This window comes from Thiohalocapsa sp. ML1 (assembly GCF_001469165.1).
Taxonomy (GTDB): Bacteria; Pseudomonadota; Gammaproteobacteria; order Chromatiales; family Chromatiaceae; genus Thiohalocapsa.
The window spans coordinates 1-57,671 of the sequence record NZ_JABX01000034.1; the positions used below are offsets into that span (position 1 = coordinate 1).

Below are 57,671 nucleotides of genomic sequence, written 5' to 3' on the forward strand. Positions count from 1 at the left end.
AGGCGGCAGGCCAGCGCGTGGACAATTTCCTGCTCGCGGAGCTGAAAGGCGTGCCGCGGAGCCTGGTCTACAGGCTGCTGCGCCGCGGCGAGGTGCGTGTCAACAAGGGGCGGGTGAAGCCGCACCATCGGCTTGCGACCGGCGATGACGTGCGCATCCCGCCGGTGCGCCAGGCAATGGCGGAAGACAAGGGCGCGCCGTCCGCGGGGCTCACCGCGGCGCTGGCCGACTGCATCCTATACGAGGACGACCGCGTGCTGGTGCTCGACAAGCCCGCCGGCGTCGCCGCGCACGGCGGCAGCGGCATCGCGCACGGCGTCATCGAGACGCTGCGGGCGCTGCGCCCGGGCGAGGAGCTGGAGCTGGTACATCGGCTGGACCGCGACACCTCCGGCTGCCTGATGATCGCCAAGCGCCGCAGCGCGCTGCGGTTCCTGCATGCCCAATTGCGCGAAGACGCGGTGCAGAAGCGCTACCAGGCACTGCTGCTCGGGCCGCTGGCCACGCGCGTGCAGCGGGTCGAGTTGCCGCTTGCGAAGAACCAGCTCCAAGGCGGCGAGCGCGTGGTGCGCGTGGACCATGCCGAGGGCAAGTCCGCGCTGACGGTGTTCCGGCGCGTCGCGGCCTATGGCGGCGCCACGCTCGTGGACGTGGAGCTGCACACCGGTCGCACGCATCAGATCCGCGTGCATGCCGCGAGTATCGGCGCGCCGGTGGCGGGCGACACCAAGTACGGCCGCCCGGAGGACCGCGAGCCGTGCCGGGCGCTTGGTCTGAAGCGGCTCTTTCTGCACGCGGCGGCACTGACCTTTCGCCCGCGCGAGGATGCGCCACCCATCACCGTCAGCGCGCCGCTGCCGCCGGCGCTGGCCGCTGTCATCCAACGGGCCGAGAGGCTGTGAATAGACCTGCGAGGAGCACGCCGGTGCGCTATGAGCTGTTGATCTTCGATTGGGACGGGACGCTGATGGACTCGGCGGCGCGCATCGTCGCGAGCATGCAGGCGGCCTTTCGGGAGCTTGGCCTGCCCACGCCGCCGCCGGCGGCGGCGCGCGATGTCATTGGCCTCGGCCTGTCGCACGCGGTGGCACAGCTCGCGCCGGACCTCGACGAGCCGACCCGAGCCGAGATCATCGTCCATTACCGCGCCCATTACCTGGAGATCGACGACACGCCGACGCCGCTCTTTCCTGGCGCGGCGGATGTGATCGGCGGGCTGCGCGAGGCGGGCTATCTGCTCGCCGTGGCCACGGGCAAGAGCCGTCGCGGGCTCGATCAGGCGCTGGCGCAGACGGGCTTGGGCCCGCACTTCCATGCCACGCGCTCGGCGGACGAGACCTTCTCGAAGCCGCATCCGCAGATGCTCCTGGAACTGCTGGAGGAGCTCGGCGTGCACGCCCGCGGCGCGCTCATGATCGGCGACACCGAATACGACCTGCTGACAGCAAAGAACGCGGGCGTCGATGCGCTCGCGGTCTGCTACGGCGTGCACGCGGCGGAACGGCTGCTCGCGCTGGAGCCGCTCGGTTGCCTCTCCGCCATCGACGCCTTGCCCGGCTGGCTCGCGGACCGCGCCCGCGGTATTGCCACATCGGACCAAACGCCCACTAGCACTTAAGACACCATGAATCTCGACTCCCTCAAGTTCTGGAAGCCCCGCGACCCCGCCCGCGACGAGCATATGCCCGCGCCCGGGGACCCCGACTGGGAGCGGGCGCTGATCAACCGCATGGCGGCGGAGTTTCTGCGCGAGCAGCGCCGCTCGCGCCGCTGGGGCACGATCTTTCGCTTCGGCATCCTTGCTTACCTGCTGCTCATCGTCGCCGCCTACTACGCCAACGGCCTAGGCGAATCCCTAACCGCCGCCGCCAAGCACACGGCGCTGGTGGACGTGAAGGGCGCCATCGCCGCGGACGGCGAGGCCAGCGCGGACCGCATCATCACGGCGCTGCGCAAGGCCTTCGAGGCCGATCGCGCCAAGGCCGTCATCCTGCGCATCAACAGCCCCGGCGGCAGCCCGGTGCAGTCCGGCTACGTGTTCAAGGAGATCCGCCGGCTGCGCGAGAAGCACCCGGACAAGAAGGTCTACGCCGTCGGCGTGGACACCATGGCCTCCGGCGCCTACTACATCGCCGCCGCCGCCGACGAGATCTACGTCGACGAGGCGACGCTGGTGGGTTCCATCGGCGTGCGGCTCGACAGCTTCGGCTTCCAGCGCGCCATGGAGGAGCTCGGCATCCAGCGGCGCCTGCTCACCGCCGGCGAGCGCAAGGGCATGCTGGACCCCTTCTCGCCGCTGGCAGAGCAGGACCGCGAGTTCCTGCAAGGCCTGCTCGACAACATGCACGCGCAGTTCATCGACGCGGTGAAGACCGGCCGCGGCGATCGGCTGAACGGCGGCGACGAGCTCTTCTCCGGCCTGTTCTGGACCGGGCAGGAGAGCCTGGGCTTGGGCTTGAGCGACGGCATCGGCAGCGCAAGCTACGTCGCCCGCGAGATCGTCGGTGCCGAGGACATCGTCGCGTACAGCACCAAGCGCGACCTGCTGGAGCGCTTGACCGAGCGCTTCGGCGCCGGGCTCGCCCGCGGCTTTGTCGCGAGCGGATGGGATATCGGCGCCTGGCAGGGGCTGCCGCAGTTGCGCTGAGCGTGGCGCTCGGCAGTTTTTTGGGAAGGACCGAGGGCCAAGGGCCGAGGAGGGCTCCCTCGGCCCTATTGCCCGCAAGCCCCTTGTCGCCATGAAACTTGACTCATCTGCAAGCGTTTGGCGCCGTCAAGCAATCTAAGCAGGTGTCCTCGTTGTCCCGTTATTCGTTCTCTTTGCTCTACCCGTTCGCGGCCTGGCTGCCGCGGGTCACCCGCACTGACCTCCGGGCCGATCTGCTCGCGGCGCTGACCGGGGCCATCGTCGTGCTGCCGCAGGGCGTGGCCTTCGCGACCATCGCCGGCATGCCGCCGCAGTACGGGCTCTATGCGGGCATGATTCCGGCCATCATCGCCGCGCTGTTCGGGTCTTCGCGGCACTTGGTGTCCGGGCCGACGACGGCGGCCTCGGTGGTGCTGTTCTCATCGCTGTCGCTGCTCGCGGTGCCGGGCACACCGGACTACGTGACGCTGGCGCTGACGCTCACCTTCATGGTGGGCGTGCTGGAGCTCGCGCTCGGGCTGGCGCGCCTGGGGACGCTGGTGAATTTCATCTCGCACTCGGTGGTGGTGGGCTTCACGGCCGGCGCCGCGGTGCTGATTGCGGTGAAACAGCTCCAGCACTTCTTCGGCGTGCCCTTGGACAGCGGCGGCCATGTGCACGACATCCTGATCGGCTTTGCCGGCCAGGCCGCGGAGATCAATCCCTACGCGACGGCGGTGGCGGTGGCGACGCTCGTGGTCGGCATCCTGGTACGGCGCTTCCTGCCGGTGATCCCGTACATGCTGGCGGCGATGCTGGCCGGCGGGCTCACGGCGCTGGGGCTGGACCAACTGCTCGGCCCCGAGGTCACGCAGATCGCGACCGTTGGCGCGCTGCCGGCGAGCCTGCCGCCGCTGTCGGCACCATCGCTGACGCTGGAGCACATCCGGGCGCTGGCGCCGGCGGCGCTGGCGGTGACGCTGTTCGCGCTGACGGAGGCGGTGTCCATCGGCCGCGCGCTGGGTGCGCGCGGCGGCTACCGCATCAACGGCAACCAGGAGTTCATCGGCCAGGGGCTTTCGAACATCGCCGGCGCCTTCTTCTCCGGCTATGTCGCCACGGGCTCCTTTAACCGCAGTGCGGTCAACTACGACGCCGGCGCACGCACGCCGCTCGCAGCCATTTTCGCGGGCCTGATGCTGATGCTCCTGGTGCTGTTCGTGGCGCCCTACGCGAGCTACCTCCCCAAGGCGACGATGGCGGCCGTGCTGTTCCTGGTGGCCTGGGGGCTCATCGATCGCAAGGAGATCCGCCACATTATCCATGCCTCGCGGCGCGAGACCGGGGTGCTCGCGGTGACCTTCTTCTCCGCGCTGTTCCTGGATCTGGAATTTGCGATCTTCGCGGGCGTACTGCTGTCTTTGGTGCTGTACCTGGAACGGACGTCCAAGCCGCGGTTGGTGACGCTGTCACCCGATCCGCGTGCCCCGAAACGCGCCTTCTCCAGCGACCCGAACGTGCCGCAGTGCCCGCAGCTTCGGTTTCTGCGCATCGACGGCTCGCTCTTCTTCGGCGCCGTGGCGCATCTGGAGGTCTGGCTCGGGCGTCTGCGGGACACGAACCCCGGCCAGAAGCACCTCGCCATCATCGCCGAGGGCATCAACTTCGTGGATCTTCAGGGCGGCGAGACCCTTGCCGCGGAGGCCCGGCGACGGCGCGCGGCGGGCGGCGGGCTGTACCTCATCAACGTCAAGCAAGGCCTGTGGGAGGCGCTGGAGCGTTGCGGCTGCCTGGATGCGCAGGGCGCCCGCGATCTGTTCCAATCCAAGGAGGCCGCGATCCACGGCATCTTCCAGAAGCTCGACAAGTCCATCTGCGCGACCTGCGACAAGCGCATCTTCCGCGAGTGCAAGGATGTGCCCGGGCCGGACTAGGCGCGGGCGCCGCCGTGGCCTCGGTGCGGGTCACTTGAGTCCAGTAGAGGCTCGGCTTCCCTATGAGCATCCATGCCCGGAACCCCGACGGGTCCGGCGAGCTGCGCATCGGCTTCGCCAACCTTCACCTGCAGCAGCCGGGCCTTCTGCGGAAGGCCTTGACCTGAGTGAGCGGCCCGACGGGAACGGGACGCCGGGCCGGTCCTTCGTCCGGATCGCCATGTCCACCATCGCATCCCATCGCCGTCACCCCGCCGCCTCGCGCTCCCGGGTCAAGGAGGTCCCGACGCCATGAAGGAGGGTATCCCGGCATGTGCCGGCTGCTCGGCCAAGACCTCGAAGCTGGACCGGGTGCTTTCCGGAAATCGCTCTGCCGTGTCCGTACCCGGGGTTTCGGCTAGATAGACGAAGTGCTCGACCAGGACCCGCTGTGCCGTCGCCCGCCGACAACGAGCGTCACGACGTGGTCCGCTGGCTGGTCCGACCCTGCGTGCTATCCTCAGACAACGCCGACCCGGCAGCGCGACGCGCCCGGAGATCACGATGTCCGACCACACCCTCGTCCCCGCCTCGACCGCCCGGCCGCCGCGGCGCGCACCCGTGTCGGAGCCGCCCTGCGAGGCCGGCCGCCGCGTCTCGGAGGAGGTCTACTGGCGCGACTACTACGGCCAGTCGGACATCTGCTACGAATGGAACAACGGCGTGCTGGAGGTAAAGCCGGTGTCGAATCAGGAGACCTTTCTGATCTACGCCTGGCTGTTGTCGCTGCTGCGGACCTTTCTGGCCAGTCGTCCCATCGCCGATCTCACCGGGCTGGACATGGGCTTTCGTCTGCCATTGCCCGCGGGCACCGTCATCCGCCGGCCCGACATGGCCGTGGTGCACCATGACAACGTGCAGCCGCTGCGACTCGAAGACAATTCCTACCGCGGCGTCTACGACCTTTGCATCGAGGCCTTGTCGGATCGCAAGCAGGCCGATATCGACCGCGACGCCAAGCAGAAGAAGGGCGAATACGCCACCGGCGGCGTGCCCGAGTACTACATCCTGCATGCGGATCCGGGGCTGCGCGCCTTCTACCGCCGCGATGCCGCGTCCGGGCTCTACCGGCCGCTGCCGGAGGTGGACGGCGTGATCGCCTCCGCGGTGCTGCCGGGCTTTCGCTTCCGCGTGGCGGATCTGCTGCGCCGGCCGGGGGATGCCGCGCTCATCGGTGACCCCGTCTATGCCGACTTCGCGTTCCCCGGGTGGCAGCGGGAGCGCGCGCGCGCCGAGGCCGAGGCGAAGCGTGCGGACGCCGAGGCAAAGCGCGCCGGGGCCGAGGCGCGGCAGGCCGAAGTCGAGCGTCAACGCGCCGAGGCCTTGGCAGCAAGGCTGCGGGCGCTCGGCGTGGACCCTGACCAGGACTGATTCGCCTGAGCCATGGCAGCCCGCGGATCGGGGCGCACGCACGCCGAGCAGCTTGGGCGGACGCCCGGCGCACGCTGGCACTCTCCCCCCGAGAGTGCTTGAATTCGGGGGCTCGCTACCGCAATTCGGCAATAACCCTAAGAATCACCGGATTTGACCCCCCGGAGGTCTAAGTCCATGCGCATGGACAAACTTACCAGCAAGTTCCAGATGGCCCTGGCGGACGCGCAGTCGCTCGCGCTCGGCCGCGACAACCAGTTCATCGAGCCGGTGCACCTGATGGTGGCGCTGCTCGACCAGGACGGCGGCACCGTGCGCCACCTGCTGGCCCAAGCCGATGTCAATGTCAACCGCCTGCGTTCCGGCCTCGGCGAGGCGCTGGAGCGCCTGCCCAAGGTGTCCGGCACCGGCGGCGACGTGAGCGTGTCCAACGCTTTGGCTAAGCTCTTGAACCTCACCGACAAGCTGGCGCAGGCGCGCAGCGATGCCTACATCTCCTCGGAGCTGTTCGTGCTCGCGGCGCTGGAGGACAAGGGCGAGCTCGGCAACCTGCTGCGCCAAGCCGGCGCCAGCAAGGGCGCCATCGAGAAGGCCATCGAGAACGTGCGCGGCGGCGAGTCCGTCAACGACCCGAACGCCGAGGAGCAGCGCCAGGCGCTGGAGAAGTACAGCATCGACCTGACCGAGCGCGCCGAGCAGGGCAAGCTCGACCCGGTGATCGGCCGCGATGACGAGATCCGCCGCACCATTCAGGTGCTCGCGCGGCGCACCAAGAACAACCCGGTGCTGATCGGCGAGCCCGGCGTCGGCAAGACCGCCATCGTCGAAGGCCTGGCCCAGCGCATCGTCAACGGCGAGGTGCCCGAAGGGCTCAAGTCCAAGCGCCTGCTGAGCCTCGACATGGCCGCGCTCATTGCCGGCGCCAAGTTCCGCGGTGAGTTCGAGGAGCGCCTCAAGGCCGTGCTGAACGACGTCGCCAAGCAGGAGGGCAATGTCATCCTGTTCATCGACGAGCTGCACACCATGGTCGGTGCTGGCAAGGCCGAGGGCGCCATGGACGCCGGCAATATGCTGAAACCCGCGCTCGCCCGCGGCGAGCTGCACTGCATCGGCGCCACCACGCTGGACGAGTACCGCAAGTACGTCGAAAAGGACGCGGCGCTGGAGCGGCGCTTCCAGAAGGTGCTGGTGGAAGAGCCCAATGTCGAGGACACCATCGCCATCCTGCGCGGGTTGAAGGAGCGCTACGAGGTCCACCACGCGGTGGAGATCACGGACCCGGCCATCGTCGCCGCGGCGACCTTGAGCCACCGCTACATCACCGACCGCCAATTGCCGGACAAGGCGATTGATCTCATCGACGAGGCCGGCTCCCAGATCCGCATGGAGATCGACTCCATGCCGGAGGAGATGGACAAGCTCGACCGCCGGCTCATTCAGCTCAAGATCGAGCGCGAGGCGCTGAAGAAGGAGTCCGACGAGGCCTCCAAAAAGCGCCTCGCCGATCTCGAAACGCAGATCAACGCGCTGGAGCGTGAATTCTCGGACCTAGACGAGATCTGGAAGTCCGAGAAGGCCGCCGTGCAGGGCACCGCCCACATCAAGGAGGAGCTGGAGACCGCCCGCGTCGAGATGGAAACCGCGCGCCGCGCCGGCGACCTTGCGCGCATGTCCGAGCTGCAATACGGCCGCATCCCGGAGCTGGAAAAGCGGCTCGGCGCGGCCACCGAGGCCGAGCACAACGAGACCCGGCTGCTGCGCAACAAGGTCACGGAAGAAGAGGTCGCGCAGATCGTCTCCAAGTGGACCGGCATTCCGGTGTCCAAGATGCTCGAAGGCGAGCGCGAGAAGCTGTTGCAAATGGAACAGGGCATCGAGCAGCGCGTGGTGGGCCAGCACGAGGCGGTGCGTGCCGTGTCCGATGCCATTCGCCGCTCCCGCGCCGGGCTGTCGGACCCGAATCGGCCCATCGGCTCGTTCCTGTTCTTGGGCCCTACCGGCGTCGGCAAGACGGAGCTGTGCAAGGCCTTGGCCGAGTTCATGTTCGACACCGAAGAGGCGATGGTCCGCATCGACATGTCGGAGTTCATGGAGAAGCACTCGGTGGCGCGGCTCATCGGCGCACCGCCCGGCTACGTGGGCTACGAGGAGGGCGGTTACATTACCGAGGCCATTCGGCGCCGGCCCTATTCGGTGATCCTGATGGACGAGGTCGAGAAGGCCCACCCGGATGTATTCAACGTGCTGCTGCAGGTGCTCGACGACGGCCGGCTCACGGACGGGCAGGGCCGCACGGTGGACTTCCGCAACACCGTCATCGTCATGACCAGCAACCTGGGCAGCGACATCATCCAGCAGAAAGCCGGCGAGGCGAACTATGCCGACATGAAGGACGCGGTCATGGAGATCGTACGCATGGCCTTCCGGCCCGAGTTCATCAATCGGCTGGATGAGATCGTGGTGTTCCACCCGCTCGACGAGGTGCAGATCCGCGCCATCGCGCGCATTCAGATCGGCTACCTCAAGCAGCGGCTGGTGGACCGCGACATGGGGCTCGACCTCAGCGACGCCGCGCTCGACCTGCTCGGCGAGGCGGGCTTCGACCCGGTCTACGGTGCCCGGCCGCTCAAGCGCGCGATTCGCGCGCAATTGGAGAACCCGCTCGCGCAGGAGATCCTGTCCGGGCACTTCAAGCCCGGCGACACCGTGCAGGTGGATGCCGTGGACGGCAAGCTCGTGTTCGGCAGCGTGGTGGAGGCGGAGCTAGTGGACTAGATTGCTTGACGGCGCCGAATGTTGGCAGATGAGTCAAGTTTCGCGACGACACGGCGGCTGCGGGCGAAAGGGCCGAGGGCCGAGGGCCAAGGGAGCCCGCCTTGGCCCTTGGCCCTTGGTCAGAGGCGCCGTGCCCTGGTCGGTCTGAGGCTCTGCCTCGCTAGATTGCTTGACGGCGCCGAATGTTGGCAGATGAGTCATGTTTCACGACGACACGGCGGCTGCGGGCAAAAGGGCCGAGGGCTAAGGGAGCCCGCCTCGGCCCTTGGCCCTCGGCCCTTGGCCCTTGGTTCACCTGCGGCGCTCCGTGCCCTGGTCGGTCTGAGGCTCGTCCTCGCTAGAGTCCTTGACAGCACCAAACCGCTTGGCCCTAACGCATCGGCGACGGACGCAAAGAGAGCCTGTCGCCGAGCCGCCCACCGCGACCGGAAGCGATGAAACAATGACCGAAGCCACCACCTACGACGCCGATTTTCACGCCTGGGCGCTGCGCAACGCGGAGCTGCTGCGTGAGGGGCGGCTCGATGAGCTGGATGTCGAGCACCTCGCCGAGGAGCTGGAGCTGATGGGGGCGAGCGAGCGGCGCGAGTTGCTGAATCGTCTGCAAGTCTTGCTGCTGCATCTGCTGAAACATCAGCATCAGCCGGAGCGACGCGGCAAGAGCTGGCGTTTGACCATCAACCATCAGCGCACAAGCATTGAGCGGCTGCTCGAACAGTCGCCGAGCCTGCGTCGGCTGCTGGATTCGGCCAACCTCGACAAGGTCTATCGCAAGGCGGTGCGGGACGCGGTCATCGAGACCGACCTCGATGCAGAGCTCTTCCCCGGGGCCTGCCCTTACGACCTGACGCAGATCCTCGATGACGACTGGCTGCCGGGGGACTGAGGCGGCGGGAGGGCCTAGATTGCTGTTACTCCCACGCCGGTCGAGCGTGGGAGCCAGGCCGTTCCCGCTGGTCGGCCTCAGGATCGACACCATCTTATTCCCCAGCCCGGAGCAACCACCGTGCCAGTCACCCACATCAACGGCATCGACCTCTACTACGAGCTGCATGGCCCCGCGCGGGGTGCCGAGGAGCGCGCTCCGCTCGTGGCCGTCGCGGGGCTCGCGAGCGATTCGCAGTCCTGGGCGACGGTGATGAAGCCGCTGAGTGAGCATCGGCGCCTGGTGCTGTTCGACAACCGTGGCTGCGGGCGCACGACGCCACAGGATGCACCGAGCAGCATCGATGTCATGGCCGGCGACTGCGTCGCGCTCGCGGATCATCTGGGGCTGGAGCAATTCGATCTGCTCGGGCATTCAATGGGCGGCTTCATCGCCCTGGCGCTTGCGCTTGAGCATCCGCAGCGCATCCGCCGGCTGGTGCTGGCGAATACGGCGGCGAGCAGCAGCGCCCGCAACGATGCGCTGTTCGCCGACTGGGCCACCACGCTGGATGCCGGCATGGAGCCCGCGCTGTGGTTCCGGAATTTTTTCTACTGGATCTTCACGCCGGGGTTCTTCGCGCAGCCGGAGGTGGTTGCAGAGGCGCTGCGCCTCGCCATCGACTACCCGTATCCGCAGTCGCCGGCGGGTTTCCGTGGCCAGGTGGCGGCGATGCGTGGCTTCGACCGCCGCGCCGGGCTCGCCGATCTGCGAGCGCCGACGCTGGTGCTCGGCGGCGAGCGGGATCTGATCTTTCCGCCCGCGGACGTGCTGGCGGATCTGCTCGCCCTGCCGAATGCCGAGGCGGTGATCCAGCCGGGCCAGGCGCACGCGCTGCATGTGCAGGACCCCGCTGCGTTTCTTGCGCCGGTGTTGCGCTTTCTGGACTGACCGCTGGAGCCGGGCGGCCGGGCTGCCTGCGGCTCCGCTCAGGCCGCGCCGGGGCCCCGGATCAGCGGCGGACCGGAAAGATCTCCGCCAGCGTGCGCCCGTCGCTCAGGTCCTTGAGGTGTCGGCGCAGGCCGTCCAATGCCTGCTCGGCGCTGGCGTTGGGGTCGTAGAAGTGCTCGCCCCAGTGCAGCGGGTTACGCAGTTGGGCGCCCAGTCGCTCGGGTGAGAGCACGTCGTAGATGCGCCGCCACTCGCCCTCGACGCGCAGCGCCAGGCGCGGGTTGATGGTGTACTCGCCGCGGCGCCAGCGCAGGAAGAGCTTGCGGTTGTAAGGGTCGTCGCGGTCGATCTCGTTCTTGGCCAGGATGGAGGAGATGTATTGCCGCTTCTTGCGCCGGGCGGGCACGATGGACTCCGGGAAGTGCGTCAGGATGTGCTCGATGTCGGCGGCGGACATGAGCTGGCGGCCGGTGGCGTAGTTTTCGCCAAGGGCCAGGTAGAACAGCACCATGCTGAGGCACAGCATCAGGTATTCCATCAGCCGCTGGTCGAGCTTCACCAGGCGGCCATCCACCTGGATGTCCAGGCTCGGCGGCGCCAGGCGCTCGTACACCGCCGGCAGGCGCTTGCGCGCAAAGCGCTCGTCGGCGCAGGCGCGCTCGAGCGCGATCTGAAAGGCGTTCAGCCCGTTCGCATCCACCAGCCCGGTGTCGGCGTCGCGGTCGAGCAGGGCCTCGATCAGCTCGGCGTTGCCCATGCGGCTCGCGACCATCAGCGGGGTCTGGGCGAAGACGTTGCGGAAGTCCACGCCGTACTGGTCCACCTCGCGCAGCACGGCGCCGGAGTGCTTCAGCATGTACGGCAGGTAGTGCTTCTTCTCCAGCGTCGGCAGGGCCTTGTCCGGCTGCTTCGCGGCCTTGACGCCGGCCTGGATCAGGGCGTTCAGCAGGCGCTGGTCTCGATGCACCAGGGCGTACTCCATCAGCGCGATGCCGGCCTTCTTCTCGCCTTTGACCAGGGCCTTGTCCTTGAGGGCCTCCAGGGCCTCGCCGCGCAGCACGGTCCAGGGCGGGGTGCGTTGCTTCAAGATCTGCTCGCGGATCTCGGCGGCCTGCTCCTCCTTGCCCTGCAGCTCCAGGCGGTGCGCCTCGTGGCGCCACTCCTCCAGGCTGGAGGTCTGCGTCTCGACGTCATCGACGCCCTCGTGCACCTCGGTGAGGCCGAGCAGGGACAACAGGTGCTGCTCGGGGCGCGGCTCGATGAGGTAGAGGTTGCGCACCGCCCGGGTCACGGCCACGTACAGCGCATTGATGTAGAACTTGTAGATCTCCAGCGACTTGTCGCCCTTGTCGCGGGCGCGGGCGTAGCGCAGATCGCCGGCCAGGTCCGCCTCGGACAGGTCGCCGGCGATGTCGCGAAAGCGCTTCTCCTCGCTCGACAGGAAGCCGTACAACAGCACGTTCTCGTACTCCAGGCCCTTGGCCTCGTGGATCGAGAACACCAGCGGCGTGCGGAAGAACCGGCGCACCTCCGCCTTCTGCTCCGGGTGCAGCACCAGGATGGCGAAGCGGGCGGAGGCGGCGGTGCGCTGGTCCAGGTCGCGCTTGACCCGCTCGCTGTCTTGCAGCAGCCCGACGCGGCCGCGAGCGGGGCCGCAGCTACGCACCAGGTAATTGCTCTCGCGGTCCACGGAGCCGAAGCGGGCGTGCTTGATGCGCAAGAGCCGATTGGCGATCTCGGTCACCTGCGGCGAGTTGCGGAAGTTGGCGTTGAGGATGCGGATCAGGTCCGCGCCGGTGCCGGTGCCGGTGCCGGCGGCATCCGTCTGCTGCTGCCAGAACAGGCTCTTGACCTTGGACCAAGAGAAGAAATTGGGGTGGACGATCTGGTTGGCGTCGCCGCAGAGCAGGAAGTTGTTGCCGTCGCGCAACGCCCTCAAGATCAGCAGGAGCTGGACGTTGGTCAGGTCCTGCACCTCGTCCACCACCACGCAGTCGTAGCGCGGTGCAACGCGCGCGAGCCAGGCGTGGCTCACCAGGTTCGCGTCGAACCAGCCCTGCTCGTCGAGAAAGCGCAGGTACTTCTCGAACAGGTCGTAGACCTCGGCGCGGGTCTCCGGCGGGTAGATGGACTGCTTGACGCCCAAGCCCAGATAGGCCTCGCGGCTCAGGTACGCCTGCGCCGGGTCGGCGCCGGTGATGGCGCCCTGAAACTCCTCGAACAACTGATGGCTGTCCTTCAGCGCCTTGGGCAAGCGCTGGCGCGCGGCCCAGGCGGCGAAGGCGCGCGGCGTGATCTCCTTGCCCGGCGGCACCTGGACGCTCTCCAGGTACTCGCGAAAGGACAGGAAGCTCACGTCCTGATCCTCCCGCTGCCAGCCGTTGGCGTAGTAGAGCCCGCGCGCGTTCTGCACCAGGAAGGGCGAGCGGGTGACGTAGAGCACGTCGCCGGGGGCGTCCTTCATCTTTTCCAGCGTCAGCGCCGTCTTGCCGCTGCCGGCGGAGCCGATGATGACCAGCGGCGGCTGCTGACGATAGATCAGCTCCTGGTCGTCGTCGAAGGACAGCACCTTGTCCAGCAGGTGAAAGCGGGGCAGGGCGGGGTTGAGGTAGGGCAGCTCCGGCGCGGTGTCGGCGGCGTCCGCTGCCGCGTCCGGGATGCGCTCCTCGTCCACCTGCACGCCGCGGGCGAGGAAGCGGGACTTCTCGTAGGCGTGGCTCGGGATGTACTCCAGCAGCAGGGCGCAGCGCTCGCCCTGGTGGCGGTAGAGCGAGAACAGGAGCCGGTTGCTGCGGTCCAGGCGGGCGCGATACAGGTTGTCGCCGACCTTCTTCACGTCGGCGGAGCGGAAGTCCTCCGCCGCGAGGCGGTCGGTGAGCTTGGCGATGCCGGGGATGGCCGCGGGGTCGAGTCCGCGATAGGTCAGAATCCGCATGGTGCTGGCGTTGGCGTTGATGATGCTGTGGTTGGTGCGGGAGCGACGTCGAAGGCCCCCTTTTGAACGTCGGACCTTGGCCCTTGGCCCTTCGGGCACGGCGCGCGCGTGCAACCCGAAGCTGTTGCACAGATGCCCGCTGCCCCAAGGGGCCCAAGGGGCCCAAGGGGCCCAAGGGGCCCAAGGCCGACGAGTATATCGGCCGTGTGCCGCGGTTGCCGAGCCCGGGCGCGTGTGTCGGGCCTCGGCAACGCGCCAGGGCCGTGCTGCGCACGCGGCGGGCAGGCGGATCGGCTGGCGGTCGGGACAGGCCTCCCCGCCGTCCGGTACGATGTGGCGCCGGGTGAGGCGCGGTCAGTGCATGTTCGTCGGCCGCGGTGCTGCCCTTTTCATGCATCCTTCATCAAGATCCTTCATCAAGATCCTTCATCAAGAGAGCCAAGCGCTTTGGAACTGACAGGCAAGATCATCCAAATCCTGCCGGAGAAGTCCGGCACCTCCGCCCGCGGCCAGTGGCGCAAGCAGGAGTACGTCATCGAGATCCCGGGGGATTACCCGAAGCAGGTCTGCTTCATGGTCTGGGGCGACAAGATCGACCAATTCGGCATCCAGCAGGGGCAGGACGTCACCGTTCACTTCGACCTCGAAAGCCGCGAGTTCAACGGTCGCTGGTACACCGACGTCAAGGCCTGGCGTGTCGATCCAGCCGGGCAGGGCGCGGGCGACGGCGAGGGCTATCGCCAGGACGGCGTGCCGCCGATGTTCGGCGAAGAGCCGCCTTTTTGAGGGCCGAGGGCCTAGTGCAGCGGCGCGGAAGTCTTGAGACGTCTTGGGTCGTCGCGGGCGGGTCGGTAGCCGATCCAGAACGGCCCGGGCCGGGTCGGAGAGCCGACCTCCCGGTCGGCTCGGCAGTCGCGACAACCTGCATCCCGCTCTGTCGCCGTGTTGACCTGGAGGTCAACACTCCAGTCAACGCCCGTCAACACCGCGCACGTTCGATTACTACAACGACAACTACAACGACAACGACAACGACAACGATGAAACCACGGTCTCGGGGTTTTGGCAGCGAAGCACTAGGGCCAAGGGCCGAGGCCAGAGCGTGTCTTGATGCGCTGATGTACCCATCTCGCGTCGGCTTCCTTAGCCCTCGGCCCTCGGCCCTTTCCCCAGATGCCAAATCTACCCCGCCTGATAATCCTGTTCGACAATGTGCCCGGCGTTGAAGGTCTGGAGCGCCTGTGGGGCTTCGCGGCCCTGATCGAAGCCGACGGGCGCAGGCTCCTGTTCGATACCGGCAGCAACGGCCGCGCGCTGCTGCGCAACATGGCAGCGCTGGGCTGCCCGGTCGCGTCGGTGGACACGCTCTTTCTGTCGCATCCGCACTGGGACCACATCGGCGGGCTCGACTCCGTGCTGGAGCAGAACCCGGACCTGAGCGTGGTGCTGCACCAGGGCTTCTCGAAGCACCTGATCGCGGACTTGCGCGGGCAGTGCCGGGAGCTCGTGGTGGTGGGGGCGGAGCCGCAGCAGCTCGCGCCCGGGCTGTTCAGCACCGGCACCCTCGACAGCGAGCCGCCCGAGCACGGCTTGGTGCTGGACTTGGGCGGTGTCAGCGCGGCCATCAGCGGCTGCGCCCACCCCGGTATGGCGCGCATCGTGGAGCGTGGCGCGGCGCTGCTTGGCCGGCCCATCGACTGGGCTATCGGCGGCTTTCATCTCATGTACGCCGATGCTGCGGAGATCGAGCGCAGCATCCAAGCCCTGCAAGCCCTCGACGTGGCCTACGTCGTGCCCACCCACTGCACCGGCGACCCGGCGCGGGCCGCGTTCGAACAGGCCTATGGCGCGCATTGTGTCGCGGGCGGCGTCGGCCGAGAGATCCTGCTGTGGCCGCGCCCGCGTGGCGAGCGTCGGGTCTTTTCGAGCGACACCAGCCGCTGACGTTCAGCGGACCCGACCTGGAGTTCGGCTCTCCGGCCGCACTCCGGTCGCTTTCGCAGCGCCCGCAGGAACGGGGTCTAGGTGTCGGCGCGCCGCGCCGAGGCCCTCTTCTGACGGGCGAGCCGAAGTACACGCCGCCGAGCACCTTTTTCGTTCCGTCACGCGCCGCGACTGGCTAAGATGCGCTTTTCGCAACTGCCGTGCCGGCATCGCCGGACCGAGCCACCATGGACAGCACCATCGAGACCATCAAGCGCGAGCTGCCCCGCCTGCTGCGCGAGGATCCGGCGCTGCGCGACTACGTGTTGGAACTCACGCGCGGTTTCTACGCGGGCCGCGCCGAGACCGACGACTGCTTTGACCGTGTGCTGAACGAGCTTGCGCGCGACCGCGAGGCGCAGGCGCACAAGTGGGACGAGCAGAATCGCGAGTGGGACGAGCAGCACCTTGCGCTGAAGGAGTGCGAGCCGCCCGAGCACGGCTTGGTGCTCCGCGACCTGGCCTATCTGGTGCCGACGCACTGCACCGGCGATGCCGCCCGGGCCGCGTTCCGGCAAGCCTACGGGGAGCGCTGTTGCGCCGGCGGGGCAGGGCGCAAGATCCTGCTGCGCCAGCGCGCGGACGCCGATTGATTCAGTCGAACGCCACCATGTCCAACGCGCGCTCCACCTTGCCGGCGCCCCAGGTCTTGGCCGGCGACAGTGCGCCGTTGGGCTGGATCGTGGTGCCTTCGCCTGCGCGCAGCGTTACCCGACCCGTGGGGTTGCTGACGAGCACCTCGCCCTCCACCACCAAGACGCCGATGGCCCCATCGATGGGGCCGTACCAGACATGCGTGCCGCGAACACCCAGGATGGCGACGGGGGTGCGGATCAGCACGCGCCGACGCTCACTGGCGCGCAGCTTGTCGCCGATGAACAGCAGCGCGCCCTTGATGAGGTTCAGCGTGGCCTCGGTCTCGCGCCCCGGGGCATAAACGAGCTCGTCCACCCTCAGCTCGGCCTTTTCGCCCATGGTGATGGTGGACGCGTCCGCCAACGCCACGCGGAGCCGCGCGGCCTCGCCCGTGCGCAACAGGTCCAGGTAGTAGACTGGCGCGGTGGGCTCCAGGCTGCGCGCGTCACCCTCGAAGACCGCGTTTGCCGGCGCCTGCACACGCTCGACCGCGCCGACCTCCGCACGTGCCGTCTCCTGTGCCTGTGCGATGCCGCACAACCAGATGCAAAACCACATGCACAACCACATGCACAACGATCGGACCATCGATACCGCCGCCATGGCGGGGGCGTGCGTTGTCATTGGCGGATACCTCGATGCGAGACACTGGTGTACAGCCCGACCCCGATGGAGCTGATGGCCATGGGCACGAAAGCCGCGCATGACGTGACGCCTCTGCGCCGCGAGCATCCGCTGGGGTCGATCATCGCAGGTCTCGCTCGGCGGATGAAGCCATAACAACCGCGCGCGCATGAGGGCATGATTGGGCCAATGCACGGAAAATTGCTGGCGCCGCTGCTGGCGACCGCGCTCCTCGCGCTGGCCGTCTATGCCCAGATCTGCTGCCCGCAGGTCTTCTCGACCATGCGCACCCTGCTGTTCGACGCCTACATGGCGGTATCCCCGGCAGCGCCGCGCGCCCCGGTCAGCGTGGTTGAGATCGACGAGCAGGCGCTGAGCGCGCATGGGCCCTGGCCCTGGTCGTCGGCGACCTTGGCGGCGCTGTTGGAGCGGCTCGCGGCCGCCGGCGCCGGCCCGGCGGCGCTGACGATGATCCCGGCGCAGGCGCTTGCGCCCGAGCCGGGCGCGCAGGCCCTACACGGGGGCGAGGCCCCGCAGCCGGGGGTGCCGCCCGATCCCCTGGCCCGGGCGATCATGGGGCTGCCCACCGTCGTCGGTTACGCGCTGACGGACCAGGGCGGGAGCCCGACGCCGCCGCCGCGGGCGGTTGGACTCAGCGTGGTCGGCGCGGCGGCGCCACGGCTGCAAAGCCGCCTGCCCGCCAGTCTGCTGCCGCCGGCAGCGCGTGTCCCTGCCGCCGGTCTGGGGGCGCTGAACGTGTTTCCGGACCGTGACGGGCGCCTGCGCCGGGTGCCTTTGTTGGTGCAGATGGGCGACGCGCTGCTGCCGTCGCTGTCCGCCGAGATCCTGCGCGTGGCTACCGGTGCGGGCTCGTACATGGTCCGCGTCGCCGCCGATCCGGGCGCGGACACGCCGCTGTCCATCAGGATCGGCAGCCGATCCATCCCCCTGAACGACAACGGCGAGATCTGGCTCCACTTCGCGCCGCGGACGGCCTTGCCGGTGATCGGCGCCGCCGCGGTGCTGGCGGGCGAGGTGCCGGCGGGTCTACTAGCGCAGCGCATCGTGCTGATCGGCGTCCGGGCACCCGGTATCGGCAGCACCGTGACATCGCCGCTGGGCGAAGGGCTGAGTGCGGCGATGATTCACGCCCAGGCGGTGAGCCAGTTGCTGGCGGGCGCCCATCCGCTGCGCCCGCGCTGGGCCCCCGGTGCCGAGGCGCTGGCGGGCGCGCTGGGCTCGCTGCTGCTGATCCTGCTGTCCCTGCGCATCCGCGGAGCCTGGCTGGTGCTGGCGGGGCTGGTGCTGGTGGCGGCGGTGCTGGCCGGCGGCTTTTGGCTGTTCCGGCAGCATTTGCTGCTGTTCGATGCGCTGACGCCGGCCGTAACCATCGTTGCCGTGTTCACCACGCTGTCCCTGGTCGGCTATGCGATCAGCGAGCGTGAGCGACGATTCGTGCAGCGGGCCTTCTCGAGCTTCGTTTCGCCGAACCTCGTGCGGCACCTGATGCGTCACCCCGAGGAGCTGCGTCTGCGCGGCGAGCGCCGGGAGTGCAGCTTCGTCATGACGGATCTTGCGGGCTTCACGCCCTTGGTGGAGCGCTCCGCGCCCGAGGCGCTGGTGGACCTGCTGAACCGCTATCTGGAGGGGCTCATCAGCATCGCCTTCGAGCATGACGGGACGCTGGAGCGCATCGTCGGCGATGCCGTGTCGGTGCATTTCTCGGCCCCGGTCGTGCAGCCCGACCACGCCCGGCGCGCGCTTGCCTGCGCACTGGCCATCGACCGCTTCGCCGCGGGCTTTGCCGAGCAAATGCGCCGCGACGGTGTCGCCTTCGGCCATACCCGCATCGGGGTGCATACGGGCGAGGTCATTGTTGGCAACTTCGGTGGCAAGAGTCAGCTCGACTACCGTGCCTTCGGCGACCCCATCAACACGACGGCGCGCCTGGAGTCCGCGAACCGGTTCTTCGGCACCCGCATCGCGGTCAGCGCCGACACCGTGGCGCAATGTCCGCGGATGCCGCTGCGACCCATCGGCGCCCTGCTGCTCAAGGGCAAACGCACGCCCATCGAGACCTACACACCGCTGACGGAGGCGGACATCGATTCCGGGCTCGCGGCGGCCTACGACCACGCCTATGGCTTGGTCGGGGAGCAGAGTTCGCGGGCGCTCGCCGCCTTCGAGGATTGTGCGGCACGCTTCCCGCACGATGGACTGGTCCGCTTCCACGTGGAGCGCCTGCGCAGCGGCGGCAGCGGCGCCGAGATCCGGCTGGAGCCATGAGCCGGCGGCGCGGGCGGACGACACCGCCCGGCGCAGGAGCCCGATGTGCCGGGGCTGCATCAATGCAGGCATTCACGCCCTTGCCTACACTTCCGGCAAGCCGCCGCCCGAACTGCCCGTATCCGTCGGTGAACCGCCAGGCAATAGCGTTATGGGACACCTCCTATGGGACACCTCCTCAGCACCAAGTCCTCGCTGGTGCCGCTCATCGACCGGCTGAACCGCCACCCCATCGGGCTGGTGGACAGCGACAAGCTGCGCGAGATCCTGGCCTTGCTGTTCGATGAGCGCGAGGCCTATGTCGCCTCCCGCTTTCCGCTCATGGAGGCGACGCTCCCGGAGCTGGCGGACGCCACCGGCATCGCGCCGGCGGCGCTCGACGGCATCCTGGAGTCCATGGCCAACAAGGGCCTGGTGATGGACCTGCCCTACGCCGGCGCGACCTACTACATGCTGATGCCGGGGCTCATCGGCTTCTTCGAGTTCACCTTCATGCGCAGCCGCACCGACCTGCCGGTGCAGCGCGTCGCCGAGCTGATGGGCGAGTATCTGCACGAGCGCGACGGCCAGGCGCAGGAATTCTTCGGCAGCCGCACCCCCATCGCCCGCGCGCTGGTGGACGCGGAGCAGATTCCGGTCAGCTCCCGCATCACGCCCTACGAGGACGCGCAGGAGATCATCCGCCGCGCCAGCTTCCGCGCGGTGACCATGTGCTATTGCCGGCACAAAAAGGAGCACCTGGGGCAGACCTGCCGCAAGGGCGCGCCGGTGGAGGACATCTGCATGGTGCTCGGGGAGGGCGCGCGCTTTCTGGTGCGCCGCGGCTTGGCCGAGGAGCGCACGGTCGATGAGATGCTCGACACCCTCGCCTACGCCCGCTCGCTCGGCCTCACCCACGTCACCGACAACGTCCGCGAGCAGCCGTCGTTTCTGTGCAATTGCTGCCGCTGCTGCTGCGAGCTGATGGCCGGCGTGCAGAACGGCTTTCCGGACGGGCTCGGCAAGACGCCCTTCATCGCCGAGATCGACCCGGAGCGCTGCGACTACTGCGGCGAGTGCCTGCGCACCTGCAACGCCAAGTGCATCGGCTTGGGCAGCCCGGTGCGCGACAGCCGCTCGCCGGAACAAGCGCGCTGGGCCGCCGTTGACGCCGATGTTTGTCTCGGCTGCGGCGTCTGCCTGCCCGTCTGCGAACGGGACGCCATTGCGCTCAAGCCCCGCGCCGACTACCGCAAGCCGCCCGGCCAGCCTGCAACCCTCTACGCCCGCATGCTCTGGGAGAAGGGTCGGCTCTGGCCTTACCTGGGGGCTGCATTGAAGCGGCACCTGCGCCTGCCGGTGCTGTGGCGGGGTTAGCCGTTCCCGCGTCGGTTGCATGGCGACAAGGCGCTTGGTGGGAAAGGGCCGAGGGGCAAGGTCACGGCAAGGGCTCGGGTCGCAAAAGCCTTGCATGAACCAAGATTCCAGGACTACGGCAACATTGAGCCGGTCCGGGGCCAGGTCCGCCGGAGATTGCGTTGCCGATTGCAAGCGCCGATGGCGGGGCAGTGGCCGGCGCTGCCGGGTTGGCTGCGCGACGAGCACCCTCCTGCTCAACGGCGCGCCGCGGTAGGCTGCGCTCCGCGAGATCCCCGGCGACCGCCGGGTCCGATTGTTCTGATGATGACGAGGTCGAGGCGAGCATGAATCCACAAGAGCGCGACATGATCGAGGGCCTGTTCCAGCGCCTGCAGCAGGCGGAGACCGGGGCCGGCCCGCGCGACGGCGAGGCCGAGGCGCTGATTCGCGAGCGCATGGCCGCCCAGCCCGCCGCCGCCTATCTGCTGGCCCAGGTGGTGCTGGTGCAGGAGCAAGGGCTACGCAACCTCCAGACCCGGCTGGAGGAGCTGGAGCGCGAGGTCGCCGCCCGCCCGCAGGGCGGCGGTGGCTTCCTGGGTGGTCTGTTCGGCGCGGCCGAGCCCCCGCGCCCGCCGGCGGTGGCCGCGGCCTCGGCGCCGAAGTCCTCCGGCTGGTCCAACACCCGCGTGCCGCCGCACGCCACGGGCATGCAGCCCGGCGCGCCCGGCGCCCCCGGCACCGCAGCCACCACCGGCGGTGGCGGCTTCATGGCCGGGGCCATGCAGACCGCTGTAGGCGTGGCTGGCGGCATGCTGCTCGCCAATGCGGTCTCCGGCCTGTTCTCCGGCGAGGCCGAGGCGGCTGCGCCCGAGGCCGCCGCCCCCGCGGAGCCCGCCCCCGAGCCCGAGGCGATCGAGCCCGAGCCGATGGAAGACGACGGCGGCCTGTTCGGCGACTTCTTCGGCGGCGACGAGGGGCTGTTCTGAGCTGCCTTCTGCCCGCGTGCGGAGCGGCTGGCCACATGCCGGTGTGGAAAAGGTCATGCCCATCTGCGCGCACAGCGCCAATGTCAGACCCGTGGCCATTGGTGTACGCTGCCTGGACCGAATATGAAGATTTCTCGGGAGTTGAGTCAGATGAATAACGCTATGGTGATACTGGCCTTGGCACTAGCCGCTGCACCGGCCGCCGAGGCCGGCGAAGCGGCGTTGCTCGGCACCTGGAGCGGCAACGACCGGGCATCGGAAGCCATCTACGGCAAGCTGCAGATCGGCGAGACGTCGATCTCCTGGCGCGGGGGCAATCCATACAACCCCCCTTGCGAGACGACCTACGCTTTGGTTTCGACGTGGTCGGACACGACCTACCCGGACAACACCTTCGGCTTGCAGTCGGGCCGCACCTTCCGGATCTTCAAGCTCAAGCTGGAGCCGAAGCCATGCACGGGCCTGGAGGGCTATTTCCAGTTTGCGCTGCCGACCGATGAGCCCGGCTACGCGGAGGTCGTCACCTACGGCACCGACGACGAGCAGACCGGCTGGCACAACTTCAGCAAGATCGCAGGCGAGACGGAGTGAACGTCCGGGCGGTGTGAGTCGAGTCTCGAACGGGCGGACGTCCCGAGACCGTCTCGGAGCGTCGCGGGCGGGTCCCCCGGGGCCGGAGAGCCGACCTCCAGGTCGGCTCCTCGCGACATCAGTGCATTGCGCTCTGTCGCCGTGTTGACCTGGAGGTCAACACTCCAGCCAACGCCGGTCAACACGGCGCACGTTCGATTGCGACCACGACAACGACCACGACAACGACCACGACAACGACCACGACAACGATGAAACCACGGTCTCGGGATTTCCGCAGCAAAGCACTAGCTTGCTGGACGGCGCGCTGAATGTTTGCAGATGAGTCAAGTTTCGAACGGGGCGCGTCGGATTGGCCAAGTGCGTCGAAATCGACATCGGGATCGGGCGCCACTCGGTTCGATTTCGATAACGATTTCGATAGCGATTTCGATGGCGATTTCGATGGCGATGAGCACGACTCGTCGGTCTGACGCGAAGCCTCGTCAGTCAGTGATCAATCGGAGGGACGCATGCCCAAGAAATTGAGTGCCATAGCGAAGAAGATGGCCGCGAGCGTGCTGCAAGGCAAAGATCCTTCGCCCGAAGCGGTCGCGGTTGCCTTGCGGATGGTCCATCTCGCTTGGAATTTCGCAGACGCAGACTACGACGACGAGCCGGGTTATCGTTTCGGACTGCGCGAAACGGAGCAGGCGATTGCAGCCGTGAAGCATGCATTCATTGATGGAGACGCGCAAAGCCTGGTCGAGATGCTGATGAAGCACAAGCGCAAGCACTACCCCAAAGATAAGCGCGCGATCTTCTCCTGCGAGTACCAAAACGGCAATGTCAGAGTGACCTGGGCCTAAGGCGATTTCTGTCCTGCGGAACGTTCGAGCTCAGCGCGCCAGGCGGGCGAGGCGCGCCTGGTACCGCCGCATGACCAGGATGTGCCCGACGGCCTGGGTGATGACGTAGAGATACCAGGGCAGGGCGGGGGCGTAGTCGTGGATCGCGGTCATGGTGTAGCGACCGTCCAGGAGGGTATGGAACTCGAAGCGCGGGCGGCCCGGCGACCTGAGCCGGGCAAGGAAGCCGCCGCTGATGGCGTAGACCTGGCGTTGCGGCGTGCTGGCGGCGGGCTGGTGGGTGAGGGCAAGCAGCCGCATGGGCAGGATGCGGGTCCAGACCTCGACGTTGCCGCCGGCGTCCACCTGTGAGCGGACCAGGGGCCAGCAGCATTCGCCGAGCCAGCGGAAGTAGTTGCCGGCGACCCAGGCGGCGTCCTGCCCCGGCGGCAGAATCACGCGCTGAATCGATCGCACTAGTGACTGCTCGCGCATCAGATGGTTGTCCTGCTCGCGGACCTGCTCGCGCGGATTCGGCTTGAGGCGCTTGGTGGCGGGGTCGATGCTCGCGGCCAGTGCATCGGCAAAGCCGAGCGCGTCGGGCGCGATGGCCTGCTGCAACGGGTTGTGCTGCATCTCGGTGTCCTGCGGCAGACTCTCGACGATGGCCCCGACCATCGCCGCCGGCGCGCGGCTCACAAGCCGGGCCGTGAGCGACGTCAAGACCGTCGGCAGCCAGGGCACGCGCAGGAAGGCGCGCTTGAGCCCCAGCACGCGCGCCGTGTCGCGCAGCATCTGCTCGTAGCTCAGCTCATCGGCGCCGCCGATGTCGAAGGCGCCCGCGTAGGTCACCGGCTGGCCCAAGCAGTGCAGGATGGCGCGCACGAGATCCTTGACCGCAATGGGCCGGGTACGTGAGCGCGCCGCCGCCGGCAGCACCAGCACCGGCAGCCGGCGCACCAGATCCAGCAACAGCCGCGGCCCGGTGCCGCCGGGGCCGACGACGAGGCTCGCGCGCAGCGCGGTGACCGGCGTGCCGCGGGAGCCGAGCACCATCTCGACCTCGCGCCGGCTCCACAGGAGCGGCGAGAAGCGGAAGCTCCGCGGCATGACGCCGCTGACGAAGACGATGTGCTGCAGGCCGTTGGCCGCCGCGGCGCGGGCGAAGTTGTCCGCCAGCACCAGGTCCATGTCGCGCGGGCTCGCCTGCGTGAGCCGCGACGACGGCGCCAGCGAATGCACCAGGTAAACGGCGGCGTCGATGCCGGCGAGGGCGGCCGTCAGGTCCGGGGCGGAGAACAGGTCGCAGTGTCGCCAGGCGAGCCCCGGCAGGGCGGACGGCGTCGCGGCCCGCGCCGGTGAGCGGGTGAGTGCCAGCACCTCGTGCCGGGCGGCGAGCTCGGGCAGCAGCGCGGAGCCGATGAACCCGCTTGCGCCGGCGACGGCGACGCGCAGTCGCGTCTGGGCGGGGGTTGTCTTGGGGGTGTCGCGCACTGCCGTGCCGGGCGGTTCCTGCATCGAGCATCCCATGTTGTTGCCGGTTCGTAGGGGTAGAGCCGCTCGTGCAGCAGTAGTCTGCCTGAGGCGCGGCGCGCGTGAGTATAGCCGGGGGCGTCGGCGCGATGCGGCGGGCTGCCGCGGCAGGCAGCGGCGGCACGCGCCCGGCCCTGTGGGGCCGCGGCGGAAGCCCGGACAAAACCACGCTCCCTCAGTCGCTTGAAAACTGCCATCATGCGGTCACCTTGCCTGTAGTCAGGGGCCGGCGTGCCGCCGGTGGTCACCAACCGCATTCACCCGAGAGCAGTATTCCCATGATTTCCGACGCCATGCGCACGCGGCTGAACGAGCAGATCAACCACGAGCTGTACTCCGCCTACCTGTACCTGTCCCTCTCCGCGCATTCCGAGCGCGCCAACCTGAAGGGCACCGCAGCCTGGTTCATGGCCAAGCATTCGGAGGAGATGACCCACGCGCTCAAGATGTATCGCTACCTCCTCGATCAGGACGCGGACGTGACGCTCGCCACGGTCCACGCGCCGCCGGTAAGCCCGGACGGCGTGCTCGCGATGTTCGAGGACACGCTCGCGCACGAGCGCAGCGTGACCGCCGGGATCAACGATCTCGTGGATCATGCCTTGTCGGAGAAAGACCACGCGACCAACATTTTCCTGCAATGGTTCGTCACCGAGCAGATTGAGGAAGAGGCCACCGTGAACGACATCATCGGCCGGCTCAAGCTGTTCGGGGATCAGGGGCAGGGGCTGCTCATGATCGACAACGAGCTCGGCGCTGCCGCGAAGACCATGGCGCCGGCCGCCGCCGCCCCGGCGGCCTGACGCAAGCGTGACGGCAACCGGGAGCGGGTGACACCATCAGCATGGCTAAGAAGAAGGAGAAGTGCTGCGAGAAGTACAAGAAGGACAAGCGCTGCAAGGATTGCCCCAAGCGCAAGGATCGCTAAGCCGACGCGCATATCGCGCCCGCGTCTGCGCAGCCCGGCATTGCAATCGCACGCGGACGGCGCGGATTCCGCGCGCCGCTGCTGTGGCATCCTGGAGTGAGTGCGCTGCGGCGGCGCGACGCACCCAAGCACGCGATCCGAAACGGGGGAAAGCATGTCCGAGTCCGAGCGAGTCCGATCCGCCGTCCGTCTGCTCTTCGCAGCGATTTTGTCCGCGTGCTGCGGGGCCCTGTCGGCCGCCGGCACGGATGCGGACGACGACTGGCCCGATTGGGCACGCGAGGAGCAGGACCTGATGGAGCAGATCGCCGCCGTCAACGAGGGCGATCTGCACTTTCTACCGGCTGAGCGTGCCGTCGGCGAGCACAACCACCTGAACCGCATCCGCATCACCCGCGACAGCCTGGACGGCGGCTGGGTGACGCTGGAGCAGTGCCACGAGAACATCGACGCCGTGCCCGCGGCGCAGATTCTGTTTCGCGCTGGCGGCATCCGCGACCTGACCATCGCCTCCAGCCGCAACATCGGCCGCGCCTGGGTGGAAGGGCACAGCGTGCAGCTTGAGAACGTCGGCGCCGAAGCGGTCCTCTGCATCCAAGCCGAGAGCCAGGCCCTGTCCGACCTGGGCGACGGCCACTATCGATTGCGCAATGGCCCCTACATGCGCCGCTTCCTGGACGGCTACTACCCGATGCGCGTCACGCTGGACATCGAGTATCCGGCGGAGCTGATTGAGGTCGTGGGCCAATCGCCGGCGAGCCAGCCCGGGTTCAGCGTGCGCAATGGCGGCTCCGACCTCAGCGTCGATGCCACCTTCGAGGGCCGGCTCATCACCTGCTTCGACTTCTGCCGGCGCGGAGACAACGCCTGCGCGTCACCGGCGCCTGCCTGCGAAGAAGGCTGAGCGCCCGGCTGAGCGCCCGGCTGAGCATTCCGCCTGAGCACCCCGTCGGCCGGGAGCGCGGAGCCATGACCGAGCCCGAGGTCATCGTCGCCGACATCACGACGCTTGCCGTCGATGCCATCGTGAACGCCGCCAACAGCTCGCTGCTCGGCGGCGGCGGGGTCGATGGCGCCATCCACCGTGCCGCCGGGCCGGAGCTGCTCGCGGCCTGCCGTAAGCTCGGCGGCTGTCCGACCGGCGAGGCGCGCATCACGCAGGGCTTTCGGCTGCCGGCGCGCTACGTCATCCACGCCGTCGGGCCGGTCTGGCGCGGCGGCGGCGACGGTGAGGCGGAGTTGCTGCGGGCTGCGTATCGCAACAGTTTTGCGCTGGCGCGCGAGGAGGGCGCCCGCAGCATTCGCAGCATCGCCTTGCCGGCCATCAGCACCGGCGTCTACGCATTCCCCAAGGAGCAGGCGGCGGCCATCGCCGTGGCGGAGATGCGCGCGCAGGCGGCGCTCTTTGAGCGCATCATCGCTTGCTGCCTCAGCCACGGGGATGCGGACGTCTATCGCCGGGCGTTGGCGGTGGGGTCGACGCCGTAGCGAGCGCGCAGTCCGAGCCGGGCTCACTCGTTGCCGTTGCCGTTGTCGTTGTCGCTGCCATAATCGAGTACCCGAGATCACCCCGCGGTGCCGAAGTGAGAGCCGATTCACCGCTCTTGCAACCGGCGCGTTGACGGTCTGGATTTTCGGCTATGCTTGAGGCGTAAGAACGGCAGCGGTGCCGGCGCCGTGCACCACGGAGCATCGCCGAAGCCGTCGGCAGCAGCGCGCGAGCACAGCGAGGCATGGCATGTTCGGCCGGCACCGAACCTGCGGGTTTTCCTTGATTGAGCTGATGATCGCGGTGGCGATCGTCGGCATCCTCGCCGCCGTGGGCATCCCGGCCTACGAGAACTACATGCGCCGCGCCGCTTCCGTGGACGGCTACCTCCAGTTCGGCGCGCTGCGCACGAGGCTGACCGAGTTTTACGCGAGCAACGGCGTGCTGCCGGCCACCTTCATCGAGATCGGCCTGCCGCCCGCCAGCGGTTCCGCCTATGGAGGCGATGCGGGCACGTACGAGGAGGTTTTCGGCGCCACGAGCGCTGTCTGGGGGCGTGTCGAATACCAGCCCAAGCCGCCACACGGCTATGCGTTCGTGCTGCGCTCCACCGATTCGCCCGACATCGGGCTGCACTTCCAGATCAAGGTCGAGAACGGCACGGTGCGCGTGCGCTGCACCATCAACGAGATCCGGGAGCGAGCGCCCTACGTGCCGGCGCAATGCCGCGGCGGCCGATGAATGGGGCTGGTAAGAGGGCGCCGATTGGGCGGCGGCTCAGCCGGGCGGGCCGCGCGAGTCAGGCGTGGGCCTGGCTCGCGCGGTGCAGGGTCAGACCATCACGCCGGGCGCGAAGCTGTAGCTGTCGATGATGTTGACGTAGTTGGCGCGCTCGAATTCCGCCGGGTTCGGCACCGCCAGCGCGCTGACGCGGCCGCGGAAGTCCGCGACGGACTCGAAACTCTGGGACTCCATCCACTGCTCAATGCCCTTCAGCACCACGCCCACGTGTCCCGCGCCGTGGCGGAGCAGGGAGCTGCACAGATGCACGACGTCGGCGCCGGCAAGCAGCAGCTTGACGGCATCGTCGGGCGTGTGCACGCCGCCGGTGGCGCCTAAGGACAGGTTGTCGATGCGCCCGTACAGGATCGCGATCCAGCGCATCGCGAGCAGCGCCTCGGCCGACGTGGACGGATGCAGGCTCGGCTGCAGCCGCAGGCTGTCGGTGTTGATGTCCGGCTGGTAGAAGCGGTTGAACAGGCTCACGCCGTCGGCGCCGGCGCCGGCGAGGCGCTGCACCATGTTGCCGACGGAGCTGAAGCTCGGGGAGAGCTTCATGTTGATCGGGATGGAGATCGCGCCCTTCAGCGTGCGCAGGATCTCCACATAGCGATCTTCCACCGCGTCGCCGGACTGGTTGATGTCCGCGGCGACGTAGTAGACGTTGAGCTCCAGCGCATCCGCGCCGGCCTGCTCCAGCTCTTTGCCGTGCTCCACCCAGCCGGACGGCGTGACGCCGTTCAGGCTCGCGATGATCGGGATGTCCAGCGCCTCCTTGAGCTTGCGCAGGTTCTCCAGGTAGGGCTCGGTGCCGGTGCTGAAGTCCTGCCAGGCAGGCAGGAAGCCGTCGTCGGCCTCGGCGAAGCCCGTGTCCTGCTGGTTCAGGAAGCGGTTCATCGACTCCGTCTCGGCGGTGATGGCCTCCTCGAACAGCGAGTACATGATGATGGCCGCCGCGCCAGCGTCTTCGAGCTTCTTGGACTGATCGACGCTTTTGGACAGCGGCGACGAGGATGGCACGAGCGGGTTTTTGAGGTCGAGGCCGAGGAATTTGGTGGATAGATCCATGGGGTGCTCCGGCTGAAGATGGGATGTGGGCGTGATCGAAAGGCTTTCGGAGAGTACGGAGTACGAAGTACGAAGTACGGGAAAGCCCACGTACTCCGTACCCCGTACTCCGTACTTCTTCTCCGTACTCCGTACTTCTTCGGCTACTCCGCCTTCTCGACCGGCTTCTCGGCCTTCTGCCAAGCGATGTGCGCGAGCTGCTCGTAGAGCGAGTATTTGCTCTCAACGTGCTTCTGCGCGAGCTTCAGGAAGCCCTCGGCCACGTCCGGGTGGGTGCGGTTCAGCACGCTGAAGCGGGTCTCGCTCGCGAGGTAGTCGCGATACGGGATGCTCGGCCGCTTGCTGTCGATGGACAGCGGGTTCTCGCCCACTTCTAGCTTGCGCGGATCATAGCGGAACAGCGGCCAGTGGCCGGAGTTGACGGCCATGTCCTGCTGGCGCAGGTTGTTCGACATGTCCACGCCGTGGGCGATGCAGGGCGAGTAGCAGATGATGAGCGACGGCCCCGGATAGGACTCCGCCTCCAGGAAGGCACGCACGGTCTGGATATCCTTGGCGCCGAAGGCCACCTGCGCGACATAGACGTTCTCGTAGGCCATGGCCATCATCGCCAGGTCTTTCTTGAACGTGGCCTTGCCGCCCGCCGCGAATTTGGCCACCGCGCCGAGCGGCGTCGCCTTGGACTTCTGGCCGCCGGTGTTGGAGTACACCTCGGTGTCGAGCACCAGCAGATTCACGTCGCGGCCGGTGGAGAGCACGTGGTCGACGCCGCCGTAGCCGATGTCGTAGGCCCAGCCGTCGCCGCCGACGATCCAGACGCTGCGGCGCACCAGATGCTCGTAGACGCCGAGCAGCGACGGCACCTCCGGCGCGTTGATGCTCGCGAGCTTCTCCTTCAGCGCCGCCACGCGCTCGCGCTGCTCGAAGATGCCGGCCTCCGTGGTCTGGTCGGCGTTGAGGATGGCGTCGGCGAGATCGGTGCCGATCTTGTCGGCGAGCTGCCGGACATACTCGCGCGCCTGATCGTTCTGCTTGTCCACCGCGAGCCGCAGGCCCAGGCCGAACTCCGCCGTATCCTCGAACAGCGAGTTGTTCCAGGTCGGGCCGCGGCCGTGCGAGTCCGTCGTGTACGGCGTCGTCGGCAGGTTGCCGCCGTAAATCGACGAGCAGCCGGTGGCGTTGCCGATGAGCATGCGGTCACCGAAGAGCTGCGAGGCGAGCTTCACATAGGGCGTCTCGCCGCAGCCGACGCAGGCGCCCGAGAACTCGAACAGCGGCTGCATCATCATCGCGTGCTTGATCTTGGTGCCGTCGAGCTTGGTGCGGTCGTACTCGGGCAGAGACAGGAAGAAGTCCCAGTTCGGCACCTCGATGTCGTGGCGCTCCTCCGCGGGCTTCATGTTCAGCGCCTTGCGCTGCGGGTCCTTGCGGTCGCGGATGGGGCAGACCTCGACGCAGAGGCCGCAGCCGGTGCAGTCGTCCGGAGCCACCTGATAGGTGACGTGGTAGTCGGACGGGAAGTCCTTGCCCTTGATCGGCATGTGCTGGAAGGACGCCGGTGCGTCGTTGACGAGCTCGGCCGGGTACACCTTGGCGCGGATGGCCGCGTGCGGGCACACCAGCGGGCACTTGCCGCACTGGGTGCAGAGGTCCTCCTCCCACTGCGGCAGCTCCAGGGCGATGTTGCGCTTCTCGAAACGTGTCGTGCCCGTGGGCCAGGTGCCGTCCGGGGGCATCAGGCTCACCGGCAGCTCGTTGCCGCGGCCGGCGATGAGCGTGGCCGTGACGCGCTGCACGAAGTCCGGCGCGTTTGCCGGCACCACCGGTGGGCGCTCGAAGGTGCTGGTGGCCTGCGCCGGCACGTCCACCTGGTGCAGGCCGGCGAGGGTCGCGTCGATGGCGGCGTAGTTGCGCTCGAGCAGCTTCTGGCCCTTCATGCCGTAGGTCTTCTTCACGGCATATTTGATCTGCGCGATGGCCTCGTCCTTCGGCAGGATGCCCGAGATCGCGAAGAAGCAGGTCTGCATGATGGTATTGATGCGCCGGCCCATGCCCGTCTGCTCGGCGATGCGATACGCATCGACGACATAGAAGCTCAAGCCCTTGTCGATGAGCTGCTGCTGCATGGCCTTCGGCAGGTCGTCCCAGACCTTGTCCGGCGGCGTCGGCGAGTTGAGCAGGAAGGTGCCGCCCGCCTTCGCCTTTGCGAGCATGTCGTAGCGGGTGAGGAAGGTCGGCTGGTGACAGGCGACGAAGCTCGCCTCGTTGTCGCCGATGAGATACGTGCTGTTGATGGGCTTGGGGCCGAAGCGCAGGTGCGAAATGGTCACCGCACCGGCCTTCTTGGAGTCGTACTCAAAGTAGCCCTGGCCAAAGTTGGGCGTTTCCTCGGCGATGATCTTGATGCTGTTCTTGTTGGCGGACACGGTGCCGTCGGAGCCCAGGCCGTAGAACATGCACTCGGTGACGCCGGCCGCCGCATCGGGCTTGAAGCTCGGGTCCCAGTCCAGGCTGGAATGGCTCACGTCGTCGATGATGCCGACGGTGAACTTGTTCTTCGGCTGGTCCTTGGACAGTTCATCGAGCACGGCCTTGACCATGGCCGGGGTGAACTCCTTGGAGGACAGGCCATAGCGACCGGCGAGCACCCGCGGCATCTGCGCCATGTTGCCTTCGGCCACGGCCTCGGCCAGCGCCGTGACGACGTCCTGATACATCGGGTCGCCGTTCGCGCCGGGCTCCTTGCAGCGGTCGAGCACGGCGAGCTTCTGTGTCGTGACCGGCAGCGCGGCGAGCAGGTATTTCGGGTCGAAGGGCCGGAACAGCCGGACCTTGATCATGCCGACCTTCTCGCCCTGGTTGGCGAGGTGCTCCACCGCCTCCTCGGCGGCGCCGATGGCGGAGCCCATCAGCATGATGACGCGCTCGGCATCCGGTGCGCCGACGTACTCGAAGAGCTTGTACTGCCGGCCGGTGAGCCCTGCGAGCTTGTCCATCTGCGCCTGCACGATGTCCGGCACGGCGGCGTAGAAGGGGTTCACCGTTTCGCGGCCCTGGAAGTAGACGTCCGGGTTCTGCGACGTGCCGCGGATGATGGGGTGGTCCGGGTTCATCGCGCGCCGGCGGTGCGCCGTGACCAGGTCCTCGTCGATCATTGCGCGGATGGTCTCGACGGGCAGCCGGTCGATCTTGACTACTTCGTGCGAGGAGCGGAAGCCGTCGAAAAAGTGCAGGAACGGCACCCGGCTCTCCAGCGTCGCGGCCTGGCTGATGAGCGCGAAGTCCATGATCTCCTGCACCGACGCGGAGCAGAGCATGGCGTAGCCGGTGGCGCGCACGGACATCACGTCCGAGTGATCGCCGAAGATCGACAATCCCTGCGCGGCGAGCGAGCGGGCCGACACATGCAGTACCGTCGGCGTCAGCTCGCCGGCGACCTTGTACATGGTCGGGATCATCAGGAGCAGGCCTTGGGAGGCCGTGAAGGTCGTGGACAGCGAGCCCGCCTGGAGCGCGCCGTGCAGCGCGGCGACGGCGCCGGCTTCGCTTTGCATCTCGATCACGTCCGGGACCGTGCCCCAGAGGTTCTTCTGGCCGAGCGACGACCACTCGTCGGACCACTCGCCCATGGGCGAGGCCGGGGTGATCGGGTAGATCGCGATGACCTCGTTGGTCAGGTGCGCGACATAGGCGGCGGCTTCGTTGCCGTCGAGGGTGACCATCTGGTTCTGCGACATGGGTACTTCCCGAAGTGAGGCTGGCTGCTGCTGGCGGCGGGTGCGCTGCTGGGGCGTCCGGCGGCGCGGCGACCGTTGCTTGGCCGGTGGACAAAAACCTGCCGCGACTATAGCCCCATCGTCCCTATGGACCACTGATCTGCGTCCAAGCCGCCGCCGGAATCGCTGCCGGGCATGATCCGCGTCAGGGAAGTGTTAAAGCGTCCGATGGACAGCATTGGCGCAGCGTGGCCGATGCCGCCGCCGTGTCCCCTGTCAAGCGTCGGTGTGCGGTTTAGGCCCGGGCTTGCTTGCTGCTTTGCTTCGGCAATTCCGAACAAACAGCCGAAGAATCTTTGTTGCCGCTTTCGCCGTGTTTCCGAGCACGATCGGGCGCCGCACGACGACGAGCACGGCAAGCACCGCGGGATTCGTGCGCCGCCGTTTCTGCCGCCCGTGCCGGATCGGACGGAATGCGGTTGCCCGCCTGTGTTGCGCCCGGCAGGCGCGCCAGCCGCCGGGTGAATCAGACCCTTTTGCTTTCCGGGCACGGTGCGGTTAAGAAGCGCAGCATGGTTGCCGCCCCCCAGGACATGTCCGTTGCGCTCAGGGTCATGCGCGAGGAAGATCTCCCCGCCGTGCTCGCCTGCGAGCGTGCCGGTTACGTGTCGCCGTGGTCGGAGGCGATCTTTCGCGACTGCCTGCGCGTGCGCTACTGCTGCCTGGTGGCGCAGACGCGGGAGATGATCATCGGCCACGGCATCATGTCCGTCGCCGCCGGCGAGTGCCACCTGCTGAACATCTGCATCCATCCGCTGTTCCAGCGCCTCGGCATCGGCCGGCGGCTGCTGCGACGGCTGCTTGCCCTCGCGCGGCGGGAGGACGCGGACACGGCCTTTCTGGAGGTGCGGGTGTCGAACCGAAGCGCCGTCGCCCTCTACCGCAGCGAAGGCTTCGATGAGATCGGCGTGCGCAAGGGCTACTACCCGAGCGCGGACAGGAACCCGTCGCGGCGCGAGGATGCGCTGATGATGGCAAGGGCGCTGTAGTCCCTGACCTGGGGTCAGCAAGCTGCCGTCCCGCCCCGACAAGGCGGCGCTTGCGGCTGAAGCACACGCCTAACGGACGCGCAACGTCAGTGCTTGCGGCGCAACGCCTGCCAGGCCCGTCACGGCCGTCAGCTCATAGCGCCCGGCACCTGGTGGCTCGAAGATTGCTAAGAAGACGCCGGGCTCCCGGGTCAGGTCGATGCCGTGCGCGTTGTTCAGCCCGAGACGTGGGTGCAGTACGGTCGCCTCGCCCCCACCGCCGCTTGCGAGCACATGGATTTCAGGGTCAATGCCTCGCTCCATAGGTGATCCGTAATCGCGTACACGCAGGCTCAGCAACACAGGCTCGCCAGCCCGGGGGCTGACCGGCATCGCGCTGAGGGCAACAGTAAAGCGAGACTGTAAGTACAGGGTTGCACTCAGCGTCTTGCTTGTTGCACCAGCCGGATACCGTATGCGCAAAGCCCACTGGCCGGGCTCAGGATCCCGCAGCGGTTCGAATCCCACCAGGTCACCCCGTTCCGGGTGGTGGCGCGTGGCGCCTTCCAATACCAAGGGCGCCCCGGGGACCTTGGTGGCAAGCACGGCACCTGTCGCCGACACGAGCGTCGCGCGGTAGTCCGACACGGGGCTCCGCAACTGCACGAGCAGGCGGCTGCCGGGCGTCGGCGGCACGATGAACGAAAGTGTCGCATCCGCGCTCCCGGCAGGCAGCTTTCGCTCAAGCACGAGAGGACTATCGCGCGTCAGTGTGGGGATGGGGTCGGAATCTAGCTGCCCGTGCGCTTCTATTGACCCCGACGCGCCAAGCGCGACGACGAGGGCGACCATAATGGCGGGGCGACAACGCCCGACGCGGGGCATCAGAGGTCGGCTCGTATTCGTTCTCACTGGACTATTGGGGTAATGGAATGACTGATCGGCAGCAACCGGCTCACAGACGCGAACAGCGATTGCGACCCTGCGCCTTGGCACTGTAGAGCGCCTGATCGACTCGCCGAAACAGGCTATCGATGCTGTCGTCGGGTGCGAATTGACTGACCCCGATGCTCACCGTCAGCCGCTCCACATTGAAAAAGCGCGCATGTTCAACCGCCCGGCGCAGAGTTTCGGCAAGTCGGATGGCAGCGAGGCCCGTGGTTTCGGGGAGCAATAGTCCGAACTCTTCGCCACCCCAGCGCGCCAGCGCGTCGGAAAGGCGCAGTCGCCGGACGAGGATCTGCGCCAGCCGTTGCAAGACCTGATCCCCCATCGTATGGCCATGGGTATCATTGATGGCCTTGAAGTTGTCGATGTCGAGCAGCAGCAATGCAAAGACCTGACCATGGCGCCGCGCGCGTTGGAGCTCGGCCCGCAGCCGTTCATCGAAGGCGCGCCGGTTCGGCAGCCCGGTCAGCGCATCCTGATACGCCTGGGCGTGCAGCGCCTGCTGGAGCTGGTCGCGCATCAGTGCCGCGCTGATGATGTCAGCCACGAGCCGCAACAGCCTTTGCTCGAACTCGCTCCAGCGCCTGCGCGTCTGCACGTCGTCCAACCCCAGTATGCCGTTCATGTGCTCGGCCTGCTCGGTCTCGAACAGCGGCATCGCGAGCATCGACTGAATTCCGCCTTCGTGGATGAGTCGCTGCTCTGCAGACGAAAGCCGAGCGATGTCGTTTTGGTTGATCCAGGCTGCCTGACGGGTTTGCGCGATCTCTGGCAACCAGGGATAGCGAGCAACCGAGAGTGCCTGCAGGTCATCGATTTGCGGCGCGATTCCCGACGCACACCATTCATGGGTACAGGTCATGGTGAGACCGCCTGCGTCCATCTGGAACAGATAACAGCGGTGCGCGCCCAGGCAGGTACCGATACGTTGGAGCGCGGCATTGATCGCCGCATCAAGGATGGAAGCGTTGGTGGCCAGAAACAACCGCGAGATATCCCGCACCGCCTCTTCACAGGCGGTGCGCTGGGCCAAGGCCACGTTTGCCGCTTGGGCATCCCGAGCGTCGGTGAGATCCATCACGCTCCCTTCCCAGAGCGTGCCACCATTGGGCAATGGCTGCGGGAAGGATTCCACTCGCCAGCAGCGGGTTACGCCACGGACGACCCGCCCCTCCCAGCAAAAAGGCTGCGGCGCGGCGCAGCCCTCGCGATGGAGATCCTCGAACACTAGACGATCGTCCGGATGCACGCGCTGGAAGATCGACCGTGCGTCGGCGAGGAACTGCTGCCGGGACAGATCGAGCATCTCCAGCAGCCGCTCCGTGACGAAGCAAACGCTGGCGTTGCCAGTTGCATCGACGCGCAGGAGGTACAAGGGGGCTGGGATGACCTCCGATGGTCGCGACGGGCAAGGCGTAGCGGCCAGGTCGGTTGGGTGCTGCTGAGACATGGCCATAAGCGTTCAGGCGATCTCTGATGGCGCCGACTTCGGCACCTGGGGTGCAAAGGCAAGTGAAGATACAAAAATAACCGGTACACTCGTCACAGCGGAGCCCAACGTTGCGCTAGCGCTATCGACGGTGGGCGGCATCGCACGACACACGGGTTGCACTTCGAGGGTTGCACTTCGAGGCCGCTTGAGCCAAATGCGGTTAGGGGGAACTTCAATTTCGATCCCGAATTCGACGTATGGCTGGCGGAGCGTGAGTGTTGGAGATGCGTATGTATCAGGTGTTTATGAACGGTTCCGCACTGGTGATGCCGACCCAGGCGGCGAGCATCGGCCGATAGCCTGCCGACGGGCTTGCCCCCCATGCGGGCAAGAACCCTGTGGCGCTCTGGCGAGTAGCACGGGTGCCCCCAAGGGTCCGAGGCCGTGCCGAGCCGGACTGTTAAGGATATGCCGCAAAACCAGGTAGATCTGCGCAAGGCTCCGCTGGAAGCGGGTAGCTACGAAAAAGTGTGTAAGCGCGCGGGCGCGGGCGCTGGTGCGTCAGTCGCCCATGGCGGGGTGCCAGGTGACGATTGTCATGGACGCTGCCTGGGGCGCATGATGCGCCTGAGTGAAAGCATCGGGAAATGCTCGCCCGGCGGCTCGTTGCCCCGCGGCCAGGGGCGCCGCGGCCTGGGGCCCGGGCCAACACCGAGCGCCCCCGGCAGCCGCGTCCCGCGCGGCGCGTCGGTTTCGATCCGGACAAGCCAACCGCGGCCATCGCGCCAGCAGGAGGAATAGCCCATGTCCAATCTCGCCGGCAAGGCCTATGGCATGAACGTCATCACGCCGATGCCGCCGTCGCGGACCTGGATCAACCGGTTGATCTTCATGGCCGCGCGGCTGCTGCCGAAGACGCTGTCGGGGCTGCTCGGCCTGTCGCTGATCCACTTCGCGCGCTGGTTCATCATCAAGCGCGAGCAGTGGCCGGACCTGGGCCAGGGGCCGGAGCGGCTGCGCCACGACTACATGTTCTTTTGCAGCAACTTCAACGGCACCTGGGATCAGTACATCGATGCCTTCGCGGACGGCATCCCGAGCGGACTCGATCTCTTCTGGTACTCCAGCATCAAGTATCCGTCCTCGATCCCGCTGACGCCGTTCAAGTCCTACATCGTCCACAACCAACTGGACACCCAGTACTACTACAACGCCACCCCCGGCAGTGCGCAGCGCGACATCAAGGCGGCGCTGCGGGTCATGCACGCCCTGCGTGAGCTGGCGGCCAAGCATCCGGAGCAGACCCCGGCGGAGTTCGCCGCCGCCTATCGCGCCGCGCTGCGCAAGGTGCAGACGAGCTTCGGCGCCCCCGGTCTCGCGCCGGTGGCGAGCAACGCCACCTTCGACGCGGACCGCAATCTGCTGCCGCTTACCGGGGCGCGCTGGGGCTGAGCACCGGCTCCATCCGGCGGGCCGCGCGCCCTTCACCCGCGTATTGACGAGGAGCCGACATGCCCAACTTCGACGGCGGTCATTACTTCCTGTCCGTGCTGATCCCGATCCGCACCGATGCCGAGCAAAACAGCGACGGCTGCTGGCGCTCCCACGTGGACCTGCTGCGCGAAGAGCTGGCACTACTGCCCACGGCCAAGCAGAACCGCGTCTCGCGCGACGCGGCGCTGAACAGCCCGTTCGCGCGCAACTCGCTGAATCACCTCGCGCGTTTCGTCGTCATCGATGATGTCGTGTTCAATGGGCGCGTCTCCGGCAACGCGCTGGTGGACCGGGTGCGTAACCTGAACCCGCTGACCCCGCAGCCGGTGGACCGGCTCAAGTGCTCGTATCTCTTCTTTGGTGCCGACATCGACGCGCAATCCGGCGACGACGCGGCGCTACGCAGCTACACCGACGCGCTCTGGGACACCATGCAGGACGAGCTGCGTGGCGTGCTGCGGCACTGCCTGGCCTTCGAGGCGCGGGTGCGGGACCACGCCAGCTTCTTCCGCTATATCAGGGACTGTCAGGTCGAAACGACGATGCCGTTCAACGACTACTGGGCGAACGGCCTGCCGGCGAAGAACATGAACCTGCTGCCGCTCTTGGTGCTGCCGGGGCTCGCGGCGCTCATCGCCGTGCTCGGCTTTGTGCTGCATCTGTTCGACCTGGATGGCTGGATCTGGATCAGCCTCGCGGCGCTGGCGGTCACCGTCGGGCTGGGTGCTCGGCTGTACTACCAGTTGGTGGACAAGGCGCAGGCGCCGCTGCCGACCGCGCCGAGCTCGGACCTGCCGTCGGTGCTGAAGTCGTTATACCTGCAACAGCACTTCACGGACTTCGTCATCGCCCAGCAGGGTGCGGATGATGAGGCGCTGTACGCGGCCTTCCGCGACTTCGCCGACACGCACAAGCCCGGCGACGTCTCAGGCCCGACGCAGCCGCCGGGCGTGATCGCAGCCGCTTGATGGAGGCACATCGATGACCACAACTCACCGCGACCTCGCCGACATCCCGTCACCGATCCGCCCCGGCGGGAAGCCGGAACCACGGGTGAGCACGACCCACCTCGATCTCGCCGACATCCAGGGCAACGTCGTGCGCGCCTACGGCCGCTTCGGCTTCCCGTGTGCGCGCTACTACTTTCTGCGCATCGACCCGGCGCAGGCGGCCAATGGGCGCGCCTTTGTCGATCGGGTGCGGACCCGCATCACCAGCGCTGTGCGCTGGCGCCAGGGGCCGAACGCGAGCGCACCGGACGCCGTGGACGCGCCGGACACCACGCTCAATATCGCCTTCACGTTTTACGGCCTCTTGGCGCTAGGCCTGCCCACCAGCGTGCTGGCGCGCATGCCGCCGGAGTTCATTGACGGCATGCCGGGGCGCACCTACATCCTCGGCGACGAGGGCGACAACGCCCCGGTGCACTGGGACCCGATCTGGCGCACCAACGCCGAGCAGCGGGTCAAGGGCGGGCAGATGGCCGCCAACGCCGAGCTTGGCCACGTGCACATCTGGCTGTCCATCAACGCCCGCGGCATGGCGCTGATGGACGCGGCCCACGCGCGGCTCATGGCCGACATTGCCGAACATCCCGCCGTCGTGCTGCTGCCCGGCAACGGCCCGGACGGCGCCGATTACCAAGCCGCCTCGGCCATCTTCGCCCCGGGGCCGGACGGCACACCGGTGCCCACGGGCAAGGAGCACTTCGGCTTCACCGACGGCATCGGCGATCCGGTGTTCGAGGGCCGCTACGAGCCGGACGCCGAGGCGCGGCTCGTCAAGGGCCGCGGCAAGCTCACGCCGGCGCCGGAGCAGCGCTGGGCGCCGCTCGCCACCGGCGAGTTCCTGCTCGGCCACGCCGACGAGTCCCAAGAGCTGCCGCCGACGGCGCCGCCCTGGGAATTTACGCGCAACGGAACGTACATGGTGTTCCGCAAGCTGCACCAGAACGTCGCGACCTTCCACGGCTACATGCAGGAGCAGGCGCAGATCTTCGGCCGGCTGTGGGGGCTTGAGGGCGACGCGGCGATCGAGACGCTGAAGGCCAAGTTTGTCGGCCGCTGGAGCGACGGCATCCCGCTCATCGCCGCGCCGACCTATGCCGAATGGCGCGTGCTGCAGGCGCACTGGCAGGACATCCCGGCCATCTCGATCAAGCCCCGCGCCGAGCGCACGCCGGCGGAGCTGGCGCGCAAGGACGCCTTCGATGCGCTGCTGGCCGATTTCACCTTCGGCGCCGACAAGGACGGCATCAAGTGCCCGTACGGCGCACACCTGCGGCGCGTCAACACCCGCGACATGCTCGACCCGATGCTGCACGCGGGCGAGCCGGATGCGCGCACCGGGTCATCGCTGAACAAGCGCCGGCGCATCCTGCGGCGCGGCCTGCCGTATGGCTATTCGGACCCGGCCAGCCCGACCGACGACGGCGAGCACGGCGTCATCTTCATCGCCATCTGCGCGAGCCTCAGCCGGCAGTTCGAGTTCCTGCAGCAGCAGTGGATTCAGTACGGGCTCGACTTCGACACCGGCAACGACACCTGCCCGCTGGTGGGCAACCATCGCCTCGACCCGGCCATGCCGGCCACCAAGCACGTGATCCCGGCGGACCCCGACGGCGATGCGCCGCCCTTCATCGCGGCGAACCTGCCGAACTTTGTCACCACCCGCGGCGGGGACTATTTCTTTCTGCCCGGCATCAACGCCCTGCGCATGATCGCGCAGGGCAGCGTCGACCCCACCTGACGCGCCCACCTGAGTCGGAGGCCAGCATGGCGTTCCTTACGAACCTGCTGCGGCTGCCGGTGCGCATGCTCGCGTTCTTGGGCGGCGGCATCGCGAGCCTGATCGCGCTCGCCAAGCTCCTCGCCGGCGCCTTCCCGGGCGACAAGGCGGGCCGCAGCAAGCGCCTGCTCGGCGCGCTCGCCACCACTGCCGGGCAGCGGGCGCTGTTCGGCGTGCTGCGCGTCTTTTGGGCCAACCTCGTGCTCGGGCGCAAGCTGGTGCAGGCGTACGAGAACAGCGGCACCGTCATCGTCACCCGCGACGCCGACGTGCGCGAGGTGCTGGCGCGCGAGGCGGACTTCGCCGTCGTCTACGAGCCGCGTATGCGCGCCATCACAAGCGGCGAGAACTTCTTCCTCGGTATGCAGGACTCGCCGGCCTACCAGCACGACGTGTCCGTGATGCGGCTCGCGGCGCGCTGGGAGGACGTGGACGGGATCATCCTGCCGACCGTTGCCGAGCATGCCGCCGCCGTCTTGGCGGACAGCGACGCCCAGCTTGACGTGCCGGCGGAACTGACGCTGCCGGTGGTGGCGGACATGGTCGCGCGCTACTTCGGCACGCCCGTCGGCGGGGCAGGGCAGCCGTCCCGGGATGATCTGATCGCCTGGACCAGCGTCATGTTCTGGTATCTGTTCATCGACTTGGGCGCCGACCCGGACGTGGACCGCCGCGCCATGGACGCCGCCGCCGCCGCGCGGAGCTGGCTGGACGGTTGCATCGCCGAGCGCAAGGCCGCACCGACGGACACCGACGACGTGCTGAATCGCTGCCTCGACCTCCAGCGCGCCGGCACGCTCGGCTTCGACGATCTGGCCATCCGCAACAATCTCATTGGGCTCATCATCGGCGCCGTGCCGACGCTCTCCCGCGCCGCCGTGCAGGCGCTCGATCAGCTCCTGGACCGCCCGCAACCGCTCGCGGAGGCCTGCGTCGCCGCCCGCGCCGGCGACGACGCCCGGCTCGCGGCCAGCGTCTTCGAGGCCCTGCGCTTCAACCCCGTCAACCCCGTCATCTACCGCCGCGCCGTCCTCGAGACGACCATCGCCCGCGGCACGCTGCGCGCCCGGCGCGTCCCCAAGGGCAGCCTCGTGCTGGCCTCCAACTTGAGCGCCATGTTCGACGCCGCCCGCCTCGATAATCCCGACGCCTTCGACGCCAACCGGCCTTGGGACGACTACATGCTCTGGGGCTATGCGCTGCACACCTGCTTCGGCCGGCACATCAACCGCGCCGTGGTGCCGGCGCTGCTGAAGCCGCTGCTCGCCGCCGGCACGCCGCGCCGGGCCGCGGGCGGGGCAGGGCAGATCGACACCGCCGGCACGCCGTTTCCGGCGCATCTGACGGTGCATCTGTTCCAAGGCTGAACTTAGCCCGTAGCCGGGCGGTGTCGGGCCGGAGAGCCGACCTCCCGGTCGGCTCGGCACTCGCGATGCCGGCGCATCCCGCTCTGTCGCTGTGTTGACCTGGAGGTCAACACTCCAGTCAACACTCCAGTCAACACTCCAGGGAGGCGAGGTCTCAGACCGAGCAGCGCAGTGAGCGCCGTGTTGTGCAACCCGCTCGTTGGCGCAAGTGAGTGAAGGGCCAAGGGCCAAGGGCCAAGGGTGGCTCCCTTGGCCCCCGGCCCTCGGCCCTTCTGCAAGCATGCGCCGAGTCGCGTGTACTTGACTCCTTTGCAAGCATACAGCGCCGTCAAGCCATCTAGTCGACACCTGTCGACGCCTGTCGGCACCGGTCACCCGAACACAATCGTCTTGTTCCCGTGCACCAGCACGCGGTCTTCCAGATGGAACCGCAAGCCACGCGCGAGCACCTGTTTTTCGACATCCTTGCCCAAGCGGATCATGTCCTCGACGCCGTTGTGGTGGCCGACGCGCACCACGTCCTGCTCGATGATGGGGCCCGCGTCCAGCTCCGTGGTCACGTAATGGCAGGTGGCGCCGATGAGCTTGACGCCGCGCTCGGCGGCCTGGTGGTAGGGCCGCGCGCCGACGAAGCTCGGCAGGAAGCTGTGATGGATATTGATGATCCGCGCCGGATACCGCGCGCAGATGGGCCCGGGCAGGATCTGCATGTAGCGCGCGAGCACGATGACGTCCGGGCTCGTTTCGGCCAGCGCCTGCGCCACGGCCGCGAAGTGCGCAGCCTTGTCGGCCGGGTCCACCGGAAAGCAGCAGTAGCGCAGCCCGTGCCATTCCACGTAGCTCTGCAGCTCGTCGTGGTTCGACAGCACGCAGGGGATGTCGAAGGCCATCTCGCCGCTGCGCCAGCGGTACAGGAGGTCCGACAGACAATGCGCCTGCTTGCTGGCCAGCAGCACCACCCGCTTGTTGACGCCCGTGTCGTACACGCGCCACTGCATCGCGAAGCGCTCGGCGACGGGCGTGAAGCGCGCTTTGAGCTCATCGAGCCCGAAGGGCAGGGACGCCGCGCGCACCACGTAGCGCATGAAAAACCACTGGCTCTCCGGGTCGGTGTAGTGATGCGCCTCGGTGATCCAGCCGCCGTGCCCGGCGATGAAGTCGCTGACGGCGGCGACGATGCCGACCCGATCCGGGCAGGAGATGATGAGGCGGTAGGCGCGTTCCATGGGGTTTCTCTACAGTCGGGCCGGTTTCGTGGATGATAGCCGCCCATGTGCGCCGGCACACCCGCCGCCACAGGCTCAGCCATTGAGCCACCGCCGGCGCTAGACTCTCCCGGTCGCAAGGATCAGGACCGGCCCCAAGCCCACCGCATCATGCTCAGCATCATCCGCTCCAACCGCGTCGAGCAACTGCTCGCCGAGCTCGCCCGGCAGCTCATCGACGCCCCGCCCGCGAGCCCCTTTCTGCCCGTCACCGTCGTCACGCCGAGCCCGGCGATGGCGCGCTGGGTGAACCTCAAGCTCGCGTCGATCTGCGGCGTCGCCGCCAACCTGGACTATCCGCTGCCGGCGGGCTTCATCTGGCGGCTCGCCCGGGCGCTGCTCGACGACCTGCCGGCGGACGACCCGCTCGCGCGCGAGGCGCTCGCCTGGCGCGTCTTCGCGGCGTTGCCCGCGCTGCTGCCGCTGCCCGACTTCGCCACGCTGGCGCGATATCTCTGCGACGACGCCGACGGGCGCAAGCGCTGGCAGCTTGCGCTGCGCATCGCCGATGTCTACGACCGCTGCCAGCTCTATCGGCCCGAGCTGATCCGCGCCTGGACGGCGGGCGCGCCGGGCGGCGCCGGCGAGCCCTGGCAGGCGTCGCTCTGGCGGCAGCTCGTCGCCGGCCACGAGCAGACCCACCGCGTCGCCGTGCTGGACCGGCTGCTCGCCGCGCTGCATGCGGCGCCGCCCGCCGAGCGACTGGCCGAGCGCTTGCCCGAGCGCGCCGCGCTCTTCGCCGTCTCCAGCCTGCCGCCGATCCTGGTGCAGGTGCTGCACGCGCTCGCGCGGCACAAGCCGGTGGATCTGTACCTGCATACGCCGACGGACCAGTTCTGGGCCGATCTCGTCTCGCAGAAGGCGCAGGCCGCGCGCCGCCTGGCGACGCCGGAGAATGCCGACCTCTGGGAGGTCCGCAACCCGCTGCTCGGCTCCTGGGGCCGGCAGGGCCAGGCGTTGCAGGACCTGCTGCTCCAGCAGGACACGGACCCGGCGGACTGCGACGTCTATGCCGAGGACTGGCCCGACACCCTGCTCGGGCATCTGCAACGCGGGCTGTTCGAGCTGACCTCGGTGCCGGCCGAGCGCGAGCCCGTGACGCCGGACGACTCCATCCAGGTCCACCTCTGCCACAGCCCGGCGCGCGAGTGCCAGGCGCTGCACGACGCGCTGCTCGCCATGTTCGCCGCCGAGCCGGACCTGCGCCCGGAAGACGTGCTGGTGATGGTGCCCGAGATCGGCCGCTATGCCGCGGACATCGAAGCCGTGTTCGACCGTCATCGCCCGGACGCCGCCAGCCGAACCGACGCCGACACGCCGCCGCACATCCCCTGGAACCTGTCCGACATCACCGTCGCCGACGAGCACCCGCTGGTGCGGGTCTTTCTGCGCCTGCTCGCGCTGCCCGAGAGCCGCTTCACGCAGTCCGAGGTGCTGAGCTTGCTGGACGTGCCGGAGCTGGCCGCGCGCTTCGACCTCGATGCGGACGGCCTGGCGCAGGTGCGCGGCTGGCTGGGTGCGGCGAACCTGCGCTGGGGCCGCGACAGCGCGCACAAGGCGAGCCTCGGCCTGCCCGGCACGGCCGGCAACACCTGGGCGCAGGCCGAGGAGCGGCTGTTCGCCGGCTATGCGCTGGCGGAGAACGCGGAGCTGCCCGGCATCGCGCCGGTGGCCGGTGTCGAGGGCAAGGCCGCCGCGGCGCTCGGGGCCTTCTGGCGGCTGTTCGACCGGCTCGGCGACGCCGCCCGCGAGCTGGCCGCGCCGCGCCCGGCGGCGGACTGGCAGCAGGACCTGACGCGCCTCGTCGCCGACTGCTTCGGCGAGCGCGACGATCCGGACGGGCGCCTGCAACGCATCCGCGACGCCGTCGCGGAGCTGGCCGCGCAGGCCGTCGACGTGCCCGAGCCGCTGAGCTTGGCGCTGGTGCGCAGTTGGCTGGAAGAGCACCTGGCCGGCGATGTCGGCGAGCGCCGCGGCGGGCGCTACTTCAGCGGCGGCGTCACCTTCTGCGGCATGCGGCCCATGCGCAGCCTGCCGTTTCAGGTGATCTGCGTGCTGGGGCTGGACGATGCGGCCTTCCCGCGCCGCGACCGGCCGGTGGAATTCGACCCCATGCGCCACGGCTGGCGCCAAGGCGACCCGCGCAAGGGCGACGAGGACCGATATCTGTTTCTGGAGACCCTGCTCGGCGCCCGCCGGCGGCTCTACTTGAGCTGCGTCGGCCGCGACCTGCGGAAGAACGAGCCGCGCCAGCCCTCGGTGCTGCTGCGGGAGCTGCTGGACCACCTCGACCAGTATTTCGCGACGCCGACCGATGACAAGAAGCTCAGCGACGCCATCACCCGCGTGCACCCGTTGCAGCCCTTCAGCCCGGCGCGCTTCAGTCTGAAAGTCGCGCGCAGCGCGCTCCTTAGTCTCCCTCTCCCCCTGGGAGAGGGCCGGGGTGAGGGCAACAACCAGCCGGACCCGCGCAGCTTCGACGCGCACTGGTGCCGCATCGCGCACGCGGTGCAGCAGTCCGCGGGCCGGCCGGCCGACACCGGCAGCGACTGGCCGAGCGCCGCGCTGCCGCCGGTGCCGGAGGCCATGCACGACGTCACCCTCGCGCAGTTGGAGCGCTTCCTCGCCCATCCGCTGCGCTGGTTCGTGCAGACGCGCCTCGGCGTCTACCTGCGCGAGACGGAGCTGGAGCCGGACGAGGAGCCCTTCGACCTCGACCACCTCGCCGCCTGGGCGCTGAAGACGCGGCTGATCGAGGACCGGCTCGCGGATCGGCCCGCGAGCGCGGCGCGCCTCGCCGCCGAGGGGCTGCTGCCGCACGGTGCCTTCGCAGAGCTGGCGTTGGCGAGCGAGCAGGCCGCGCTGGCGCCGCTGGACGAGGCGCTCGCACCCTACGCCGGGCAGCGCCCGTCGAGCCTCCAGCTCGACCTCGCCCTGACGCCGGACGGCGACGGCCCGCGCCGCCTGACGGGGCAGGTGAGCGGGCTCTACCCGGGGCTGGGGCTGCTGCGCTGGCGCGCGACGAAGACGCTTCGCGGCGAGCATCGCCTCAAGCTCTGGCTCGCGCACCTCGCGCGCTGGGCGGTGGTGGATGCAGCGCGCATCCAAGATCCCGAGCCCTCGGTGCTGCTGGGGCTCGATCCCGCTGCCAGCCTCATCCTGCGCCGGCCGCTGCGGCAGGCCGACGCACGGGCCAAGCTCGGCGAGCTGGTCGCGCTCTACTGGGAAGGGCTGCATCGGCCGCTGCCGATCTTCCCGAAGGCCAGCGCCGCCTTCGCCGAGGCCTGGCAAGCGGACCCGGATAAGGCCATGAATGCCGCCCGCAAGGCCTGGCAGGGCAACGACTACAACAACATCCGGGGCGACGTCGACGACGACTACATCCGGCTCCTGCTGCGCGACGTCCCCGGCGACCCGCTGGCGCACCCGGACTTCGCGCGCCTCGCGATCGAGCTGTACCGGCCGCTGCTGGCCGCCGAGGGGGATCACGCATGAGCACGCACGCACACACCGGCCGGGCGCTGGACGACGCCGCCATGCTCGCCTTTGCGCTGGACGGCGTGCACCTCATCGAGGCCAGCGCCGGCACCGGCAAGACCTACAGCATCGCGAACCTGTATCTGCGACAGATCCTCGGCGGGCGCCGCGTCGGCGAGGTGCTGGTGGTCACCTTCACCAACGCCGCGACGGACGAGCTGCGCGGGCGGCTGCGGGCGCGGCTGTTCGATGCGCTGGCGCTGCTGGAGCAGGGCGGGGCGAGCAAGGATGCCTTTCTCGACGCGCTCGCCCGGCAGTTGCGCGCCGACCCGCAGACGCTCGACCTGGCCGTGAAGCGGCTCCGGCTCGCCGTGCGCGCCATGGACGAGGCCGCGGTGTTCAGCATCCACAGCTTCTGCCAGCGGGCGCTGACGGAGTTTGCGTTCAACAGCGGGCAGGGCTTCGGCGTTGAGGTGCTCACCGACGACGCGGAGCAGAAACGCGCCGCCGTCCAGGACTGGTGGCGGCGCACCGGCTATCCGCTGGACCCGGCGAAGCTCGGCCTCTTCACGGCCGCCGTCGGCACGCTGGAGCGCCTGCGCGCGCAGCTCGACCCGCTACTGGCGCCCGCGCCGCGCCGGCTGCTGCCGGAGGTGTCCGATGTGCACGCCGTGCTCGGGCGCTTCGATGCGCTGCTGCCGAAGCTGCGAGACATTGCCGGGGAGTGGCGCAGCGACGGCGGGCGGCTCATGCACGCGCTGACGTCGAGCACCGCCCTGAAGCGCCCCAAAGAGACGACCTTTCATCCGGACGTACTGGCGGTGACGTTCGCGGCGCTGGACGAGTATTTCGCCGAGCCTCCGGCAGGACCGCCGCCGGACTGTTTCAAGACCCTCGCCGCCGAGGTTATTCGAGCGCAGCTCAAGAAGAACAAGTCCGACCCGGACCTCGACGACCCCTTCTTCGCCCGCTGCGGCGAGGTCCACGCCGCGCTGGAGCAACTGCGCGCCGACATCAAGGCCGCAGCCCTCGCCGACGCCGCCGTGTTCGTGCGCGAAGAGCTCGCCCGACAGGGCCGCGACGGCCGCGTGCTGTCCTTCGACGCGCTGCTGACGACGCTGCGCGACGCGCTCGCCGGCGCCGGCGGCCCGGCGCTGGCCGCTGCCATCACCGCCCGCTTCCCGGTCGCGATGATCGACGAGTTCCAGGACACCGACGGCCTGCAATGGGAGATCTTCAGCCGGCTCTATGTGGCCGGCCCCGGCGCCGGGCTCGTGCTCATCGGCGACCCGAAGCAGGCCATCTACAGCTTCCGCGGCGGCGACATCTTTACCTACATGGCCGCGCAGGCCGCCGTCGGCGCCGGCGCCCGCAGCACGCTGCTGACCAACTGGCGCTCGACGCCGGCGGTGGTGCGCGCCGTCAACACGGTGTTCGAGCGGCGGCCGGACGCCTTCGTCTTCGACGCCATCGGCTTCGCCCCGAGCACCGCCGCGGACAAGGCGCACGCCTATCTGTTGGACGCCGACGGCGAGCGCCCGGCGCTGACGCTGTGGACGCTGCCGCTGGGCGAGACCGGTAAGCCACTCTCTAAGGCTGACGCCGGCGCATTCGCCCGCGCCGCCTGCGCCGACGAGATCGCCCGGCTGCTGGCCGGCGCGCGCACGGGCCAGGTGCGGCTCGTGCAGCGCGACGCGGCCGGCGTCGTCAAGCAAGACCGCGCGCTGCTGCCCAGAGACATCGCCGCGCTCGTGCGTACCCGCCGCGAGGGCGCCGAGCTGCGCGGCGTGCTCGCGGCCCGCGGCATCGCCGCCGTGTCGGTGGAGCGCGCCAGCGTCTACGACACCGAGGAGGCCGCCGCGCTGGAGGCGCTGCTGCAAGCGGTGCTGAGCCCGCGCGAGCGCGGACAGGCGCGGCTCGCGCTGGCCTCGCCGCTGCTTGGTCTGTGCTACGCGGACATCGCGCGCATCGCCGCCGACGAGCGCGCCTGGGCGGACTGGATCGACGGCCTCATCGCGGCGCAGAACGCCTGGCAGCGGCGCGGCTTCATGGCGCTGTTTCAAAAGCTCCTGTGGCAGACCGGCGTGGACGGGCGCCCCATCGCCGCCGCCCTCGCGGCCGGCCCGGATGCCGAGCGCAGGCTCACCAACCTGCTGCACCTGGGCGAGCTCTTGCAGCAGGCCTCCCGCGAGCACGCGGGCATGGACGCGCTGCTCAACTGGTTCCGCATCCAGCGCCGGGAGCGCGCCGGCGAGCAGGCCGCCGACGAGCTGCAACTGCGCCTGGAGAGCGACGCCGGGCTGGTGCAGATCGTCACCGTGCACACGGCGAAGGGCCTGCAATACCCGGTCGTGTTCCTGCCGGACCTGTGGAACCCGATGATTACCAAGCAGGCCGAGCCGCTGCGCTTCCACGCGGCGGCCAACGACGAGCCCTGCCTCGACATCGGCTCGCCCGAGCGCGCCGCGCATCTGTGCCTGGCCGAGCGCGAGCGCCTGGCGGAGGACGTGCGCCTCGCCTATGTCGCGCTGACCCGTGCGGAGTCGGCCGTCTACGCGGTTTGGGGCCGGGCCGGGCAGAAGGAGTCCCACGCCGGCGCCGCCGCGATGGGCTGGCTGCTGCATCCGCACCAGAGCGCCGCTGCGCTCGCCACCGAGCCGCCGAACGCCTTCCAGGACGGCGCGGACCCGGAGGCGGACCTCGCCGAACTCGCCAAAGCCGCGGCGGGCAGCATCGCCGTCGCGCCGCTGCCGCAGGCCGCGCTGCCGACCACGCTGCCGGCGGACGACGCGGCGCTGGCGCTCGCACCGCGCGTGTTTGCCGGCCGCATCGCCACGGACTGGCGCATCACCAGCTTCTCGGCGCTGGTGCGCGACCTGCACGCGCCGCCGAGCGCCGCCATCGCCGGCTTAGGGCTCCGCGTAGACGACGAGCCGCCCGCGCCGGCGGACCCGCTCGCCGAGCCCGAGCCGGCGCCTGCGGACGATGACCCGGCGCTGCGCTACCCGGCCGGCAGCGATGTCGGCAGCTTCCTGCACCTGCTGCTGGAGCATCTGGACTTCACCGGCGATATCCGCACCCAGGCGCTGGAGCTGTCCGTGCGCCACGCGGCGCGCTTCGGGCTGGATCATCGGCGCCACGGCGCCGACACGGCGTTGTTGATGGAGCGCGCGGTGCAGACGCCGCTTTCGCCGGATGGGCTGCGGCTCGCGGACCTGCCCGCCGAGCGGCGGCTGAACGAGCTGGCCTTCGACCTCGCCGCGGCGCGCGCCGACATCGCCGCGCTGAACGCGCTGCTCGCCGCGCACGCGGGGCAATCGCTGCCCGGCATCGCGGCGGCGGACTTCGCCGGCATGGTCACGGGCGTCATCGACCTGGTGTTCGAGCACGACGGGCGCTTCTTCGTCGCGGACTACAAGAGCAACCTGCTCGGCCGGCGCTTCGACGACTATGCGCCGGACGCGCTGCAACGGGCCGTGCTCGCGCGCCGCTACGATCTGCAATACCTGCTCTACACGCTGGCGCTGCATCGCTACCTCGCCACACGCATCCCGGACTACGACTACGAGCGCCACATGGGCGGCGCTCTCTATCTGTTCCTGCGCGGGCTGCGACCCGAGACGGGGCCGGCGCGCGGGGTGTTCTTCACGCGACCGAGCGCCGCGTTGATCGCCGCGCTCGACGCGCAGGTCTTCCCCCGGGCCGACCACGGAGGTGAGCGGCAATGAGCCTGTCCCTGCACACGCTGATGGAGGCGCGCCGGCTGCCGGCGCTCGCCTGCTACTTCGCCCGCTTCGTCGCGCGCGGCGCCGCCGTCGCCGCGGACGGCCCGGTGGCGCTCGCCGCCGCGCTGGTCAGCGCGCGCAACCTCGAGGGCGATGTCTGCGTGGACCTGGCCGAGCATGCCGGCACGCGGCTCTTTCCGGGCGAGGACGGCGCCGCGGACGGGCCGATGGCACCGCTGCTCGACGACTGGCTCGCGGCGCTCGCGGCCTGCACCTGGGTCGGCGCGCCGGAGGCCGCGACGCCGCTGGTGCTGGACGGCACGCGCTTGTATCTCGGCAAGTACTGGCGCTTCGAGGCCGACGTCGCCGCGGCGCTGTCCGCGCGCATGCGGCCGGCCATAGGGATCGAGACGGGGCTGGACCGGGCCGCGCTGGCGGACTGGCTCGGGCGGCTGTTCCCGGCAGACGCCGACGATGGCGAGCCGGACTGGCAGCGCATCGCCGCCGCCATCGCCGTCACGCGCCGCTTCGCCGTCATCTCCGGCGGCCCCGGCACCGGCAAGACCACCACCGTCGTCAAGGTGCTGGCGCTGCTGCTGGCGCTTGACCCGGAGCTTCGCATCGCCCTCGCCGCGCCCACCGGCAAGGCCGCGGCGCGGCTCACCGAGTCCATCGGCACCGGCAAGGGGCGCATCGCCGCCGGCGGCATCGATGGGGCGCTGCTCGCGCGCATCCCGGAGCAGGCAGAGACCATCCACCGGCTCTTGGGCTTCATGGGGCATGCGGGCACCGACGGCGCCTTCCGCCGCAATGCGGACAACCCGCTGCCGGTGGACTGCCTGGTGGTGGACGAGGCCTCCATGGTGGACCTGCCGCTGATGGCGCGGCTGCTGGCGGCGCTGCCGGGCTCGGCGCGGCTCGTGCTGCTCGGCGATCGCGACCAGCTCGCGTCCGTGGAGGCGGGCAACGTGCTCGGCGACATCACCGGCCTGGGCCGGCCGATCCACTACCACGCCGAGCAGCTCACGCTGCTCGCCGATCTCGGCGCCGCACCGCTGCCGGCGCTCGGCGCGCCCGCCGCTGCCGTGGACGGCGCCGCCGAGCCGCCGCCCGCCGCCGCGGCCGTCGCCCTGCTGCGCAAGAGCTGGCGCTTTGGCGCGGACAGCGGCATCGGCGCGCTTGCCCGCGCCGTCAACGCGGGCGACGCCGACGCGGCGGTGACGCTGCTCGGGGCCGGCGCGCAGAGCGATCTCGCGCGGCTGCTGCCGGTCGGCGACGCGCTCAACCCCGGCTGCATCGACTGGGCCGCGGCGCAGTTCGCCAAGGTGCCGGACGCCGCAGCGCCCGAGCTGGCGCTGACGCTGCTGGAGCAGGCGCGCGTGCTCGCCGCGCTGCATCGCGGGCCCTTCGGCGTCGAGGCCCTGAACGCCCGCATCGCCGCGCGGCTCGGCGAGCTCGGCAAGGCCGACGGCGGCGAGGCCTACCACGGCCTGCCGATCATGGTCACGGCCAACGACTACGAGGTCGGCCTCTTCAACGGCGACGTCGGCCTGCTGTGGCGCGGCGCCGACGGCCGGCTCGCCGCGCACTTTCGCACCGCCGACGGCACGCTCCGCAGCCTGTCCGTGCGCCAGCTCCCGCCCCACGTACCCGCCTACGCGCTCACCGTGCACAAGAGCCAGGGCTCCGAGTTCGACCGGGTCCTGCTCGTCCTGCCCCCCGAGCCGCACCCGCTCGCGAGCCGCGAGCTCGTCTACACCGGCGTCACCCGAGCCCGCAGCCACGTCACCGTGCACGCCACCGACGCCGTGCTGCGCTACGCGTGCCGCGCGCGGGTCAAACGCGGGTCGGCGCTGGCGGAGCGGCTCGGGTGGGCGTAGCCGCCTGGGTACGCCGGATTCATCCGGCCCCTGGGGCAGGGCGACTTCAGTCGCCCGTCAACCGCACAGAAAACGCCCCAACCGGACACTGAACCGCCACGCACCCACCACCCAATCCCCACCAACCCACCCACCGTCGCCCAGCGGACGCACGCATCACATCCAGCGCCCGCCCGCCACTCTGGTTGACGCCGCAAGCAGGCTGACTACACTCGCAAGCATCTGCATCACATCCGCTTCACGCCCATGGCAACGGTCACGCTACGCATCTCGGACGAGGCCAACGCCGCGCTTGAGGCGCTTGCGGCGGCCACCGAGCGTTCCAAGTCCTACGTGGCGCTCCGAGCCATCGACGAGTACATCAAGCTGAACGCGTGGCAGATCGCGGCCATCCAGGCCGGCGTCGACGATGCCGATGCCGTTCGGCTGGTCAGCCACGTGGCCGTCAAGCAGCGCTGGTTATCGCGGGCGGAGTCCGGCGGAGAAGGCTGACTAGAAGCCCCGTCGTCATCGGGCCCGACGTCGATCCGGGGGCTGCCGGCGTCAGGATACGTTTTACGCGGCGTCACCCGCGATCGGTAGGGCGACCGAAATCGCCCGTCAAGCCCAAACGAAGCCCCCCAAACGCCGACCCACGAGCACAAACGCCGCCGCCCACGGGCAGACCCGCAGCCACCTGGGACACCGGCGGACCCCAGGCTGATGACGAACGTTAAGAACACAATACGTAAGCAGCCACAAGCCGACGATCGGACCTTGCCGCCCCGGCGATCATGGCCTAACGTCCTGTGGCTATGATCGGAGCCGGGACCGGCTAATGGTGGTAGCGCCCGGCTCTGCTGCCGTTGGATCGGAGACTATCTGCAACACGTTGGGGTAGTCTGGTATCTTTGATTCGATCCACTACAAGTGACGGCCTTACTCGGAGCGAACGAGGAACGATTGCTAGGCTTACGACACAATGAAAGTAGCTTTGAAAGAAGATAAATCCCGAAGAATTGCTGACCGGCAACATAACGTTCACGTTGCGTCTGGTATTGATCCACATTCCGCGACGGCAATTGCACCGCCGTCTATGCTTTCCGCTTTTTCAGTAGAGCTGACAAACAGAATAGCGAATCTGCATTCAAGAACTGAGACTATCTTGACAGAAGCTATTGGCAAGCCCTACTTCTGCGAAACAGGCTTTTTTCTTTACAAGGGAGACTCCGTTGAACTCCTATCTGCGCTCGGCGAGAACAACTTTGAAGTTGACCTTACTCTAACCTCACCACCTTACAATATCGGCAAAGCGTACGAACAGGAAATGACCGTAGAGGAATATATCGCGTGGTGCCAAACATGGATGAACCAGATCTACGCCGTGACAAAGCCCGCGGGAGCATTTTGGCTGAATGTCGGTTATTTTGAAGTACCCGGAAAGGGTCTATGCGTACCCATCGCCTACTTGCTTTGGGATAAGTCGCAATTTTACATGCTTCAAGAGATAGTATGGAAATATGGAGCGGGTGTATCGGCAAGAAGCCGCCTCAGCCCAAGGAATGAGAAATGGCTTTTTTTCGTGAAAGATCAGAGTAATTACACTTTCAATCTTGACGATATCCGTGATCCAAACGTCAAATACCCTAATCAGAAAAAGAATGGAAAATACCGATGTAATCCGCTTGGGAAAAATCCTTCAGATGTATGGGAGTTTCCAAAGGTAACAACCGGAAGCAAGCGAAGTTCAAGAGAACGCACGGGGCATCCCGCGCAGTTTCCGTTGGGAGTGGTAGAAAGAGTTATCCTGGCTTCATCGAATCAGGCGCAGGTTGTTTTCGATCCATTCGCAGGTTCGTTCTCTGCCGGAATCGCGGCCTACGGGCTGGGAAGGGTGGCGGTCGGATTTGAGAAGGATGAGGAGTATTGCAGGCTTGCAGTGCAGCGCTTCAAGAACTTCAAAGAGGAAAGGAAGATGGCCCAGTCTCAGCTGACGCTTCTTTAGCTTTTGCGATAGAGTTCAAACAGTTTTCCCTGCTCAACTTCTGGCGGTAGCCGTGCCTGTTGACCGGTCGCAGCTCTTTGCCCCACCCAATCGTCAGAGTCTAACCAACCAAAACGGATCAGTAAGATCTTAGGGTCGCGTCTCAATGCGGCAAACTTCTCAAAATTGATCGCGAGGTAATATCCTGACTTGGCCTTCTTTCCTTTTGTTGTTGCCTGCGCATAACTACGGTTGCCGAAGATATGCTTCGGATCGGATGATGTCTTAACTTCTATCGAATAGCTGGCGTTAGGTACATAAACGATGTCCTTGTCTGAAGCGGACTCTTCTCCTCTCCACTCGTTCGGGTATCTCGACGCTAATTCTAGGGGAATTAGTTCGTGCAACAAGAAGCCCATAATCTGGGGCTTCGGAAGTATGTCTGTACCAATATGGAACCCTTTTGTTCCCATCTTGGATGCAAAGATAGAATCCCAAGCCTCTAGGACGACTTCGCGGAGTTCGCTCAATTGCAGGGGGTGATCCTTGATAAGTTCTTGTGTTACCGCAGGCCATTGGGTTGGTGCTTTTCCTTGATATGGCGAGGGCATCACTCCATCCCCTCTAACAACGTAGTTGTGCTAACTCGAAGCGCACGAGATATCGCTACTATGTTTTCAAGGCAGATGTTCCTTTCGCCTCGCTCTACCGCTCCAATGTACGTGCGATGGAGGCCGCACGCCTCGGCGAGTTGCTCCTGTGACCAACCGATCGCCTTTCGGATGTTGCGTATGTTGCTGCCAACTACTATTTTTGGATCCTTTGCCATGTAGGCTACGATCTAACTATGATGACTTTGCGTCTACAGACTATAAGTAGCGGGCGCGGCGAATGGACAAGGCCTTCAGCGAAAAGGGGTCAGTGCGGAATGGCGCTAACTTCAGAGCGGACCCTATAAGAATCCGTAACTTATGGCCATTCTGCGTCGAGAAACCGCGAGATTGCAGGACGCTCAGGGAGAGGGATCGGGCGGGAACGGCGCCAAAGACGGCCCGCCGCTCAAGTTTCCCTACCCCGCAAGTATCTGATTGGGGAGGATAAGCGGCTTTAAGCGCCATTCGGCTCTGACCCCTTTATCCGCTGCCGGTGGACCTGTGGTTGGTGGACGTGCGGTGACGTCCGGTCGGACTCGCCGAATGATTCCGGAGAGGAAGATGCATGGCTAATAGCAAAAAAGTGACGATCGACTTCTGGCAGGCCCGGGTCGATGACGAGATCAGATCGCTCGGTGAGGTCTTCGAGGCGCTGCGCGGGGCGGCGCCCGCGCAGCGGATCGGGACGATGTACTTCGAGGTTAGGCGCCTATTCCTCCATCGTCGCTGCTACCGCGGGGAACTGGCGAAGATCCGCCAGGACGATATTCCGCACGCGGGCGCCCCGGGCGGCGTGGAGCGCGACCTGGCGCTGGCGGAGCATGAGGGCTTGGTGGAGAAGAACTTCTTCCACTACCACGCCGACCGCAACGTGCTGGTCTATCAGCGGAACGGCAACGGCAGCGCGTCGGCGCGTCTGGGGCAGTACCTGGGGCTCTGCGCCGAGCGGCGGGTTGCCTTCGATCCGGTGCTGCAGTTGGAGCCGATGCGCAGGCTGATGCGCGGCGGCGTGAGGGTCAGGGTGGCAGACGTGCGAGTAGCCACGCCGCAGAATCCGGACATGTATGCTAACGAGACCATCAACCATCACTTGATGAAGGTCTTGCAGGGCACCGGCGCCTACGGATTCCAAATGATCGCTAAGGCGGCGCCGTTGAGCGTGGCAGATCCGGCTCGCGCGTTCCTGCATGACCGCGTGCGATCAGCCGTCGCGGAGTTGGTGCGGGAGAACGCAGTGGATCGCGCCGTGTTGGACATCGAGGACGCCGACAACGTCCGATCGAGTATCGACCTCATCAAGGATCGCATGGTGGTTGTAAAGCCAGTCGAGAAGCCCGGCCGGTACTTCGATCCCGTTGGCATGCATGCCGCCCTTGAGGAGGCATTCGATGATCGGCGCGAGCAGCTTGACGAGTTATTCGGCGATGGGATCGGCGGGTTGGTCTAGGCGGGCTCTGCCCGTGGTGTTGCTCGTCGCCTCTCCAGTGGCGGCGTTTTACGCCCATGAGGCACTGGCGCCGCGATCGCATGCGGACGTGCTGTCCATCTGCGGCACGTTGGCATCGATCGCCGGCACGCTGCTGGGCTTCGTCATTGCCGCGTTGTCGATTCTTACGGCGGTCATGGACCGCAAACTGGTGGTGAACCTGCGGCTTACTGGCCACTTTGAGCGGATGCTGAAAGGCCTATACCTGGCGGCGGTGCTGTTCATGGTGGTGCTGAGCGCAGCCCTCGTGTCGTTGTTTCTGCCAGAAGTCTATGCTCGGATCGGCGGCGCAATCAGCGCTGTCGCTCAGGCCAACGGCCTGGTGGCTCTGGCGGCATCTGGGCGGCAGTTCTATCTCACGGTCGTCCATCTCAAGTGAGGGGAAAAAGCGAAAAGGGGTCGAAGCGAAAAAGGGGTCAGTGCGGCCTGGCAAGGCCGCGGGATAAAGGGGTCGGATAAAGGGGTCCGGATAAAGGGGTCAGAGCCCTTTATGCCAACCGGTCGAAAAAAAGGGGGACGAAAAAAAGGGGGACAGACCACGGTTTTCTACTAAGCTCAACCGGAGAAGAGGGAGGAACTGGGGTCGTACCACTAGTGTTTCGCGAGCGGGGGTAAGCGGTCGGGCCACGTAGTGCCCATCGCAGCCGCGATGCGGCTCGCTGGCGCTCAGGGGATACTGCGCCGACTACAGCTCGGACTCTTCGATTCCGGAGACCTTCATCAGGTGCCTTTGCAGGCCGATCTTGAGCGTGGCGTTGCCATGCACGGGCACGGAGATGCGGGAGGGATTGCCCTGTTTCCCGTAGATGTGGTGGCTGCTCGCGATGCGATAGAGCACCCAGCCGTGCGCTTCGAGCAGCCGGCAAAAGTGCTTACCGCTGACGGCTTTCAAACGGCGATCTCCATGACTCGATCGGTGTCTTGGATGGCAATCTCTTCGACGTCGACGGAGAGGCAACCCTCTACGGCATCATAGAGATTGGCAAGCAGCTCTTCGAAGGTGTCGCCCTGGGTCGCGCATCCTGGGATAGCAGGAACCTCAGCCCAGTAACCACCTTCTTCGGCCTCGTGGACGATCACTTTGAGCTTCATGGTGCGGGTTGCCCTCACTGACGGAGCGAAACAGCGGACGTTCCACCGATATTGTGCGGAATCGAGGCCAGCCTCACAAGCTAAGGCGACACAGAAAGGACGGAAAACCGCGGAAAGCCGGGAGTAAAACAGGAAGGAAAACCGGGACAGGAAGGAAAACCGGGACAGTGCGGCCTGGCAAGGCCGCGTGTTCTAGCGGGTGCGAGTCCCGCCTGGGTAATCGTGAGCCGCGAGCCCAGTATCGAGCCTTGCGGCGTGACTGGTAACAGGCGCGTCGATGCTTCGGCTGATGCGCAGGCGAGGTGCAAAGGTAACGGGTGAAGCCGACCCTGAAGGTGTTGAGCCCCGAAAATTTTGGTTGGTGAGTGCCGACGGTTTTGTCCCGCCGGCAGGCAACAATCCGTGTCGCGCTCTGGCGAGCGGCACGGATACTCCCCGGGGTCCGAGGCCGTGTCGAGCCTGACCGTGTGGATATTGAGATCGAGAACACGCGGTAACCAGGGAGATCCGCGCATCGGTCCGCGGGAAGCGGGCACCCGCGAACAAGCGTAAAAGCGAGGACACGGGCGGTGATGCGTGGAAGTCGGAGCCACCCCTACGAGCTGTGACGCCGGGTCATGCGCGGTCAGCATTGCGGGTGGCGGCCCGAGACAATGCGCGGGTGAAACGCGGCCCTAAACCGAGAGGACTTAAGTCCGTGACCACCATGCCCGCGCGTTTCACGCCGTCGGCGTGCCCGCCCTGTGGCGGTGCGCGGCAAGCTCGGCGGCGCGGCGGAAGCCGCACGCGCGGA

The 57,671-nt window shown here is 67.8% G+C and carries 44 protein-coding genes; 32 read left to right on the plus strand and 12 right to left on the minus strand.

What is annotated here, in order from left to right:
- The 8 genes from ML01_RS18950 to ML01_RS18985 all read left to right on the plus strand — a co-directional run.
- A partial coding sequence (locus tag ML01_RS18950; RefSeq protein WP_058556964.1) for an RluA family pseudouridine synthase occupies window positions 1-902 on the plus strand: 902 nt, incomplete at its 5' end.
- A 23-nt stretch (window positions 903-925) separates the two neighbouring features.
- Window positions 926-1,618, plus strand: coding sequence for an HAD-IA family hydrolase (locus ML01_RS18955; protein WP_058556965.1), 693 nt, complete (start codon window positions 926-928; stop codon window positions 1,616-1,618).
- Window positions 1,619-1,624: 6 nt separating this feature from the next.
- A complete protein-coding gene (locus ML01_RS18960) occupies window positions 1,625-2,647 on the plus strand; it encodes a S49 family peptidase (protein WP_156427848.1) in 1,023 nt (340 codons plus the stop codon).
- A gap of 143 nt (window positions 2,648-2,790) precedes the next feature.
- Entirely contained in the window at window positions 2,791-4,560 is a 1,770-nt protein-coding gene (locus tag ML01_RS18965; protein WP_058557008.1) for a SulP family inorganic anion transporter, read from the plus strand.
- A gap of 543 nt (window positions 4,561-5,103) precedes the next feature.
- Window positions 5,104-5,970: a Uma2 family endonuclease gene (locus ML01_RS18970; protein WP_058556966.1), complete on the plus strand. Its 867-nt coding sequence runs from the start codon at window positions 5,104-5,106 to the stop codon at window positions 5,968-5,970.
- A gap of 177 nt (window positions 5,971-6,147) precedes the next feature.
- Window positions 6,148-8,745 carry an ATP-dependent chaperone ClpB gene (clpB, locus tag ML01_RS18975; RefSeq protein ID WP_058556967.1) on the plus strand — a complete coding sequence of 866 codons (2,598 nt, stop codon included), beginning with the start codon at window positions 6,148-6,150 and terminating at the stop codon, window positions 8,743-8,745.
- 442 nt (window positions 8,746-9,187) lie between these two features.
- A complete protein-coding gene (locus ML01_RS18980) occupies window positions 9,188-9,631 on the plus strand; it encodes a DUF29 domain-containing protein (RefSeq protein ID WP_058556968.1) in 444 nt (147 codons plus the stop codon).
- Between the two features lie 120 nt (window positions 9,632-9,751).
- Entirely contained in the window at window positions 9,752-10,561 is an 810-nt protein-coding gene (locus tag ML01_RS18985) for an alpha/beta fold hydrolase (protein WP_058556969.1), read from the plus strand.
- A 61-nt stretch (window positions 10,562-10,622) separates the two neighbouring features.
- Here ML01_RS18985 and ML01_RS18990 read toward each other — a convergent pair whose 3' ends face one another.
- Window positions 10,623-13,496 carry a UvrD-helicase domain-containing protein gene (locus ML01_RS18990; RefSeq protein ID WP_058556970.1) on the minus strand — a complete coding sequence of 958 codons (2,874 nt, stop codon included), beginning with the start codon at window positions 13,494-13,496 and terminating at the stop codon, window positions 10,623-10,625.
- A 447-nt stretch (window positions 13,497-13,943) separates the two neighbouring features.
- On the opposite strand from ML01_RS18990, the gene ML01_RS18995 reads away from it, so the two are divergent.
- The 3 genes from ML01_RS18995 to ML01_RS30295 all read left to right on the plus strand — a co-directional run bounded on the left by ML01_RS18995 (window position 13,944) and on the right by ML01_RS30295 (window position 16,072).
- The gene (locus ML01_RS18995; RefSeq protein ID WP_058556971.1) at window positions 13,944-14,282 is read left to right on the plus strand and encodes a DUF3127 domain-containing protein; all 339 of its coding nucleotides are present in this window, start codon (window positions 13,944-13,946) and stop codon (window positions 14,280-14,282) included.
- Between the two features lie 387 nt (window positions 14,283-14,669).
- Window positions 14,670-15,440: an MBL fold metallo-hydrolase gene (locus ML01_RS19000; RefSeq protein ID WP_058556972.1), complete on the plus strand. Its 771-nt coding sequence runs from the start codon at window positions 14,670-14,672 to the stop codon at window positions 15,438-15,440.
- Between the two features lie 227 nt (window positions 15,441-15,667).
- On the plus strand, window positions 15,668-16,072 hold the full coding sequence (locus tag ML01_RS30295; RefSeq protein WP_058556973.1) for a hypothetical protein: 405 nt from the start codon (window positions 15,668-15,670) through the stop codon (window positions 16,070-16,072).
- A 1-nt stretch (window position 16,073) separates the two neighbouring features.
- Here the strand turns inward: ML01_RS30295 and ML01_RS19010 are convergent, their stop codons facing one another.
- Complete coding sequence (locus ML01_RS19010; RefSeq protein WP_162268062.1) at window positions 16,074-16,739, minus strand: FecR domain-containing protein; 666 nt, start codon at window positions 16,737-16,739, stop codon at window positions 16,074-16,076.
- 189 nt (window positions 16,740-16,928) lie between these two features.
- On the opposite strand from ML01_RS19010, the gene ML01_RS19015 reads away from it, so the two are divergent.
- The 5 genes from ML01_RS19015 (at window position 16,929) to ML01_RS19035 (ending at window position 22,788) form a co-directional block, all read left to right on the plus strand.
- A complete protein-coding gene (locus tag ML01_RS19015) occupies window positions 16,929-19,025 on the plus strand; it encodes a CHASE2 domain-containing protein (protein WP_058556975.1) in 2,097 nt (698 codons plus the stop codon).
- A gap of 165 nt (window positions 19,026-19,190) precedes the next feature.
- Window positions 19,191-20,381: an ATP-binding protein gene (locus tag ML01_RS19020; protein WP_058556976.1), complete on the plus strand. Its 1,191-nt coding sequence runs from the start codon at window positions 19,191-19,193 to the stop codon at window positions 20,379-20,381.
- Window positions 20,382-20,707: 326 nt separating this feature from the next.
- Window positions 20,708-21,349: a DUF2076 domain-containing protein gene (locus ML01_RS19025; RefSeq protein ID WP_058556977.1), complete on the plus strand. Its 642-nt coding sequence runs from the start codon at window positions 20,708-20,710 to the stop codon at window positions 21,347-21,349.
- Window positions 21,350-21,472: 123 nt separating this feature from the next.
- Window positions 21,473-21,940 (plus strand): hypothetical protein, encoded by a 468-nt coding sequence (locus ML01_RS19030; RefSeq protein WP_156427849.1) that lies wholly within the window; start codon window positions 21,473-21,475, stop codon window positions 21,938-21,940.
- A gap of 512 nt (window positions 21,941-22,452) precedes the next feature.
- Window positions 22,453-22,788 carry a hypothetical protein gene (locus ML01_RS19035; RefSeq protein ID WP_058556979.1) on the plus strand — a complete coding sequence of 112 codons (336 nt, stop codon included), beginning with the start codon at window positions 22,453-22,455 and terminating at the stop codon, window positions 22,786-22,788.
- A 30-nt stretch (window positions 22,789-22,818) separates the two neighbouring features.
- On the opposite strand, the gene ML01_RS19040 is transcribed toward ML01_RS19035, so the two are convergent.
- Window positions 22,819-24,285 (minus strand): NAD(P)H-binding protein, encoded by a 1,467-nt coding sequence (locus ML01_RS19040; RefSeq protein WP_058556980.1) that lies wholly within the window; start codon window positions 24,283-24,285, stop codon window positions 22,819-22,821.
- Window positions 24,286-24,578: 293 nt separating this feature from the next.
- On the opposite strand from ML01_RS19040, the gene ML01_RS19045 reads away from it, so the two are divergent.
- The 4 genes from ML01_RS19045 (at window position 24,579) to ML01_RS31085 (ending at window position 27,458) form a co-directional block, all read left to right on the plus strand.
- Window positions 24,579-25,103, plus strand: coding sequence for a ferritin (locus tag ML01_RS19045; protein WP_058556981.1), 525 nt, complete (start codon window positions 24,579-24,581; stop codon window positions 25,101-25,103).
- Between the two features lie 279 nt (window positions 25,104-25,382).
- A complete protein-coding gene (locus tag ML01_RS19050; protein ID WP_156427850.1) occupies window positions 25,383-26,132 on the plus strand; it encodes a hypothetical protein in 750 nt (249 codons plus the stop codon).
- A gap of 65 nt (window positions 26,133-26,197) precedes the next feature.
- Window positions 26,198-26,716 (plus strand): O-acetyl-ADP-ribose deacetylase, encoded by a 519-nt coding sequence (locus ML01_RS19055; protein WP_058556982.1) that lies wholly within the window; start codon window positions 26,198-26,200, stop codon window positions 26,714-26,716.
- A gap of 250 nt (window positions 26,717-26,966) precedes the next feature.
- Window positions 26,967-27,458, plus strand: a complete 492-nt coding sequence (locus tag ML01_RS31085) for a prepilin-type N-terminal cleavage/methylation domain-containing protein (protein WP_058556983.1) — start codon at window positions 26,967-26,969, stop codon at window positions 27,456-27,458.
- 90 nt (window positions 27,459-27,548) lie between these two features.
- Here ML01_RS31085 and ML01_RS19065 read toward each other — a convergent pair whose 3' ends face one another.
- Together ML01_RS19065 and nifJ are read right to left on the minus strand one after the other, a co-directional pair.
- Window positions 27,549-28,565, minus strand: coding sequence for a dihydroorotate dehydrogenase-like protein (locus tag ML01_RS19065; RefSeq protein ID WP_058556984.1), 1,017 nt, complete (start codon window positions 28,563-28,565; stop codon window positions 27,549-27,551).
- A 143-nt stretch (window positions 28,566-28,708) separates the two neighbouring features.
- Window positions 28,709-32,302 carry a pyruvate:ferredoxin (flavodoxin) oxidoreductase gene (gene nifJ, locus ML01_RS19070; protein ID WP_058556985.1) on the minus strand — a complete coding sequence of 1,198 codons (3,594 nt, stop codon included), beginning with the start codon at window positions 32,300-32,302 and terminating at the stop codon, window positions 28,709-28,711.
- Between the two features lie 551 nt (window positions 32,303-32,853).
- Here nifJ and rimI point away from each other — a divergent pair.
- On the plus strand, window positions 32,854-33,330 hold the full coding sequence (gene rimI / locus ML01_RS19075; RefSeq protein WP_058556986.1) for a ribosomal protein S18-alanine N-acetyltransferase: 477 nt from the start codon (window positions 32,854-32,856) through the stop codon (window positions 33,328-33,330).
- Between the two features lie 69 nt (window positions 33,331-33,399).
- Here rimI and ML01_RS19080 read toward each other — a convergent pair whose 3' ends face one another.
- Both ML01_RS19080 and ML01_RS19085 read right to left on the minus strand, forming a co-directional pair.
- Window positions 33,400-34,161 (minus strand): hypothetical protein, encoded by a 762-nt coding sequence (locus ML01_RS19080; RefSeq protein ID WP_162268063.1) that lies wholly within the window; start codon window positions 34,159-34,161, stop codon window positions 33,400-33,402.
- Between the two features lie 103 nt (window positions 34,162-34,264).
- A complete protein-coding gene (locus tag ML01_RS19085; protein WP_058556988.1) occupies window positions 34,265-35,632 on the minus strand; it encodes a diguanylate cyclase in 1,368 nt (455 codons plus the stop codon).
- An 861-nt stretch (window positions 35,633-36,493) separates the two neighbouring features.
- On the opposite strand from ML01_RS19085, the gene ML01_RS19090 reads away from it, so the two are divergent.
- The 4 genes from ML01_RS19090 to ML01_RS19105 are packed head-to-tail and all read left to right on the plus strand — an operon-like array spanning window position 36,494 to window position 41,337.
- Window positions 36,494-37,141, plus strand: a complete 648-nt coding sequence (locus tag ML01_RS19090; protein WP_058556989.1) for a hypothetical protein — start codon at window positions 36,494-36,496, stop codon at window positions 37,139-37,141.
- A gap of 59 nt (window positions 37,142-37,200) precedes the next feature.
- Entirely contained in the window at window positions 37,201-38,151 is a 951-nt protein-coding gene (locus ML01_RS19095) for a hypothetical protein (RefSeq protein WP_058556990.1), read from the plus strand.
- Between the two features lie 13 nt (window positions 38,152-38,164).
- The gene (locus tag ML01_RS19100) at window positions 38,165-39,931 is read left to right on the plus strand and encodes a Dyp-type peroxidase (RefSeq protein ID WP_162268064.1); all 1,767 of its coding nucleotides are present in this window, start codon (window positions 38,165-38,167) and stop codon (window positions 39,929-39,931) included.
- A 26-nt stretch (window positions 39,932-39,957) separates the two neighbouring features.
- Window positions 39,958-41,337: a cytochrome P450 gene (locus ML01_RS19105; RefSeq protein ID WP_058556992.1), complete on the plus strand. Its 1,380-nt coding sequence runs from the start codon at window positions 39,958-39,960 to the stop codon at window positions 41,335-41,337.
- Between the two features lie 371 nt (window positions 41,338-41,708).
- On the opposite strand, the gene purU is transcribed toward ML01_RS19105, so the two are convergent.
- A complete protein-coding gene (gene purU, locus ML01_RS19110) occupies window positions 41,709-42,563 on the minus strand; it encodes a formyltetrahydrofolate deformylase (RefSeq protein ID WP_058556993.1) in 855 nt (284 codons plus the stop codon).
- 150 nt (window positions 42,564-42,713) lie between these two features.
- On the opposite strand from purU, the gene recC reads away from it, so the two are divergent.
- The 5 genes from recC to ML01_RS27625 all read left to right on the plus strand — a co-directional run bounded on the left by recC (window position 42,714) and on the right by ML01_RS27625 (window position 53,668).
- Window positions 42,714-46,097, plus strand: coding sequence for an exodeoxyribonuclease V subunit gamma (gene recC / locus ML01_RS19115; protein ID WP_058556994.1), 3,384 nt, complete (start codon window positions 42,714-42,716; stop codon window positions 46,095-46,097).
- Window positions 46,094-49,807, plus strand: coding sequence for an exodeoxyribonuclease V subunit beta (gene recB, locus ML01_RS19120; protein WP_058556995.1), 3,714 nt, complete (start codon window positions 46,094-46,096; stop codon window positions 49,805-49,807). The genes recC and recB overlap by 4 nt, the downstream gene beginning before the upstream one ends.
- Window positions 49,804-51,684: an exodeoxyribonuclease V subunit alpha gene (gene recD / locus ML01_RS19125; protein ID WP_058556996.1), complete on the plus strand. Its 1,881-nt coding sequence runs from the start codon at window positions 49,804-49,806 to the stop codon at window positions 51,682-51,684. Before recB ends, recD begins: the two co-directional genes overlap by 4 nt.
- Before the next feature lie 246 nt (window positions 51,685-51,930).
- The gene (locus ML01_RS19130; protein ID WP_058556997.1) at window positions 51,931-52,176 is read left to right on the plus strand and encodes a CopG family ribbon-helix-helix protein; all 246 of its coding nucleotides are present in this window, start codon (window positions 51,931-51,933) and stop codon (window positions 52,174-52,176) included.
- A gap of 469 nt (window positions 52,177-52,645) precedes the next feature.
- Entirely contained in the window at window positions 52,646-53,668 is a 1,023-nt protein-coding gene (locus ML01_RS27625; protein ID WP_082674445.1) for a site-specific DNA-methyltransferase, read from the plus strand.
- Here ML01_RS27625 and ML01_RS27630 read toward each other — a convergent pair.
- Both ML01_RS27630 and ML01_RS27635 read right to left on the minus strand, forming a co-directional pair.
- On the minus strand, window positions 53,665-54,258 hold the full coding sequence (locus ML01_RS27630) for a ScaI family restriction endonuclease (RefSeq protein WP_082674446.1): 594 nt from the start codon (window positions 54,256-54,258) through the stop codon (window positions 53,665-53,667). The two genes, ML01_RS27625 and ML01_RS27630, sit on opposite strands and share 4 nt — an antisense overlap.
- Window positions 54,258-54,476: a helix-turn-helix domain-containing protein gene (locus ML01_RS27635; protein ID WP_082674447.1), complete on the minus strand. Its 219-nt coding sequence runs from the start codon at window positions 54,474-54,476 to the stop codon at window positions 54,258-54,260. Before ML01_RS27635 ends, ML01_RS27630 begins: the two co-directional genes overlap by 1 nt.
- Before the next feature lie 389 nt (window positions 54,477-54,865).
- Between ML01_RS27635 and ML01_RS19135 the strand changes: the two genes are divergently transcribed.
- Together ML01_RS19135 and ML01_RS19140 are read left to right on the plus strand one after the other, a co-directional pair.
- A complete protein-coding gene (locus ML01_RS19135) occupies window positions 54,866-55,747 on the plus strand; it encodes a hypothetical protein (protein WP_058556998.1) in 882 nt (293 codons plus the stop codon).
- Between the two features lie 13 nt (window positions 55,748-55,760).
- Window positions 55,761-56,165, plus strand: coding sequence for a hypothetical protein (locus tag ML01_RS19140; protein WP_156427852.1), 405 nt, complete (start codon window positions 55,761-55,763; stop codon window positions 56,163-56,165).
- Between the two features lie 306 nt (window positions 56,166-56,471).
- Here the strand turns inward: ML01_RS19140 and ML01_RS19145 are convergent, their stop codons facing one another.
- Together ML01_RS19145 and ML01_RS19150 are read right to left on the minus strand one after the other, a co-directional pair.
- The gene (locus tag ML01_RS19145) at window positions 56,472-56,678 is read right to left on the minus strand and encodes a type II toxin-antitoxin system HicA family toxin (protein ID WP_058557000.1); all 207 of its coding nucleotides are present in this window, start codon (window positions 56,676-56,678) and stop codon (window positions 56,472-56,474) included.
- On the minus strand, window positions 56,675-56,878 hold the full coding sequence (locus tag ML01_RS19150) for a type II toxin-antitoxin system HicB family antitoxin (protein WP_058557009.1): 204 nt from the start codon (window positions 56,876-56,878) through the stop codon (window positions 56,675-56,677). Before ML01_RS19150 ends, ML01_RS19145 begins: the two co-directional genes overlap by 4 nt.
- Between the last annotated feature and the right edge of the window lie 793 nt (window positions 56,879-57,671).

Excerpts from the sequence above, each read along its gene's own strand:
- ML01_RS18990 (WP_058556970.1), bottom strand. The coding sequence starts at position 13,496 with ATGCGGATTCTGACCTATCGCGGACTCGACCCCGCGGCCATCCCCGGC.
- ML01_RS19000 (WP_058556972.1), top strand. The coding sequence starts at position 14,670 with ATGCCAAATCTACCCCGCCTGATAATCCTGTTCGACAATGTGCCCGGC.
- ML01_RS31085 (WP_058556983.1), top strand. The coding sequence starts at position 26,967 with ATGTTCGGCCGGCACCGAACCTGCGGGTTTTCCTTGATTGAGCTGATG.
- ML01_RS19130 (WP_058556997.1), top strand. The coding sequence starts at position 51,931 with ATGGCAACGGTCACGCTACGCATCTCGGACGAGGCCAACGCCGCGCTT.
- ML01_RS19045 (WP_058556981.1), top strand. The coding sequence starts at position 24,579 with ATGATTTCCGACGCCATGCGCACGCGGCTGAACGAGCAGATCAACCAC.
- ML01_RS19065 (WP_058556984.1), bottom strand. The coding sequence starts at position 28,565 with ATGGATCTATCCACCAAATTCCTCGGCCTCGACCTCAAAAACCCGCTC.
- ML01_RS18960 (WP_156427848.1), top strand. The coding sequence starts at position 1,625 with ATGAATCTCGACTCCCTCAAGTTCTGGAAGCCCCGCGACCCCGCCCGC.
- ML01_RS19090 (WP_058556989.1), top strand. The coding sequence starts at position 36,494 with ATGTCCAATCTCGCCGGCAAGGCCTATGGCATGAACGTCATCACGCCG.
- recC (WP_058556994.1), top strand. The coding sequence starts at position 42,714 with ATGCTCAGCATCATCCGCTCCAACCGCGTCGAGCAACTGCTCGCCGAG.
- ML01_RS19055 (WP_058556982.1), top strand. The coding sequence starts at position 26,198 with ATGACCGAGCCCGAGGTCATCGTCGCCGACATCACGACGCTTGCCGTC.
- ML01_RS19105 (WP_058556992.1), top strand. The coding sequence starts at position 39,958 with ATGGCGTTCCTTACGAACCTGCTGCGGCTGCCGGTGCGCATGCTCGCG.
- rimI (WP_058556986.1), top strand. The coding sequence starts at position 32,854 with ATGGTTGCCGCCCCCCAGGACATGTCCGTTGCGCTCAGGGTCATGCGC.
- nifJ (WP_058556985.1), bottom strand. The coding sequence starts at position 32,302 with ATGTCGCAGAACCAGATGGTCACCCTCGACGGCAACGAAGCCGCCGCC.
- ML01_RS19100 (WP_162268064.1), top strand. The coding sequence starts at position 38,165 with ATGACCACAACTCACCGCGACCTCGCCGACATCCCGTCACCGATCCGC.
- ML01_RS30295 (WP_058556973.1), top strand. The coding sequence starts at position 15,668 with ATGGACAGCACCATCGAGACCATCAAGCGCGAGCTGCCCCGCCTGCTG.
- ML01_RS19035 (WP_058556979.1), top strand. The coding sequence starts at position 22,453 with ATGCCCAAGAAATTGAGTGCCATAGCGAAGAAGATGGCCGCGAGCGTG.
- ML01_RS19040 (WP_058556980.1), bottom strand. The coding sequence starts at position 24,285 with ATGCAGGAACCGCCCGGCACGGCAGTGCGCGACACCCCCAAGACAACC.
- ML01_RS27625 (WP_082674445.1), top strand. The coding sequence starts at position 52,646 with ATGAAAGTAGCTTTGAAAGAAGATAAATCCCGAAGAATTGCTGACCGG.
- ML01_RS19080 (WP_162268063.1), bottom strand. The coding sequence starts at position 34,161 with ATGGTCGCCCTCGTCGTCGCGCTTGGCGCGTCGGGGTCAATAGAAGCG.
- ML01_RS27635 (WP_082674447.1), bottom strand. The coding sequence starts at position 54,476 with ATGGCAAAGGATCCAAAAATAGTAGTTGGCAGCAACATACGCAACATC.
- ML01_RS19010 (WP_162268062.1), bottom strand. The coding sequence starts at position 16,739 with ATGACAACGCACGCCCCCGCCATGGCGGCGGTATCGATGGTCCGATCG.
- ML01_RS19020 (WP_058556976.1), top strand. The coding sequence starts at position 19,191 with ATGGGACACCTCCTCAGCACCAAGTCCTCGCTGGTGCCGCTCATCGAC.
- ML01_RS19150 (WP_058557009.1), bottom strand. The coding sequence starts at position 56,878 with ATGAAGCTCAAAGTGATCGTCCACGAGGCCGAAGAAGGTGGTTACTGG.
- ML01_RS19135 (WP_058556998.1), top strand. The coding sequence starts at position 54,866 with ATGGCTAATAGCAAAAAAGTGACGATCGACTTCTGGCAGGCCCGGGTC.
- purU (WP_058556993.1), bottom strand. The coding sequence starts at position 42,563 with ATGGAACGCGCCTACCGCCTCATCATCTCCTGCCCGGATCGGGTCGGC.
- ML01_RS18970 (WP_058556966.1), top strand. The coding sequence starts at position 5,104 with ATGTCCGACCACACCCTCGTCCCCGCCTCGACCGCCCGGCCGCCGCGG.
- ML01_RS27630 (WP_082674446.1), bottom strand. The coding sequence starts at position 54,258 with ATGCCCTCGCCATATCAAGGAAAAGCACCAACCCAATGGCCTGCGGTA.
- recB (WP_058556995.1), top strand. The coding sequence starts at position 46,094 with ATGAGCACGCACGCACACACCGGCCGGGCGCTGGACGACGCCGCCATG.
- ML01_RS18980 (WP_058556968.1), top strand. The coding sequence starts at position 9,188 with ATGACCGAAGCCACCACCTACGACGCCGATTTTCACGCCTGGGCGCTG.
- recD (WP_058556996.1), top strand. The coding sequence starts at position 49,804 with ATGAGCCTGTCCCTGCACACGCTGATGGAGGCGCGCCGGCTGCCGGCG.
- ML01_RS19015 (WP_058556975.1), top strand. The coding sequence starts at position 16,929 with ATGCACGGAAAATTGCTGGCGCCGCTGCTGGCGACCGCGCTCCTCGCG.
- ML01_RS19025 (WP_058556977.1), top strand. The coding sequence starts at position 20,708 with ATGAATCCACAAGAGCGCGACATGATCGAGGGCCTGTTCCAGCGCCTG.
- ML01_RS19050 (WP_156427850.1), top strand. The coding sequence starts at position 25,383 with ATGTCCGAGTCCGAGCGAGTCCGATCCGCCGTCCGTCTGCTCTTCGCA.
- ML01_RS19030 (WP_156427849.1), top strand. The coding sequence starts at position 21,473 with ATGAAGATTTCTCGGGAGTTGAGTCAGATGAATAACGCTATGGTGATA.
- clpB (WP_058556967.1), top strand. The coding sequence starts at position 6,148 with ATGCGCATGGACAAACTTACCAGCAAGTTCCAGATGGCCCTGGCGGAC.
- ML01_RS19095 (WP_058556990.1), top strand. The coding sequence starts at position 37,201 with ATGCCCAACTTCGACGGCGGTCATTACTTCCTGTCCGTGCTGATCCCG.